The organism is Lactobacillus acidophilus, assembly GCF_034298135.1.
GTDB lineage: Bacteria > Bacillota > Bacilli > Lactobacillales > Lactobacillaceae > Lactobacillus > Lactobacillus acidophilus.
This window is the reverse complement of record NZ_CP139575.1, coordinates 1,384,114-1,441,784: the sequence shown is the minus strand read 5'-3', so window position 1 is coordinate 1,441,784 and position 57,671 is coordinate 1,384,114. Positions and strand designations below refer to the sequence as shown.

The window sequence follows — 57,671 nt, the reverse complement described above, 5'->3', positions numbered from 1 at the left end:
TTAAAGGTATTATGAATTTTACCCCAATTAGATTATCTGCGCCTGCCGATGTACGTGTACAAAACGTGGACTTAGCAACTGAATTACAAACATTGATTTATTTCTTGGATAGTGAAAAAGAAAATTAAGTAAAACAAAAGTCCCATACTTCACAACTAGAAGTATGGGACCTTTTTTATGCAGTTGTTTCACGTTTAATTAATTTAACTGGTAAAACATAGTTTTTGCTTTCAAATTTTTGCTTGGGATTTGTAATTCTTTTTAATAATAAATCTACTAATAAGGTAGCAATATCATCAATTGGTTGAGCAATCGTTGATAGTTCTGAATGATAAGTTTGAACTAATTGTGTACCATCAAAACCGATTACTTTTAATTCTTGTGGAACTTTAATCCCTAATTTTTGGGCTTCTTGTAAAACCAAAATAGCTGTTAAATCATCTGTACATACTACACCATCAGGTTTGTCATCAACTAACATGTTATGGATTTGCATGTTTTTTATATTAGAAGAATCAGAGAAAGCAACAGAACGAATATGCGGTGTGAAATCGTATTTTTTTGTCTCATCAAGATAAGCTTCTAACCGTTCATCAGTAGGGTTGCCTTTTCTTTGGTTATTACCCAAAAAGTAAATATGCTTACATCCTGTTTGAATTAACTCATGTGTAGCCATCTTAATTCCTTGATAATTATCACAACTTACGATAGGGACGTTGTCAGATAATTTTCGATCAAAAGAAACAATTGGCAAGCCTAATTGTTTGTATTCTTCAATCCCTAAATTATGGGCACCAGCAATAATTCCATCTACCTGATTAGCTTGTAGCATCCGTAAATATTCACGTTCTTTTTGTCGATCACGGCCTGCGTTACAAAGGATCACTTTATAATTTTGCTTAAATAAAGCAGATTCAATTTCTTGAACTAATTCTGCAAAAAATGGGTTAGTAATTTCTGGAAAAATCAATCCAACTAGTTTTAATTTCTTCCCCTGTAAGGAGCGGGCAAGAGAGTTAGGTTGATAATTTAACTTTTGCATTGCTGCAAAAACTTTATCCTTTGTTTTTTGACTTAAATAGCCATGATTATTGATTACTCTTGAAACTGTTGTGACAGAACAACCAGCTTCTCGGGCAACGTCGCTTAATTTAGCGGGCATCTATATCACCTTAATATTAAAGAATTGTTTTCATATTCCAAAGTTTACCGTTAAAGTTAATCTTTTTATCAAATGCAATCTTAGAATGTGCTTGATCAGCGAAATAACGACCAGTTAATACATTTTCACCGTCATTAACAAAAATTTCAATTAATGAATGATCAATATAAATATTTAATTTTACATCGCTATCAGGTTGAAGTGGGGCAGTTCTATTTTCACCATAATCTACTGCTACTTTTTGACCAGCAATAGAACGATCTAAAATTAATTGTCCGTTTTTAGTATCAAAGCTGATCTTTAATCCACTACTTAAATCGTCATTTGCAGCTAGATAGAGATTTCCTTTTTGGCCAGCTTTAATTGTAAGCTCTAATTCATATTGTTGACCAGCATTTTCAGAAACAACTTGATCAGCTACATCTTTTTCATTTTTATGAAGACTAGCCATCGACTTAACTGGTTTTTGAATTAATTGACCATTTTTGATAGTAAGTTCTTTAACTTGACTTAAGCAATTTGCCCAATTTTCATCATCAGTTGGATAAGTTATATCAGGTAAACCTACCCAGCTGATTTCATATGCTTTTCCATCAAGTGCATTAAATGCTTGAGTAGCATATACATCGAAACCTTTATCCAAATTTTGTAGTGGACCTGGATTAATTAATTTATGGTTTTCAAAATCGATTCCATCAGCAATGACATACATATTTGGATAGATATCATCATAATCAGCTACTTTTTTATCTAATCCTTGAGGACAGAAAATCAACACCACATGACCATCTACTTCAACAAGATTAGGGCATTCGATCATATAACCCATGTCTTGATCCGTAAAATCTAGATAGCCTAATTCTTCCCAATTCTTTAAATCTTTTGATTTCCATACATCAATGTGACCATGTTTTTCGGCGTTATCTTGTGCACCTAAAATTGCATAGTAAGTGTCGTTTTTCTTTAAAATTTGTGGATCACGGAAATGTTCGGTGATGTGGTCAGGATTCTTAAAGAGGATAGTTTTATCAGAAACTTTGCCATTTTTATCCATCCAAGCACCAATTTGGTAAGGAGTACGAATCCAGTTTTCATCACGGTGGTTACCCGTGTACATTAAGAATAATTTGCCATCGATTTCACGGGCTGAGCCAGAGTAGGCACCGTGTGAATCAGCCATTGTATCTGGCTCAATAGCTAAACCTAAATTTTCCCAATGGACTAAATCTTTTGACTTGAAGTGAACCCAAGATTTTAGTCCGTGAACTGCACCAAATGGGTATGATTGATAAAACAGATGGTAAGCACCATTAAAATATGAAAAACCATTTGGATCATTGATTAATCCAGAAATTGGATGTAAATGATAGTGCATTTGGTAAGGGGAGTTTGCTGCTTGTGCTTGCAAATGAAGTAATGTGTCAGCATCCCATTTACTATAAGGTAAATAACGTTTTTCTCTTGTCCATTCCATAATAAAAAAGCCTCCATGTAAGCGTTATCTTTAATATTAATTCTAGTAGATTATGAAAAATGTGTCAAACGTTTATCATATTATATTTGACTACCCTTGCCTTATTGGACCATAAGAAAAGTATTAATAAAAAATAAATTCAAAAAAATGTGTCAAACGATTGACATATTTTTTGAATACGTTATCATAAATAGTGAATTGAGAATAAAAGCGTTTACATAGGAGGAAACAAATATGGACCACAAGAAAGTGGCTGAACGAGTAATTAAAGATGTGGGTCGTGACAATATTATTGCCGGTGCTCACTGTGCTACTCGTTTGCGTTTAGTATTGAAAGATGATTCCAAGGTTGACCAAAAGGCTCTGGATAATGATCCAGATGTTAAAGGTACTTTTAAAACTAATGGTCAATATCAAGTGATTATTGGACCAGGAGATGTTAATGACGTTTATGACGAATTCATTAAGATCACTGGATTAAAGGAATTATCAACTGATGACTTGAAGAAGGTAGCAGCTGAAGGCCAAAAGAAGAATCCTATCATGGACTTCATTAAACTTTTGTCTGACATCTTCGTTCCAATTATTCCAGCTTTAGTTGCTGGTGGTTTGTTAATGGCATTGAACAATTTCTTAACTTCACCTGGACTTTTCGGTCCGAAGTCAGTTGTTCAAATGGCTCCTAACGTTGCCGGAATATCAAGTATGATTCAGGTAATGTCGGCTGCTCCATTTATCTTTATGCCAATCCTTGTAGGTATGTCAGCGGCAAAAAGATTCGGCGCTAATCAATTCCTGGGTGCTACAATTGGTATGATTATGACCACCCCAGGACTTGGTGGTGCAACTAAATTCTGGGATATCTTTGGCTTACATGTCGCACAAACTAATTATCAATATCAAGTTATTCCAGTTTTAGTAGCTGTATGGGTATTGTCAATTTTTGAAAAATACTTCCATAAGCATTTACCATCTGCAGTTGACTTTACCTTTACACCACTTCTTTCAATTATGATTACTGGTTTCTTAACTTTCACTATTATTGGACCAGTATTTAAGGGTGTATCTGACGCAATTACTAATGCTATCGTATGGCTTTACGATACTACTGGTGCCTTTGGTATGGGTGTCTTTGGTCTTAGTTATTCAGCTATTGTTACTACTGGTCTTCACCAAAGTTTCCCAGCTGTTGAAACTCAACTTTTGGCAGCCTTTGCTAAGAATCCAGCAAGTTCTGGTGACTTTATCTTTGTTACTGCATGTATGGCTAATGTAGCTCAAGGTGCTGCAACTTTCGCAGTCTACTTCTTAACTAAGAACAAGAAGATGAAAGGCTTGGCAAGTTCCTCAGGTGTTTCAGCCCTTCTTGGTATTACTGAACCAGCATTATTCGGTGTTAACTTAAAATACAAATTCCCATTCTTCTGTGCTTTGATTGGTTCAGGTGTTGCAGCTGCTTTTGCAGGGTTGATGCACGTAACTGCTGCCGCACTTGGTTCAGCTGGTTTCCTTGGTTTTCTTTCAATTTATCCAAGAACTATTCCAATGTGGGTTGTTTCTGTAGCAATTAGTTTTGCAGTTTCATTCATTCTCACTTATGTTTATGGTAAGAGCCACTTGAAGGAAGAAGTCGCTGAACAAGATGTTCCAGTAAATGATGCAACTGACTACGCTGAAGAAACTCAAAAAGCTGAAAAGATTGGTAAAGAACAATTAGCATTAAAGGATGAAATTATTTACTCCCCAGTTGACGGTACTCCAGAAAGCTTAACTAAAGTTAATGATCAAGTATTCTCAGCTAAGTTAATGGGTGACGGTGCCGCAGTTATTCCAAGTGACGGCACTATCTATGCTCCAGTAACTGGTACTGTAACAATTGCTTATGAAACTAAGCATGCTTATGGTATTAAATCAGATGATGGTGCTGAAGTATTAATTCACATTGGTCTTGATACCGTAAACCTTAAGGGTGAACACTTTGAAAGCTTTGTAAAACAAGGTCAACGTGTTGAAAAAGGCGACAAGCTTGGCAGCGTTGATTTAGATGCTGTTAAGAAGGCAGGTTATGACACTACTGTCATGGTTGTTATTACTAACACTGCCAACTATGCAAATGTTCAACGCATTACTGATGCAGGTGACAAGCACGGTGATAAGCTGATTGCTGTTACTGCTCACGAATAATTGTTAACGCTCCTCTATGAATCAAAATTAAAACAATTATTAATTATGAAGAAAATCGCTCAAGAAACAATCTTGAGCGATTTTTCATGTTATGCTACAAAAAAGAAGGTGGATAATCATGAATGTAAAAAGAAATCGAACTTGGTTATTGTTCATTGCTTGCATCATTTTGAGCATAGCTTTTATCTTTTTTAGTGGAGTGAAAAATGTTACTAAAAGTTATGGCATAGCTTTGCTCATCTTTTCAATTTTGCCCATTATTCCGGCAATTCTATTAACGGCCAAAATAAAACTGCCACGCATTTTTACTAGTGGTTTAACTTTTATTTTCTATTTGCTTTGGATGGTTTCGCTATGCCTTAACTACTACCTACAAAGTTGGGCAGGAATTATCTTCATAATTATTTTAGTCATCTTTTTCATGCTTTTGGGGATGCTTGTTGCCTTGATTAGAACTTTGCGCAGTCGGAAAAATAGCAAATATTACTTTACCGATGAAGAAGCAAATAAAACATATGAATATACCAGATTTGGTAAGGCTTATAAAAAGCAATTATCTTATACCTTGGTCGAAGGACTATGGGATGCATTATGTTCTTCAATTTTTGATTGTTTTTAAAAAATGACCGCTTACTTCAATTTTGTGACCACTTAGTTGAATTAGCTAGTTTTTCTTAATAAAACGCGTTGTAATAAAACTATAGAAATGAAGGGGATGAAAAAATTGAAGGTCAAATTAGAAATTGATCCTGACAACCAAGAATCAGAAGTAATCATCAAAGCTAATAAAATTACTCCAGAAATTGAGCGGATTTATCGCAAGCTGCAAGATGAGTCGTCTCAGCCTGATCAGATTACTGGAGTAAAGGATGATAAAGCCTACTATCTTGATCTAAATCAAATTCTATTCTTTGAAACTGCCGATAAGCAAGTAATGGCTCATACTTTAAATTACAGTTATGCTGTGAAATATAAGTTGTATGAATTAGAAAACTTGCTTGGTGGCCAATTCATGCGTGTATCTAAATCTACGATTCTTAACTTGGATCAGATCTATGCTTTGACTAAATCGATTTCTAATTGCCAGATTCAATTTCATCACTCTTATAAAACTGTTTATGTATCTAGACGCTATTATCGTGAATTGAAAGATAAATTAAATGAAAGAAGGGCTTACTAATGAAAGCTAAATGGAGTCGAATTTTCTGGGGTGTTGGTTTAATTGCAGCCGCTGTATTTTTAGTAATCGATCAATTGCATTTATTACCATTTACAATGGGATTTTGGTCAATATTTTGGACGGTAGTTTTTGCAGCTAGTTTAATTACTTCAATAATAAATAAAAATTTATATGGTTCTATTTTTTCAATTGCATTTTTATTAATTATTTATGCTAAGCCGCTTCATATTGCAGCACTTGCTCCGTGGACTATTTTGCTTGTCGCATTTCTAATTTCTGCTGGAATTGGTTTGATTTTTAGAAAAAGTTTCAAGCCGACAGTGATCATTAATGGTAAGAAAGTAGATGCCAATTGGTCGGATTTAAAAAATAAGAATTTTAAAGCAGACGATGTAATTACGGATAGTAGCTTTGGTGTGGATAGTGATAATGTGGTGATTAGTGGAAAAATGACAGAAGCTGCTCGCTATATTCATTCTCAGAACCTAAAGACGGTTACTATTGATGCATCAATGGGGGATGTTAGTGTTTATTTAGATGATGCTAAAGCTGCAGGGAATGAAGTAATTATGAACATTAATACTTCTATGTGTGATGTTAATATTTATATTCCTAGCGACTGGCAAGTAGAAAATAATATGCAAAATAACTTTAGCGATGTTGATATTGATTATGAAAAAAGTACTGGTACCAGGTTGATTTTACAAGGTAAAAATACTATGGGAGATCTAAATATTCAACATGTTAAAACTGAATAAAAACACAATTAGCACTTTTTTATAAAGAGTGCTAATTTTTTCTTGCTTTTTTTTAGTAAACGGGTTATTATCATATTTGTAAGTTAGCACTTAACTAAAAGGAGTGCTAACAATCAAAAATGATTATAAATAATAATGAAGAAAATAAATTATAAGGGGGACTAAACGTGTTACAACCAATTGGTGATCGCGTGATCGTTAAAGTTAAAGAAGAAGAAGAAAAGACTGTTGGCGGTATTGTTTTAGCATCAAATGCTAAGCAAAAGCCAACTGAAGGTGAAGTTGTAGCTGTTGGTGAAGGTGCATACACTTCAAATGGTGACAAACTTCCAATGGTCGTTAAGAAGGGCGACGTTGTTCTTTACGATAAGTACTCAGGCACTAATGTTGAATACGAAGGTGAAAAGTACTTAGTCCTTCATGAAAAAGACATTTTAGCAATTGAAAAGTAATTAAAAGGAGCAGTTTGAGAATATGGCAAAAGATATTAAATTCGCAGAAAACGCAAGACGTTCTCTTTTAAAGGGTGTTGACAAGTTAGCTGATACCGTTAAGACTACTATTGGTCCTAAGGGTAGAAACGTTGTTTTGGAACAAAGTTACGGCAACCCAGACATTACTAATGATGGTGTTACTATTGCTAAGTCAATTGAATTAAAAGACCATTACGAAAACATGGGTGCTAAGCTTGTTGCTGAAGCTGCACAAAAGACTAACGACATTGCCGGTGACGGTACTACTACTGCAACTGTTTTGACTCAAGCAATTGCTCGTGAAGGTATGAAGAACGTTACTGCTGGTGCTAACCCTGTAGGCATTCGTCGCGGTATTGAAAAGGCAACTAAGGCTGCTGTTGATGAATTACACAAGATTAGCCACAAGGTTGAATCAAAGGAACAAATTGCTAACGTAGCTGCTGTTTCTTCAGCATCTAAAGAAGTTGGTGAATTGATCGCTGACGCTATGGAAAAGGTTGGTCACGATGGTGTTATTACTATCGAAGATTCACGTGGTATCAATACTGAACTTTCAGTAGTTGAAGGTATGCAATTCGATCGTGGTTACTTGTCACAATACATGGTAACTGACAACGACAAGATGGAAGCAGACCTTGATAACCCATACATCTTGATTACTGACAAGAAGATTTCAAATATTCAAGACATCTTGCCACTTCTTCAAGAAATCGTTCAACAAGGTAAGTCATTATTGATCATTGCTGACGATGTTACTGGTGAAGCTCTTCCAACTCTTGTTTTGAACAAGATTCGTGGTACTTTCAACGTTGTAGCTGTTAAGGCACCTGGTTTTGGTGACCGTCGTAAAGCTCAACTTGAAGACATTGCAGCCCTTACTGGTGGTACAGTAATTACCGATGACTTAGGCTTTGAATTAAAGGACACTAAGATTGATCAATTAGGTCAAGCACGTCGTGTAACTGTAACTAAGGACTCAACTACTATTGTTGACGGTGCTGGTTCAAAGGACGCTATTAAGGAACGCGAAGATTCAATTAGAAAACAAATTGAAGAATCAACTTCAGACTTCGACAAGAAGAAGTTACAAGAACGTCTTGCAAAACTTACTGGTGGTGTGGCTGTTATCCACGTAGGTGCTGCTACTGAAACTGAACTTAAGGAACGTCGTTACAGAATCGAAGATGCTTTGAACTCAACTCGTGCCGCTGTTGATGAAGGCTACGTTGCCGGTGGTGGTACTGCATTAGTTGATGTTGAAAAGGCAATTAAGGACCTTAAGGGTGAAACATCAGATGAACAAACTGGTATCAACATTGTTTTAAGAGCATTATCAGCACCTGTACGTCAAATTGCTGAAAACGCTGGTAAAGACGGTGCAGTTGTATTGAACAAGCTTGAAAGCCAAGAAAACGAAATTGGTTACAATGCTGCAACTGATAAGTGGGAAAACATGGTTGAAGCTGGTATCATCGACCCAACTAAGGTAACTCGTACTGCTTTGCAAAATGCTGCTTCAATTGCTGCTCTTCTTCTTACAACTGAAGCTGTTGTTGCAGATATTCCTGAAGATAAGCCAGAAGCTCCTCAAGCAGGTGCAGCTGGTGCTCCAGGTATGGGTATGTAAGTTAACGAAAATAATTTATAAAATAAACCAATGTATCAATGCGATACATTGGTTTATTTTTGTTATTTGGCTATTTGGCTTATAATAATTTGCAGAAATTAAAGCTTTTAAGAAAGAGGAATACATTTGGCAAAATCAAGTACCACTCCAATGATGGAGCAATATTATGAAATTAAAAAGCAATATCCTGATGCCTTTCTTTTTTATCGGGTAGGGGACTTTTATGAACTTTTTGAAGAAGATGCTGTCAAAGGTGCCCAAATTCTTGAATTAACCTTAACTCATCGCTCGAATAAAACTAAGAATCCAATTCCAATGGCTGGTGTACCACATATGGCTGTAGATACTTATGTAAATACTTTAGTCGAAAAAAGGGTATAAAGTTGCACTTTGTGAACAACTTGAAGACCCTAAAAAAGCTAAAGGTATGGTCAAAAGGGGAATCATTCAATTAGTAACACCAGGTACCATGATGAGTGAGGGCCCTAATGATGCAAAAGATTCAAATTATTTAACGTCAGTGGTAACCACTGAAAAGGGGTTTGGCGTAGCATATAGTGATTTATCAACAGGGGAAGTATATGCTACTCATTTGAAGAGTTTTGAAGCAGTTTCAAATGAACTTTTGTCTTTAAGAACAAGAGAAGTTGTCTACAATGGTCCATTGACTGAACAAAACAAGGAATTTATGCATAAGGCAAACATTACTGTTTCAAGTCCTACTCCAATTGAAGGAGAACATGCTGAAATTTCTTATGTTGGGCAGAATTTAACTAATTCTGCAGAAAAAAAGGCTACAGAACAATTAGTAGGTTATCTTTTATCAACCCAAAAGCGTAGTTTAGCTCACTTACAAGTTGCTAAAAGTTATGAAGTAAATCAGTATTTGCAAATGTCACATACTGTACAAAATAACTTGGAACTTGTTGCTTCTGCTAAGACTGGTAAAAAGATGGGCTCTCTTTTCTGGGTGCTTGATAAAACCCATACTGCCATGGGTGGACGTCTTTTGAAACAATGGCTTGCTCGCCCCCTTTTAAATGTTGATGAAATTAATCACCGTGAAGAAATGGTACAGGCACTATTTGATGGCTATTTTACTCGTGAAAATGCAATCGATGCTTTAAAGGGTGTATATGATCTTGAAAGATTAACTGGACGAATTGCTTTTGGTAATGTAAATGCTCGTGAATTATTACAGTTATCAAGATCATTAGAAGCAGTACCAACTATTTTAGATGCGCTAGATCAATCAGACAGTGATGTATTAAAAGAATTTGCCCAAAAAATTGATCCATTAAAAGGCGTAGCTGAATTAATTACTACAACTATAGTTAAAGATCCCCCACTTTTGACTACAGAAGGTGGATTAATTCGTGAAGGTGTGGACAAACAATTAGACCGCTATCGGGATGCAATGAATAACGGTAAAAAATGGTTGGCACAAATGGAAGCAGATGAACGTCAAAAAACCGGAATTGAAAACTTAAAAGTAGGCTACAATAAGGTTTTTGGTTATTATATTCAAGTTTCTAATGGTAATAAAAATAAGGTGCCACTTGATCGTTACACTCGAAAACAAACTTTAACTAATGCAGAGCGTTACATTACTCCTGAGTTAAAAGAACACGAAAATTTAATTCTAGAAGCACAGACTCGTTCAACAGATCTTGAATATGATTTGTTTGTTAGATTGCGTGAAGAAGTTAAGAAGTATATTCCAGCTTTACAAAAATTGGGCAGTCAGTTAGCGGCTTTGGATGTGTTCTGTGGCTTTGCAAGTGTGGCTGAACAAAATAATTATTGTCGACCAAGTTTTCATACTGACAATCAAGATATTGATGTTGTAAATGGTCGTCATCCGGTAGTGGAAAAAGTTATGACAGCAGGTTCATACATTCCTAATAGTGTAGAGATGGATTCATCTACTAACATTTATTTAATTACAGGGCCAAATATGTCTGGTAAAAGTACTTACATGCGTCAAATGGCATTAATTGCAATAATGGCCCAGGTTGGTTCTTTTGTTCCAGCTGATAGCGCGGATTTACCAATTTTTGATCAAATATTTACGCGAATTGGTGCAGCTGATGATTTAATCTCTGGTCAAAGTACGTTTATGGTAGAAATGAGTGAAGCAAATGATGCTTTACAATATGCTACAAAGCGTAGTTTGGTTTTGTTTGATGAAATTGGACGAGGAACAGCTACTTATGATGGTATGGCTTTAGCTGGAGCAATTGTTAAATATTTACATGATAAAGTTGGCGCTAAAGCATTCTTTGCAACGCACTATCATGAATTAACTGATCTTGATGAAACACTTGATCATTTAAAGAATATTCACGTTGGGGCAACTGAAGAAAACGGAAAGTTAATTTTCTTACATAAGATTTTACCTGGACCCGCCGATCAAAGTTATGGTATCCATGTTGCTCAGCTGGCTGGACTGCCAAAAAGTGTTTTACGTGAAGCAACTAAATTGCTAAAGCGTTTAGAAGCACAAGGTAGTGAAATTGCTCCAGCAAGTCAACAACTTGATTTGTTTGCGCAACCTGAAGTTAATGACAGTGAAGAAGTTCAAGCTGAACAAGCAGTAATTACTGATACTGAACAAAATATTTTAGATGATATTTCTAACTTGTACTTAGCGGATAAAACTCCACTTCAAATTATGCAATTAGTTGCAGATTGGCAAAAAGACTTAAAGGATGATAAGTAATTATGCCTAAAATTCATGAATTATCTGAGACATTAACAAATCAAATTGCTGCTGGTGAAGTTATTGAACGACCTGCTAGTGTAGTAAAAGAGCTTGTTGAAAATTCACTTGATGCGGGTGCAACTAGAATTAGGGTAGATTTTGTTGATGCTGGTTTAAAACAAATTGTGGTTCAAGATAATGGAACGGGAATTGCGCGAGATCAAGTAGATCTTGCGTTTACTCGTCATGCAACAAGTAAGATCAGCAATGAGCATGATTTATTTAAAGTAGCAACTTTAGGTTTCAGAGGTGAAGCTCTGGCATCAATTTCTGCGGTAAGTCATGTAGAAATTTTAACTGCAACTAAAGGAGCTATTGGTGTTAAAGCAACTTTTAGTGGTGGCAATAAAAAAGGGCAAGAAGATGCTGCAGCACGAGAAGGTACACAAATAACTGTACGTGATTTATTTTTCAATACACCAGCTCGTTTAAAATATTTACGTAGTCCACGTACTGAAATTATGAAAATTGTGGATATTATTAATCGTTTGGCACTTGGATATCCTAGTGTTTCGTTTACTTTATCCAATACGGGGAAGGTATTATTAAGAACTCCAGGTAATGGCAATTTAAAGCAAACGGTAGCTAATGTTTATGGTCGTCATATCGCTGAAAAAATGGAAGAATTTGAGGCAAAAGACAACGATTTTAAGATTTCTGGTTTAATGTCTAAGCCGGAATTAACACGTTCTACCCGTAACTTTGTTTCCATCTTATTGAATGGGCGATATATTAGAAACTTTCAATTAAATACTGCAATTATGGATGGCTATGGTGCAAAGCTAGCTGCTCGTCATTATCCAATTATAGTTTTAGCAATTCAAGTTGATCCACTATTAGTCGATGTTAACGTTCATCCAACTAAACAAGAAGTACGTTTATCTAAAGAAAAAGAATTAAGTCGATTAATTACTAGCACAATTAGTAATGTTTTTATAAAAAAGACAGAACAAACAAGTGCTTTTGCTAATTTAGAAAATAAGCGTGAAACTTTAGTCGATCAGTTGCAATTTAATTTAAACCAAAATGTTGTAAATACGGCACGTAAAAAGACACCAGAAATTCATGAAAATAATGAAAAGCCAGAATTTCTTGCTAAACCGAAAAAGCCCGAAGAAGAAAAAACAGATTACGTTGATTTAAATATTCCGCGTGAAGATGATAAATATATTATTACTAAAACGTGGGATAAAAATGTGCTTTTGCAGCAAGATTTGCGACCTTTTAGCAATACTTTGTGTGATTCAGAAGTTATTTCAAGTGGGGATGAAACTTTAGCAAACAATTTGCCCCAATTAAGTTATATTGGTCAAATAGATACTTATATAATTGCTGAAAATAATAGTGATCTCTTTTTAATTGATCAGGTGGCTGCAAGGAGAAGATTACAATTTGAAAAAATATATGAAATGCTGCTTTCTAAAAAGATTGTGCAGCAAGGCTTGTTAACGCCGATCGTTTTAGAATTTGGTAATTTGGATTTTATTCAGATCAAAGATAAGATTGATCAAATTAAACAAATTGGAATATATCTAGAAGACTTTGGTCAAAATAGTTTTATTGTTCGCTCATATCCAACATGGATTCATAATGATGTGGAAGAAACGATTCGCCAAATTTTGGATGGATATTTGAATTTAGATAAGGGAAAATCCGAAAACTTATTTAAACGAGTAGCGGCAATGCAAGCTAAACGAGATATTAGTGGAAAAATTAATTTAGCAGCTGCAGAAGCTAGTCAGATTCTTATTGATTTGCGTAAAACAGAAGATCCTTATCATGATGCAGATGGACGGTTAGTTTTGGTTAGAATGAGTGAAAATGAACTCAAGAAAATGTTTAAGAGGGATAAATAATGTACGAATACTTTGAAGGCATAATTTCTGAAGTTACGCCAAGCTATGTTGTAGTAGACGTTAATGGAATTGGGTACAAGGTTTTTAGTCCAACACCTTTTGCTTATAAACAAGGACAAAAAGCCAAGGTATATATCGAACAAATTGTTCGTGATACTGGCATTACTTTATATGGATTTCAAGATCAAGATGATAAAGGATTATTTCTTAAATTGCTTAGTGTAAGTGGGATCGGTCCTAAGAGTGCAATGGCAATTATGGCTGCTGAAGATAGTAATTCACTTGCTGAAGCTATTGAACAAGGTGAAGTTAAATATTTAACACGTTTTCCTGGTGTGGGTAAAAAGACCGCTTCACAAATTGTTTTGGATTTAAAAGGTAAGCTAGGAGATTATGTGGCTCGCCTTGATAAGCCGGAAAACGGAGAGGAAATTTCTCCTGCTTTAAATGATGCATTATTGGCTTTAATTGCCTTGGGCTATACTCAAAAAGAAGTAGATCGTATTACACCAAAGCTTGTAGAAATTGAGGCAGATACTGCAGATCAATATATTAAAAAAGGCTTAGCGTTACTGCTTAAGAAGTAGAACTTGGTATAATGGTAATATTATTTAGTGAGGAAGTGAAGCTGGTGGCAGAAAACGATGATGCAGTAACTTCAGGTCACGTTGAAAATCCTGAAGAAGAACAAATGGAATTATCTTTGAGACCGCAAACTTTAGATCAATACTTAGGTCAAAAAAGAGTAAAAAAGGAAATGTCCATTTATATTAAAGCAGCTAGACAGCGTGATGAAGCATTAGATCATGTGCTGCTTTATGGACCGCCAGGTTTAGGAAAGACTACATTAGCTTTTGTAATTGCTAATGAATTAGGTGTTCATTTAAAGAGTACAAGTGGTCCAGCGATTGAAAAAGCTGGGGACTTAGTGGCCTTATTATCTGATCTTGATCCAGGGGATGTACTTTTTATTGATGAAATTCACCGCTTGGCTAAACCTGTTGAAGAAGTGCTTTATTCTGCAATGGAAGACTATTACATTGATATTGTAATTGGTGAAGGCCAAACCACACACGCTGTGCATGTTCCGCTACCACCATTTACTTTAATTGGTGCTACAACCTTAGCAGGGCAGTTATCAGCACCTTTACGTGATCGTTTTGGCATTGTGGAACATATGCAATACTACACTGTTGATGAGTTGGAAAAGATTGTACAACGTTCAAGCGATGTTTTTCATACATCTATTGCGCCGGAAGCAGCACATGAATTGGCACGGCGTTCACGTGGTACACCACGTGTAGCTAATCGACTTTTAAAGCGTGTGCGCGATTTTGCGGAGGTAAAAGGTGAAAAGACTATTTCACTTGCTACAACAAGCGATGCATTAAAACAACTGCAAGTTGACAGCGAAGGACTCGATCAAACTGATCGTAAATTGCTTAGAACAATGATTGAAGGCTATAATGGTGGCCCTGTTGGAATAAGAACTTTAGCAGCTAATATTGGTGAAGATATGGAAACAATTGAATCGCTATACGAACCATATTTACTACAAAATGGTTTTATTTTACTTACGCCACGAGGACGAATGGTTACGGATAAAGCATATTTACAATTAGGTTTACCAATTCCTAATGATAATTAATGTTGTTTTCTGTATAATATTTTAATGATATATATTGATTTAATATGAGGTGGAAAATTTGAATACTTTATTTTTAGCAAATGCTAACAATGGTGCTGCTGGTAACAACTGGATGATGATTATTTTATTCATTATTTTGATTGGTTTTACATACTTTGGTATGATTCGTCCACAAAAAAAGCAGCAACAACAAAGACTACAAATGATGGACAAGTTGAAGAAGGGCGACGAAGTTGTTTTAGTAGATGGTTTGCATGCAAAGATTGATAAGATCAACAGTGATAAGACTGTAGTTGTTGATGCAGATGGTATTTACCTAACTTTTGAAAGAATGGCTATCCGTCGTGTAATTCCTGCTACTACTGTTCCTGCACCAGAAACTACTGAAAAGACTGATGAAAAGGCAACAGAAACAAGCGATACTGCTTCAGCTGATGATACTAAAAAAGAAGACAAGTAATTAAAAATGATAAGCGTCAAATTTGACGCTTTTTGTTTTTCTTAAAAAAAGCTTGTTGTAAAATAGACATAGTCAAGAATATCAGTTTGAAGAAGAGGTCTCTTTTATGAAAAATATTCCTGTTGTAATGATTATTTTTGGTGGTAGTGGCGATTTAGCCCACCGTAAGCTTTACCCGGCTTTGTTTAATTTATATGAGCAAGGATTAATTCATGATAATTTTGCTGTAATTGGCACAGCACGTCGGCCATGGTCACATGAATATTTGCGTGAACAAGTTAGTGATGCAATTCATGAAACTCATGATCAAGTTGATGAAAATGATGTAAAGCGATTTGCTAGTCATTTTTACTATCAATCACATGATGTTACGAATGTTGAGCACTATGAAACTTTAAAAAAATTGGCACAAGAATTAGATGATCGTTATAGTGCACAAGGCAATAGATTATTCTACATGGCAATGGCTCCAAGATTCTTTGGCACAATTGCTACTCATATCAACGATCAAAGTTTAACTGGTAGTGGTTTTAATCGAATTGTCGTTGAAAAGCCATTTGGTCATGATTTAGCTTCAGCTGAAGAATTAAATAAAGAAATTACCGCTTCATTTAATGAAGATGATATTTTTAGAATTGATCATTACTTAGGTAAGGAAATGATTCAAAATATCATGCCAATGCGGTTTACTAATCCACTTATTAAGAATATTTGGACAAGTGAAAATGTTAAGAATATCCAAGTTACGCTTGCTGAACGCTTAGGTGTTGAAGCGCGTGGTGGCTACTATGATACTTCTGGTGCACTTCGCGATATGGTGCAAAATCATATTTTCCAAATTATTACTTTACTTGCAATGCCAGAGCCTAAAGATTTGTCTTCATCAAGTATTCACAAGGCTAAACAAGATTTGCTTGAAAGTATGATTATTCCAACTCCAGAAGAAGTTGAAAAAGACTTTGTTCGCGGCCAATATTTAGGAAGCGACAATACTTTTGCATATAAGAAAGAACCAAATGTAGATCCTGAATCGACTACTGAAACATTCGTGGCCGGAAAGGTTAAATTTAAAAAAGGTCCTGTAGCGGATGTGCCAATTTACTTCAGAACTGGTAAGGAATTTAAAGAAAAGAAGAATCGAATTGATATTGTGTTAAAACATATGAATAATCCATATGGTCAAGCACATTCTAATAACATTACTATTGAAATTGATCCGGTAAGTAAAATTTACATTACTATCAATGGAAAGAAAATTGATACTTCTGGAATTCGTCGTGAGAACTTAACTTATGAATTTTCTAAAGAAGAAATGGCTAAAGTTCCAGATGGTTATGAACGTTTATTGCACGACGTATTTGTTGATGATTCAACTAACTTTACTCATTGGAGCGAATTAAAACGCTATTGGGAATTTATTGATACTGTTGAAGATGCATGGCAAAAAGAAAATGAAAAAGGCAATCCAAAGATTAGTCAATACTTGCCATACAGAATGGGACCCAAAGAAGCTAGTGACATTTTTGAATCTCCAACTGAACATTGGATTTATGAATAACGAAAATTTATTGCCGCAAAATGACATCCATCGCCGGATAATTCATCTGGACATGGATGCTTTTTACGCTTCGGTAGAAATAAATCGACATCCGGAATATAAAGATAAAGCGTTAGTTGTAGGACAAGATCCAAGAGACAATAACGGGCATGGTGTTGTTGCAACATGTAATTATGTTGCTCGCAAATATGGCGTTCATTCGGCTATGGCAAGTATTCAAGCCTTACGATTAGTACCAAAAGATAAGATAGTATTTGTACCACCTGATTTTGAAACATATCGTAGTGTTTCTGCACAAATTCATTCTTTTATGCATGAAATCACTGATCAGGTAGAGTCGATAGCTCTAGATGAGGCTTATCTTGATGTAACTAAGAATAAAATTGGAGAATATTCAGCCGTACAGATAGCATTAAATTTACAAAAACGAATTCGAGCGGAACTGAATTTAAATTCTTCTTTTGGCGTTTCTTATAATAAATTTTTAGCTAAAATGGGTTCAGAGTACGCTAAGCCATTTGGTAGGGTAGTAATTTTGCCGGATGAAGCCAAAAGATTTTTGGGAATGCAAAGAATTGAAAAATTCCCAGGTATTGGTCCAAAAACGCAGGAAGAATTACATAGTATGAATGTGCATACTGGAGCAGATCTGCAAAAGATTGATCCATGGATTTTACTTAAAAAATTTAAAAAGATGGGCTATATTTTAGCTCAGCATGCTCATGGGATTGATTTAAGACCGATTGTGGCAGATTCAGAAATAAATCGCAAATCTATCGGTATAGAACGGACATATGAACCAGCTATTTATAGTCGAGATGAAGCTTTAACCAAGATGCGTCGTTATTGTAAGCATTTAGAAGGGGAACTTAAAAAGCGTGATTTTAGAGCAAATGTAGTTGTACTGAAATTGCGGGATAATAATTTTAATACGATTACTAAACGTAAAAAGTTACCTAGTTCTTCAGATAGTTATTTAGAGTTTTATGATATAGTTCAGGGACTTTTTGATAGTACTAGTGGCTTTTTAGAAGAAGGTATTCGCCTTTTAGGCGTAACCGTTACAGATTTTAAAAAAGAAAATTATCAATCAATTAATTTGTTCGATTTTTAAACAATATTATTTTTTCTGTTAAACTAGATACAGATAATTTTTAGAAGATGAGGAAGAATACAATGAGTAGTTTTGACGATATTTATGAAAAAATCTTACAATACCCTACAATTATTTTGCACCGCCACACTAGTCCAGACCCAGATGCAATTGGCTCACAAGCTGGTCTTGCACGTGCTTTGATGGAAAAATTCCCAGAAAAGCGTGTTTTATGTGCTGGTGAAAACGATGAAGGTGATTTAGCTTGGATTAATCACATGGACCAAGTTAAAGCAACTGATTATGAAGGAGCTTTGGTAATCACCACTGATACTGCAAATACTCCTAGAATTTCTAATAAGCTTTATGAAAAAGGTGATTTCTTGATTAAGATTGATCACCACCCAGATGTTGATCCATACGCAGATATGAGTTACGTTGACCCTGATGCTCCTGCAGCATGTCAAATTATTGTTGACTTCTTAAATGCAGAAGGTATTAAGATCACTAAGGAAGTTGCTTACCCACTTTACGCGGGACTTGTTGGGGATACTGGTCGTTTCATGTATCCTGAAACTTCAGAACATACCTTTAAGGTAGCTGCACAACTTGCTTCAACCGGTATTAACATTACTGAAATTGCTAGAAATATTGCAGATGTAACTTTTAATGAAGCTAAGCTTCAAGCTTTAGCAATGGATAAGATGGAAATCGATCCAGTTGGTGCAGCATATACTATCATCATGCAAGATGACTTGAAGAAATTAGGTTTGACTGATGATCAAGCAAATGTAGCTGTGTCAACCCCAGGACGTATTAAAGATGTTTTGGCTTGGAACGTTTTTGTTGAAAAGTCAGATGGAACATTCCGTGTCCACTATCGTTCAAAGGGTCCAGTTATTAATGAACTTGCTGCTAAACATGATGGTGGTGGTCACGCATTAGCTAGTGGTGCTAATGCTAAGGATATTGATGAAGTAAAACAAGTTTTTGCTGAAGTCGTTGAAGTAACTAAGAAATATAAGCAAAATCATGAATAATATTTTCGAAGACTCAAGAATTAATCCTGCTTTGCAAGAAGGATTGAAAAAGATTAATTTTGTTAAGCCTACGAAAGTGCAAGAAAAAGTTATTCCAGCAATGTTGTCTGACTTAAGTGTTGTAGTACAAGCTGCTACTGGATCAGGAAAGACACATGCATATTTAGTGCCAATTTTTAATGAAATTGATGAAGCTGCACATTATGTCCAAGCAATTGTTACTTTACCAAGTAGAGAACTTGCAGATCAGCTTTATCAAGTAGCACGTAAATTAAGAGATGCTGCTGGTATGCATTTTTCAATTGCACATTTAGCAGGTGGTACTGATAGAGAACGTCAACTAGAAAAGTATCAAAATAATACTCCACAATTGGTAATTGCTACGCCAGGTCGTCTTTTAGACTTTGTTCAAAAGAAGGTTTTTGCTGTTGATCAAGTAAAGACTTTTGTTATTGATGAAGCTGATATGACACTTGATATGGGCTTTTTGTCGGATATTGATCAAGTAGCTTCAAAGATGCCTAAAGATGTTCAAATAGCTGCTTTTTCAGCAACTATTCCAGTTAAGTTATCTAACTTTTTACGTAAGTACATGGCTCATCCTGATCAAATTGTGATTGACAATCCAAGTATAATTGCGCCAACAATTAAGAATGACCTAATTGACATTGGCTCTAAGGACCGTAAGAATGTTTTGTATAAAGTGTTAACTATGGGACAACCATACTTAGCTTTAGTTTTTGCTAATACTAAACAAAAGGTTGATGAATTAACTAAATTTTTACAAGATCAAGGATTAAAAGTAGCTAAGATTCACGGTGGGGTAACTGAAAGAGAACGAAAGCGAACTCTTCGTCAAGTTGAACAAGGACAATATCAATATGTTGTAGCAAGTGATTTAGCGGCTCGTGGACTTGATATTGACGGTGTAAGTTTGGTCGTTAACTATGAAATTCCACGTGATATTGAATTTGTTATTCACCGTATAGGGAGAACTGGCCGAAATGGTTTATCTGGTCATGCTGTTACTTTAATTCGCGAAGAAGAAATGAATCGTATTGAAGATCTTGAAAAGATGGGTGTTCATTTTGACTTTGTTGAAATTAAAAATGGTGAACTAGTACCACGTAAGCACTACCGTAGTCGTGAGAATCGTCAAGGAAAGAATCGTAAGCTTGATACTAAGTTAGTTGGTTATGTTAAAAAAGAAAAAAGAAAGCGTAAACCTGGCTACAAGAAGAAAATTAAGCGAGCAATTCAAGAAGATAATCGTCAAAAGCGTAAGCTCGAACAACGTCACGAAATTAGAAAAGCTAAGCGATTAAGAAAAAAACGCCGTGAGCAAGGACGTTGACAGACGACAATTTTGTAGTACAATTATTTTCAGCTTAAGATATGTTTTTTGATTTATTATTTCAAAGAGAGAGCCGAAGGATGAGAAGGCTTAATAATGGTCAAAGAATGCTCCTTTAAGTTTAATAATTAAGAATATTAAGAGGTAACAAACACTGTTGCAATCAAGGTGGTACCGCGCGCGGAGCGTCCTTGAAAAATGCAATGGTGTTTTTTATTTATTTTTAGGGAGATTAGTTAGTATGAAGAAACTAAATAGTTCAGAGTTTCGTCAAATGTTCTTAGACTTCTTTAAAGAACACGGCCACATGATTATGCCTAGTGCATCACTTATTCCACAAGATGACCCCACTCTTCTTTGGATTAACTCAGGTGTAGCTACTATGAAGAAATATTTCGATGGTTCAGTTGTGCCAAAGAACCGTAGAATTACTTCTTCACAAAAATCAATTAGAACTAACGATATTGAAAATGTTGGTAAAACCGCACGTCACCAAACTTTCTTTGAAATGCTTGGTAACTTCTCAGTGGGTGACTACTTTAGAGACGAAGCTATTCCTTGGGCTTGGGAATTTTTAACTAGTCCTAAGTGGCTTGGTTTACCAAAGGAAAAGTTATACTGTACTGTTTATCCAAAAGATGAAGACTCATTTAACGTTTGGGTAAAGGCAGGTATGCCAGCAGATCATATTGTTAAATTAGAAGATAACTTCTGGGATATTGGTGAAGGCCCATGTGGTCCTGATACTGAAATCTTCTATGATCGTGGTCAAGAAAATAATGATGTAGCTGAAGATGATCCAGAAAACTTCCCTGGTGGTGAAAATGCTCGTTACCTTGAAATTTGGAACATCGTATTTTCACAATACAATCACTTGCCAAATGGTAAGTACGTTGATCAACCACATAAGAACATCGATACTGGTATGGGGCTTGAACGTGTTCTTTCAATTTTACAAGATGCACCAACTAACTTTGAAACTGATTTATTCTTGCCAATTATTCATGCAACTGAAGAAATGACTGATGGCAAAAAGTATGGGGAAAATGATGAAGATACTACAGCATTCAAGATTATTGCTGACCACGTTCGTGCAGTAAGTTTTGCTATTGCCGATGGTGCTCTTCCTTCAAATTCAGGTCGCGGCTACGTTTTACGTCGTTTAATTCGTCGTGCTGATTTAAACGGTCAACGTTTGGGTATTAAGGGAGCTTTTCTTTACAAGCTTGTTCCAGTTGTTGGTAAAATTATGGAAAGTCACTACCCAGAAATTATGGATCAACGTGGCTTTATCGAAAATGTAATTCAAAATGAAGAAGAAAGATTCCAATCAACTCTTGATACTGGTTTAACTTTACTTGATGATTTGATCGAAAAAGCTAAGAACTCTGATGATAAGACTATCTCAGGTAAAGATGCATTTAAGATGTTTGATACTTACGGCTTCCCATATGAATTAACTTTTGAATCAGCACAAGATGCTGGACTTAAAGTTGATAAGAAGGGGTTCGATGCTGAAATGCAAGCTCAAAAAGATCGTGCCCGTAAAGCTCGTGGTGATCTTCAATCAATGGGTCGTCAAGACGTAACTTTGATGAATATTAAAGATAAGTCAGAATTTGAATATGGTGTTTATGAAGAACCACATGCTAAGTTAATTGACATTGTCGTAGATGATAAATTGGTTGACAAAGCTAATGGTGAACACGCAACTTTAGTCTTCGATAAGACACCATTCTACGCAGAACGAGGTGGACAAGTAGCTGATCATGGTGGTATTTACAATCAAGATGGTGAATTAGTAGCTAAGGTTACTGATGTTCAACATGCTCCAAATGATCAAAACTTACACTTCGTTGACCTTATTTTGCCAATGGAAAAGGGTCAAGAATATGTGTTAAAGATTGATAAGGAACGTCGTGAAGGTCTTCGTCACTCTCACTCAGCAACTCACTTATTGCATGCTGCACTTCGTCAAGTATTAGGTGAACATACCCATCAAGCTGGTTCATTGGTAGATCCTGATTACTTGAGATTTGACTTTACAGCAATGGAACCAATGACTCCACGTGAACTTAAATCAGTCGAAGAATTAGTAAACCAAAAGATTTGGGATGCAATTCAAGTTAAGACTACTATCACTACACCTGAAGAAGGTGAAAAGATGGGTGCCTTAGCATTATTTGATGGTAAATACGGTGATAAAGTTCGTGTTGTTCAAATGAGCGACTTCTCATCAGAATTCTGTGGTGGTACTCACGTTGATAACACTGATCAAATTGGTATCTTCAAGATTACTTCAGAATCAGCTGTTGGTGCTGGTATGCGTAGAATTGAAGCTGTAACTTCAAAGAAGGCATATGAATACTTAGCAAATCGTTCAAGTTTACTTGATGATATTCAAGAAGTTGTTAAGGCAACTAAGCCAGAGAATATCGTTGATAAGATCGATTCAATTGAAAATGAACTTCGTGATAGTCAAAAGCAAGTTGAAGCATTAACTAAGAAGATTAACCAAGCTAAGGCTGGTGAAATTTTTGATAATGTAAAACAAGCTGGTGATTTGACTGTTATTGCAGCTATTGCAGATGTTAATGGTATGAATGACTTGCGTGAACTTGCTGATAATTGGAAGAGCGGTAACAAGTCAGATGTATTAGTATTGGCTGCTGAAAATGATGGTAAAGCTAATATGATTATTAGTTTGGATCAAAGGGCATTAGATAAAGGGCTTAAAGCAGGCGATTTAATTAAAAAGGCTGCTCCACTCTTTGGTGGTGGCGGTGGTGGTCGTCCTAACATGGCCCAAGCTGGTGGTAAGAAACCAGAAGGTTTAAATGATGCTATTAAAGCTGTAATTGACGAAATTTCTAATAACTAAGAATTTATTAATTGTGTTTAGTCTTTTTTTCAAGTAAAATTGTTGACAGGAGGAATAAATATGAGTTCGCTAGATAAGACTATGCATTTTGACTTTAACCAAAACAAAGGAAAAAATGTTTATGACACTCTGCAAGATGTTTACAATGCGCTTGAAGAAAAGGGCTATAATCCTATCAACCAGATTGTAGGTTACTTACTTTCTGGCGATCCTGCTTATATTCCACGGCACAATGATGCTCGTAATTTAATTCTTAAGCATGAACGTGATGAGATTATTGAAGAACTTGTTAAGAGTTATCTTGGTAAGAATAAATAATGCGATTGTTGGGACTAGATGTAGGCTCTAAAACTGTTGGAGTAGCAATTAGTGATGAACTGGGGATTACTGCTCAAAAATTAGAGACTATTCAGATTGATGAAACCAAATATAATTTTGGTATGCGTCCATTAAAGAAGCTTGTTAGACAATATGATGTCGACGGTTTTGTTTTAGGATTACCTAAAAATATGGATGGGACTTCTGGTAATTCGGTTGCTCGAAGCAAGGCATATGGTAAGAGACTTGAGGAGAAGTTCAATTTACCTGTGTATTATTCAGATGAAAGATTAACAACAATTGAATCACGACGAGTACTTATAGAAGATGCTGGTATGCATGACCGTAAGAAACGTAAACAAGTGATTGATCAGATGGCAGCAGTGCTCATCTTGCAAAATTATTTGGATTTACACCGAAAGGATTAAAATGGCAGCACAAGTTAATGGTGACGATAACGATCGTCAAATTACTTTGATCGATGATCAAGGTAATGAAGAATTGTATGAAGTATTATTTACTTTTCATTCAGATGACTATGACAAGTCATATGTGCTTCTTTATCCAGCCGCTGTTGGCGATGATGAGGATATTGAAGTACAAGCTTTTAGTTACGATGCAGATGATACAGGTGATGTAACAAGTAGTGACTTACATGAAATTGAATCTGATGATGAGTGGAATATGGTACAAGGAGTTTTAAATACTTTCTTGGACGATGACCGCTTAAGTGGTAAATAAAAAAAGGACTGGCTGTGGCTAGTCCTTTTTGTTAGTTTTAGAAAATTAATAAGAAGCTATGAATAATAAAATTTTAAAAATTCTAGAATTTGGTGAAATTACTGATCGCTTAGGGGCGTTGGCAATTACAAGTCCAGCTAAAGAAAGGGCGGAAAAGTTGTTGCCAAGTAGTGATTTTGACCAAGTACAAAATGATATAAAGCAAACTTTAGCGTTAACTAATTTGCTTAGGATTAAAGGACAATTACCTTTAACTAATTTTAAGGATGTTAGACCAAGTACTAAGCGCTTGGGTGTTAAGGCAAACCTAAATGCTCAAGAATTAGGAAATTTACTCTTAGTTTTAAGTTTGGCTCAAGAAATTAATGAGTTTTTGGAAGACGTAGACGAAAAAGTAGATTTAACAATTATCGATCCTATTTTGGATCAACTAGATGTACCAGATTTACTTTTTAGGGAATTAAAGAAATCAATAGATTATGATGGAGAAGTTTTAGATACAGCATCAAGCGAATTGGCACGGCTACGTCACGATATTGCAAGTAACGAAGAAGACATTAAGAATCGAATGACTACTTATACTAAAGGCAATAGCAGTAAGTATTTATCTGAACAAATTGTAACTATTCGTGATGATCGTTACGTTATTCCTGTAAAGCAAGAATACAGAGCAAAATTCGGTGGTGTTGTTCATGATCAAAGTGCTAGTGGTCAAACCTTATTTGTAGAACCTGAAGCAGTTTTAAACTTGAATAATCGTCAACAAAATTTAATTGCAAAAGAAAAGCAAGAAATCCGCAATATTTTAAAGCATTTATCTAATATTGCACGAGAAGATATTGATAGTCTGAATAATATTGCTTCTGCTTTAACTAGCTTGGACTTTTTGCAAGCAAAGGCAAAATTAGCTAAGGAAATGAAGGCTAGTGAACCTAAATTAACTAAAGATCATTCATTAAATTTACGTAATGCTCGTCATCCATTAATTAATCCTGAAAAAGTTGTTCCTAACAATATTCGCTTAGGTGGCGATTTTGATACGATGCTGATTACTGGTCCTAATACCGGTGGTAAGACTATCACTTTAAAGACTGCAGGTTTGCTTCAATTAATGGCACAATCTGGGTTGTTTATCCCGGCTGAAGAAGATAGTCAAGTTGGCGTATTTGAACAAATTTATGCTGATATTGGTGATGAACAATCGATTGAGCAATCACTTAGTACATTTTCATCTCATATGAATGACATTATTGCAATTATGAAAAATGTAAATAGTGAGACTTTGGTATTAATCGATGAAATCGGAGCTGGTACGGATCCTGAAGAAGGTGCTAGTTTAGCCATCAGTATTCTGGACTTCTTACGTAAAAAAGATGCTAAGATTATGGTTACGACTCACTATCCTGAATTGAAGTTGTATGGTTATAACAGACCGCGTACTACAAATGCTTCAATGGAATTTGATTTGAAGACGTTGTCGCCAACTTATCGTCTCCAAATTGGTATTCCAGGTCATAGTAACGCTTTTGCGATTGCACGTAGATTAGGGATGCGCGAAGATGTAGTAAAAAATGCCCAAGAATTAATGTCAGATGAAGATTCCGATATTAACAAGATGATTGCTAAATTAAATGCTCAAACTAAGGCTGCAACAACTGCCCGTAATCGTTTAGAGACTAGTCTTGATCGTAGTCAAAAGTTAGAGCAAAAATTACAGCAGGCACTTGATTGGTATAATCAAAGAGTACAAAAGCAACTTGACTTTGCCCAAGAACGTGCCAATGAAATTATTGCTAAACGTCGTAAAAAGGCAGATAAGATTATTGAGCAGCTTGAACAACAGAAGAATGTTGGAATTAAAGAAAATAAGATTATTGAAGCTAAAGGTGAGTTGAATAGTTTAGAACGTCAAGCTAATAATTTGGCTCATAATAAGGTCTTACAGCGTGAAAAACGTCGCCATCATGTAAGTATAGGTGACAGAGTAAAAGTCTTGTCATATGGACAAACAGGGACGATTACTAAGCAGCTATCCGAACATGAATATGAAGTTCAGATGGGTATCATTAAAGTCAAGGTTAGTGATCGTGACGTTGAAAGAATTGATAATAGTCAATCAACAGCTAAACCTAAGCGTCTTGTTCGTGCAACTAGTGCAGTTAGAAGAAGCAATGCTCACAGTGAATTAGATTTAAGAGGTCAGCGATATGATGAAGCAATGACTAATTTAGATCGTTATATTGATTCAGTATTGCTCGCAGGACTCGATACTGTAACAATAATTCACGGTATCGGTACTGGTGCAATACGTAAAGGGGTATGGCAATATTTGCGTAGTAGCAATCATGTTAAAAACTTTAATTATGCACCAGCAAATGAAGGTGGTAATGGTGCAACAATTGTTCAGTTAAAATAGCAATTTACTTGCAAAAAGTAAGTTGATGGACTTATAATGGTGATAACATGAATGAAAGTTTTTATGAGGTGAAAAATATGGTTGAAGCAATTAATGACCAAAATTTTGAAGAAGAAACTAATAGTGGCGTAGCCTTAATTGATTTTTGGGCAACTTGGTGTGGTCCATGTAAGATGCAATCACCAGTAATTGAACAATTAGCTGAAGAACGTCAAGATGTAAAATTTTACAAGATGGATGTAGATCAAAATCAAGATACTGCTAAGAATTTAGGAATTATGGCTATCCCAACTTTGATTATCAAAAAAGACGGTAACATTGTTGATCGTATTACTGGTTACACTCCAAAGGAAAAATTAAACCAAATTTTAGATCAATATGCTAACTAATTGAGAAAAATAAAAAGCTTGAGACAAAAGTGTCTCAAGCTTTTTATTTTGTTTCTTTTTCTTTAAGTAAATCACGGATTTCTTTTAAGTAATCTGTTTCAGTAGGTGTGTCAGGCTTTTCTTCCTCTTCTTTTTTGGTAATTTTATTAACAGTTTTAACAATTAAAAAGACTACGAAAGAAATAATTAAGAAATTAATTACGGAATTTATAAAACTACCGTATTTAAATGTGGCGTCTCCCACCTTAAAAACAAGATTAGATAAGTCAATTTTACCTACAAAGATGCCGATTAAAGGATTGATCAAATTTTTAACAAGTGATTGAACAATTGCAGTAAAGGCAGCTCCGATGATAACACCAACAGCTAAATCAATTACGTTTCCGCGGGCAATGAATTGTTTAAATTCTTTAAGCATTTTATTCTACTCCTATACCTAAATCCCAAATAATATTTTAGTTACTTAAAAGTATATAGGGGTATTAATTTATAGTCTATAAATTAGCTTATTTTTTATTAAAAATTAATTAAACTTAGCAGTGATTTGGACTTTCTTTTCTTTCTTTAAAATATTAATTTCACTTTCGGTAACTCGCTCAGTTTCTTTTTGTACAGCCTCTGCAATCATACCACTTTCAAGTGAAAATTCTTTACTATCACTATTTAAACGATCTTCTACCGTTTGACCACTTAATTCAAAAGTAATTGAAGAACGTCTCTCTTTTACTTTTTCTAATTTGCCAAATTCAGCCATTGCAAAAAAGTCTGATAAATCTTCAAAATTGGCTAGATCATAATGTCGTGCGATTCTCTTGCCTGCCCAATAAAGAATTGGCGCATTGTCATCGCCCAAAATTGTTGGTAAAAGAAAATCACGGTATAGTTGATTAATAAAATATACGTGTTCGTTAGCGTGTTCTGTATTTTCTGTCATAAACTTGTTCATCCCTTTTATTCTTTTTTATTTTACCGTAAACTAGTAGGAGTAGAAAATAATTTTTTTCTTAATAAGAGGTTTTTATTATGGATAATCGTCCAATTGGACTACTGGATTCAGGGTTTGGTGGCCTGTCAGTTGCAAAAAAGGTAATTGAAAAATTACCTAATGAATCCACCATTTTTATAGGTGATAATGCTCACATCCCTTATGGCGATAGAACTCGAGAAGATATTATTAATTTAACACGCAGATCAGTTAAGTTTTTACTTGAAAAAAACGTGAAATTAATTGTTATTGCCTGTAATACAGCAACTGCTGTAGCAATGCCTACGATGCAAAAAGAAGTTGAACAACAGATTATTGGGGTTATTCAATCAGGTGCACTTGCCGCAGCTAGAACTACAAAAAATAAAAATGTAGCAGTTGTGGCAACTAATGTGACTGTTGCTTCTCATGCATATCAAAAAGAAATTAAATTCCGTGATCCTGAAATTAAGGTAACAGAATTAGCTGCTCCTAAATTGGCCCCGTTAGTAGAAGCGCAAAAAGATTATGCTACTAATTTAAAAGTGGTAAAAGAAAGCTTAGCTCCTTTAATGGGAAAAGAGTTTGATACGTTGGTTTTGGGTTGCACACATTATCCATTGATTCAAAAAGAATTTGAGGAAGCAATTAATAATAAAGAAGTAACTATCTTGGATCCTGCTGATCAAGTTGCTCAATATACTTTTAATGTGATGCGTCGTGACGGACTATTTAGTGATAGTGAAAAAGCAGTCCATGAATATTACACAACCGGTAATTCAGAAACGTTTGATAAATTAGCTCGTACATTTATGGACGATGATACTTTGACGTCTAAGCATGTAGATACGGAGAATTATTAATGAGCCAAAAAATTTTATTTGCTACTGGCAATAAGGGCAAAGCTAGAGAACTAAAGGAAGCCTTTAAGACAGCTGGTGTTGATGTAGAAATAATCACCAATAGTGATCTGGATAATCCACCACATCCAATTGAAAGTGGAAGGACTTTTGAAGCGAATGCCAAAATTAAAGCTCATGAATTGGCAGATTATAGTAAACTCCCTACAATTGCTGATGATTCTGGATTAATGGTTGATGCTTTGAATGGTGAACCAGGTGTAAGAAGTGCCCGCTATGCAGGAGAAGCTCATAATGATGCTAAAAATAATGCAAAATTGCTAGCAAATTTAGGTGGGATACCTGATGAAAAAAGAACTGCTAAGTTTTGGACAACTATTGTAGTATCAATGCCGGGAGAATTTGAAAAAGATTTAGTTGTCTCAGGTACTTGTTCTGGTCGTATTTTAGCAGCACCTAGAGGCGACGATGGTTTTGGCTATGATCCATTATTCTTTGTGCCCAAAAAGGATAAGACCTTTGCTCAAATGACTACTGATGAAAAAAATGAAATTTCGCACCGTGGTAATGTTGTAAGAGAATTACTTAAAGTATTGCCAGCCTGGCTTGAACAATTTGAATAAAGTAAAAAGAAGTTAGTATTTCTCACTAACTTCTTTTTATTTCGTCTTAGTAATTGTAGTAATTTGACTAGGTATATCGGCAAATTCGATATCATTTTCTCGCAATATTTCAATATATTTAGTTAAATATAAATTCTTAACAGCGCTACTTTTACCTGGTTTAACTTGAAAATGGACACAGTAGGTGAATTTTTGACCTGTTTGTCCCGTAATGCCTACGATACTTGGACCTTGAATGATCGTTTTTTTCTCAGGATGAATAGTTTGATTACATTTTTTGATAAGAGTTTCGACTTTATTAATGTCATTTTTAGTACTAAGGTCTAAATTAATATCTAGTCCCACACCACCATGGGCTAGGTTTTGTACAATAGTAATATTTCGATTAGGGATGTAGATAATTGAGCCATCGGAACCTTTTAATCTAGTAGTTCTGAGTCCTAATTGAACTACAGTGCCTACGCTTGTACCAATTTGTACTAAATCACCAACGTCAAATTGATCTTCGCTTAAAATAAAGAAACCGTTAACTAGGTCACTTACGAAACCTTGTGCTCCCATTCCTAAAGCAAGTGAAAAAATACCGGCACTAGCAAGAAGCGTACCAACGGGAACTCCTAATATTGATAATATTCCAAATAAATAGAAGAAAATTAAAGTATATTGAAAAATACTATTAATTAATGCAGCGATGGTTTTTGAACGTTTATTTTTTAATGTATTATGTTTAGCTAAATAATTATTAATTATTTTATGGCCAAAGTGTGATAAAAGATAAAAAATAAGGGTAGTAATTGCTAATTGCCAAATTATTGATAATAGGTTTTGGCTAATTTTATTCCAATCAATTTCGATTTTTTGAATGTGTAGTTGTGAAGGGATCTTCATATTATGTCCTTTCTATAAAAATGTGTTTTAATAAGAATAACAATATATGGATTGAGAATAAAGTATATTCATGCTAGACTTTCTTTAGATGATATGGAGGTAATATATGACGATTTCTTACGGTGCTTTGGCTGGCTTAATTGCCGCAATTGCATTTTTGATTTTAGTATTATTCACGATCCCAATGCTTTTACGGACCGCAAAGGTATTAAAGCAAACTAGTGTGGCTATTCAAACGACTAATGAATCATTAAAAATGATAACTGAAGACATGAATGGATTAACACGACAAACAAATGATTTATTAGATAAAACAAATGACCTTATGACTGATGTTAATGGTAAAATGAAGACGTTAGATCCAGTGGTTAAAGCTGCTGCAGATTTAGGTGAAAGTGTTTCAGAATTGAACGATTCATCTAAAAAAATCGCTAAACGTTTTAGTAGCAATCGTCTCAGCCATGCGGGTCTTGTTTCTTCAATAGCTGCGACAGTTTTTGCAAGACGCAGACGTCGTAGAGGTGAAAATTAAAAAAGGAGGATTTCACTATGAAAAAATTGACAAGTTTCTTATTGGGTGCTGTAGCTGGATGCGCAGCTGGTTTTCTTGCAGGTTCATTGCTTGTTAGTGACGAGCAAGTTGACGATGTAAAGAATAAGATTAAAGATAACGATAAGCTTCAAGATTTAAAGAAGAAATACGATAATGGTACAGAAATTGTTAAGAATCAATTGGCATCATTCCCTAAGAATGTAGAAGATGATTCAGAATTAAAGGATTTCGATGATATCGTAATTGATGATTCAAACAAAGATGATGTTGCAGAAGGTAACAATGCTGAAGAATCAGTAGATGATTTAAATAATGCAGAAAAAGATGATACTCATTCGTCATCAGCTGTAACTCCACAAGATTAATTGAATCAATAAAAATGACCGACGTATGTCGGTCTTTTTTATTATGCGATGATTAATCTTTAAGTGGTAAGATTTTAAGTTCTTTGTCGGTGTGAGTAAATGGTTTGAAGCCATCTTTAGTTACAACCCCACAATCTTCAATTCGCACTCCCGCAAAGCCGGGGATGTAAATTCCTGGTTCGATGGAGAAGCACATACCTTCTTGAATTACTAAATCATTACCTTGAACAATTGATGGAAATTCGTGAACATTTTTACCGATACCGTGACCTAAACGGTGAATGAAGTATTCGCCATAACCGGCTTTAGTAATAATATCACGAGCAACACTGTCAAGTTCTTCGGCAGTAATGCCAGGTTTTGCTGCTTCAATAGCTGCTTGCTGAGCTTCTCTATCAACTTCGTAAATTTCACGTTGTTTGTCGCTAGGTGTGCCATAAGCTACAGTTCTACTTGCATCTGATGCGTAACCATCATGCATAGTACCTAAATCGAATAATACTAATTCATTGGGTTGAATTTTATTCATAGTTGGTCCCAAGTGTGGGTTAGCAGCATTTTTACCAGCTTGAACAATAGTTTCAAAACTCTCGTGCATTACGCCTTTTTGAATCTTTAATTGATAATCTATTTGTCCAGCGATACTTCTTTCAGTTACGCCAGTTCTGATTGCATCAAAACCGATTTGAAAGGCAAAGTCAGCTTCTGCTCCAGCACCTTGTAATTTCTTAATTTCTTCGGGTGTCTTGAAAAGACGAAGTCTTTCAATAAAAGGTGAAACATCGTTGGTTAAACTGGCATTAGGAAATTCGCCACGTAAAAGTTGATAATGACTTACAGATAAATCATCTTTCTCAATTGCCCAGTTATGAATATCGCTGGTTCTCTTTCTGATGTTATCTGCGATTATTTGCCAAGGGTCTTCTGAGTCGAGATACCCAACAACGTCACCATTCCATTCTGAAGCTTTAGCTTCTTCTACATTTAAAGCAGGGCAGAAGATAAAAGGTTCTGCATCTTTAAACGCAATTAAAGCAAAAATTCTTTCATGTGGTTCCATTGAATATCCAGTAAAGTATGAAATTGTAATTGGATTGGAGATATATGCAATATCATTATTGGAATCTTGCAACCACTGTTGTAGTTTATCTAAGTTCATGTTCGGTCCTCATTTCTTTAAAGTTATTGTCAGTATATCATGTTTTTTTATGAAAAAATGAAAGAAAAGCTGTAAACGTTTGCAATTAATGAGACTTAATGATAAATTAAAGTGAAGGATTTTTTGGAAGGACTGAGATAAGAGATGCATAAGCAAGAAGTTACGATCTATGATGTAGCTCGAGAAGCAAAGGTTTCAATGGCAACCGTTTCTCGTGTCGTTAATGGAAATAATAATGTTAGAAAAGAAACACGTGATCGTGTTTTAGAAGTTATTAAGAGATTACACTATCAACCAAATGCGGTAGCACAAGGTTTGGCTTCTAAACGTACAACTACTGTTGGTTTGATTGTCCCAGATTTAACTAATTTATATTTTGCGGAATTATCTAAAGGAATTGATGATATTGCACTTTTATACAAGTACAACATCATTATTACAAGTATTGAAAATCGCTTGATGAAAGAAGATCAAGTTATTCAGAGTTTGCTTAACAAGCAGGTTGATGGCGTAATTTATATGTCAAACCGTTTGCCAGATAAAGCAGCAGAAGCATTCAATCGAACAGATACTCCAGTTGTTTTAGCTGGTACCAAAGACAATCGTGAAGAATTTGCTTCTGTTACAATTGATTACAAAAAAGCAGATACAGAAGCTTTGAATTTGATGATGCATGATGGCAAGAAGAATTTAGCAATTGTTGTTGGAGATGAAGACGCAGTTGTTAACGGTGAAAATAGAATTCCTGCTTATCAAGAATTTATTAAAGAAAATAATTTAGGTGAGCCACATATTTATACAGGAATAAGAGATTATTCAGATGGTTATAATTTATACCCACAACTTGTTAAAGATGGAATTGATGGTGTAATTGTTACTCGCGACATTTCATCCGTTGGTATTATGAATTCCGCAATGGATGCTGGTAAGAAGATTCCAGAAGATTTGGAAATCGTGACTGCTAGTGCAACTCAGCTTGCTTCAGTTGTTCGTCCAGCTTTAACTACAATTAAGCAACCACTATATGATATGGGAGCTGTTGCAATGAGAATGTTGACTAAGCTGATGAACAATGAAGAAGTTGATGAAACTCACATTGAATTGCCATATGAATTAGTCAAAAAGCAAAGTACTGCAAATAGATAATAAAAATGATCAGTCTAATTAGGCTGATCATTTTTTAGTATAAAATTTTATTAGTAGCTTTTTGCCTTTGCCAATAACTTGATGAGGTAACTAATTCATTAGGATTATATGGTAGTAAGGCTAAATTAGTATATTGGCTAACTCGTGGCAACAAATCGTAGTCCTTAAAATCATTTTTGTTAAAGAAACCATAAAATAAGATGTCTTTAGCTTTGACCCAACCAAGTTTTGTATAAATCCACATATTTTTAGGACTTCCATTGAAATTTTGAATTTTAAATATTTTTTCTGGTAAGTATTTTGGAGTTTTCGCTTGGTTATCAGGTAATTTATAAATACGTACTTTGGTATTAGGTTTGGCCAAAATTTTTTTATTTTGATAAGGTGCAATATCTTTTGCCCGCAGATCAAGGTTAACGAATTGAGCAGAGATAAAAGTCTTTTCAGCGATTTGATAAAAGAGCTGATCATCAATTCGTACGCCGTACATTATATTTAATTTCTGTCCAGGATAAACATACTTTTTTTCTTTAATGCGAATGTATGGGTTCATCATCGTAGCAGTTTTAGTTTTACCAAAATAAATTCCAGTTTGAGTAATTGAATATTTTTTGGTACCACTTTTAGCTAATTTATATTTAAAACCTGTAGCTGGAAAATTAGTAACTACTCCATCTACATTTCGATTGATTAACCAGTGCCAAAGAGCAGGTGATTCATCCATTTCTGCCCAAACATATAACTGTTTATTCAATTTATGGAGCCAATGGATTAAGAAGGGATGCTCTTGTACAATGTCTGAAGAAGCATTTACTGCGTTAACCTGTGGTAAAATACTAAAATTAATTCTTTTTAAGCTACCAACGATTAAGATCAAGTAAGCATCGGGCATTAATTTTCTTAGGTGAAATAAGCTGGCTGCAGAAAAAGAATGGATCATAATTCTTTTTTGCATATGATAATCTTTAACTACTTGTGCGATTTTATCTTCAAGTTCATAAGAAGGATTAAGACTGTGGTCAATTTTAGTTTCTAAAACAAATTTAGTATTTGGCTTATTCTGATAATGTTTAAACAATTCGTTAAGTGACATTACATGTTCACCATTATCGTAGCTTAGTTGTTTAAGTGTATCAAAATTATTTTGTGATACAATTGCATGTGTATGCGTAACTCGGTAAAGATCGTCATCATGGGCGATGACTAAGACTCCATCTTTAGAAAGTTGAAGATCGAGTTCAACGTAGTCGGCCCCAGAATTAAAGGCGGAATTATCAGACTGAATAGTTTCTTCAGGATATTTGATAGGATCTCCGCGATGGCCGACGACAGTGAAGCCACTGTTTATAAAAAAGATTAAGCTTAAAAAAGTGATCCAAAAGATTTGGCGTTTAAATTTCATGTGTACACCTCTATCGCATATTTACAATAGCATGGTTACACATTTTTTTCTATTTTATTTATAATAGTATGATTCTGTTATTCCTTAAGGGTGATTTGATGGAACAATTGGATTTAATTGAAGAAATTACAAGAAATGATGGTAGTCGATATTATGAAATTTCTAATATCGATCAAAATGGGATTGCAGAACTTGCTGCAGACCATGGTTACATTAAAAGCGTTAGAATATTGCAGCTAAACATTCCGCGTACTACCGCATTAATTGAATACGAAAAGTATATTAATGCTAATTATGATCTTCAGACATTAACGAATGAAGATGATTGGAAAAAGCCAAATTGGGTAGAATGGGATAAGCCTAAAGGAAAAGTTTTGGATGCATATAATATGGTATTAAAAGCTAATCGGATTGGATAGAAAGCAGCATAAAAAATGGAAACATTGCGAATTTTACATACAAATGATCTTCATTCACATTTTGAACATTTTCCTAAAATTGGACGATATTTAAAAAAGGCCCAAGCCGATAACTCGGTTGATGAAGTTTATACCTTTGATGCAGGTGATTTCATGGATCGCTCACATCCATTAACTGATGCTACCGAAGGGCAAGCAAATATTAAATTGATGAATGGATTTAAGTATACTGCGGTTACGATTGGTAATAACGAAGGTATTTCTAATCCTCATTGGGTACTTGAGCATTTATTTGATCATGCAGATTTTCCAACTGTTTTGGCAAATTTGCGTGAAGAAGATGAATCAATGCCTAATTGGGCAATTGGACATAAAATTTTAACTACAAAAAAGAATACACGAATAGCTTTAATTGGCTTAACCGCTGCCTATCCAATGACTTATGGTCCTAATCATTGGCATGTCAAAATGCTAGGAAGCACAATGGATAAGGAACTGGCTAAGATTAACGGTCAATATGACATGTTGATTTTGATTACACATATTGGACTTAAGATGGATCGCTGGCTTGCTAAAAATTATCCACAAATTGATCTAATTGTTGGTGGTCATAGTCACGATTTGATAGTACAGGGTGAAAAAGTTGATCACACTTGGATCACCCAAACGGGAAAATGGGGAAACTACGTAGGTGATATTCATGTAGAGTTAGAAGATCATCATGTGACTAAAATTGTACCTAATACTGTTGCAACTGCTTCAATGCCAGAAGAGCCGGAAGATGAGTCTGTTATTAAGGGCTATTATGAAAAAGGAAAGCAGCTTTTATCAGAACGTAAAGTAGCAAAACTCCCTGAAAAATTTGCTGATGATAAAATTGCGGCAGTACAAGTATCGCTTGATGCAATTGCGGATTTTGCTAAAACGGATTTAGCTATTTTGAGTTCAGGCTTATTTTTAACACCATTTAAAAGTGGTATTTTGACACAATTTGATTTGCAAAATGCATTACCACACCCAATGCATGTGGTTCGTTCAACTCTTAAAGGTAGTGATTTATGGCGTTTAGTAATGGAAATTGAAAAAAATCGCCATTATTTGGATCATTTTCCTTTGCAAGGAATGAGTTTTCGAGGAAAAATCTTTGGGCAAATGTACTATAAGGGAATTAAAGTTGATATGCGTAAAAGAATTGTTTATGTTAATGGTCAAGAAATTAACCCTGATAGTGAATATCGAATTGCCTGTTTGGATCATTATGTTTTAGTACCGTTTTTCCCAACTTTAGCCATTGTTGGTGAAAATGAATTTTTATTCCCACAATTTTTGCGTGAAGTTGTTGGTGATTATTTGGCTAAAAAATATCCTTTACCAGCAAGAAGTGAAATTAATGACTGAAGAAAATAAAAAAGCGGAAGAGCAAGGAAAAGAAAATAAATTTGAAAAAGAACAGCCGTTGCGACATTCGCTAGCTAGTGTTGTTCAAGATGGAAAAAGCTTAAAAATTAACGATCAACTATATAGCGTTATTGTTAATGAACGGAATGCGCTTGATATAGAAACTTTAAAGAAGAAATATGATCCATATCTTGATCAATATGATTACTTGGTTGGAGATGTTTCTAGTGAACATTTGCGCTTAAAAGGCTTTTATAAAGATGCAGCACGTACATCTATTGATAAAAAAGAATTGGCAATTGTAGATTACATAACGGAGTATTGCAATCCGGGTAGTCCATATTTTGTTTTAGAATTGACTAATCCAGTTCATCATTATCAGCATCAAAAGCAACAAAAAATACGTGAACATCATGAATATTCTAAAAATGATCGTTTTCATTCACGTAAGCGTAAGAAGTCGCGTCGTCAAGATAACAATCCATTTAAAAAACGTCGTGTTCATCAAACACGTTTTAAGAAGAAACAATCGATTGCAGTTAAAAAGAAGTTGGACGGCATCATTCTTTTATTATTAAGAAAAAGAGAAAGGGAAAATAGTGAAGGATTACCGCTTATTTTTAATTGACTTGGATGGAACAGTATATCGGGGGAAAAATACTGTTGAATCAGGAGTAAGATTTGTTCATCGTTTGATCGAACAAAAAAGAGATTATCTATTTTTAACTAATAATACTACTAGAACTCCCCAAATGATTGTAGATAAGTTAAAGGGGCACGGTATAGATACTGATATAAAGCATGTTTATACTCCAAGCATGGCAACCGCTAGCTATATTTTGAATCAAAATAAAAACTGCCAAACCAAAATTGGCCTATATATTATTGGGCAAATTGGTTTATGGAGTGAACTTTTGAAGCATCCGGAATTCGAGTTAAATGAAGAAAATCCTGACTATGTTATTGTGGGGATGGATACGGATCTCACATATCACAAGGTCCGTGTAGCTTCGCGTGCAATTAGACGTGGTGCCACTTTTATTGGAACAAATGCGGATATGAATTTGCCAGCCGAAGATGAATTAATTCCAGGTAATGGCTCTCAGTGTGCATTTGTTGCAGCAGCAAGTGGTGTAGAGCCTTTGTATATTGGAAAGCCAGAGTCGATTATTGTTAATATGGCGCTTGAGAAGATGGGATATTCTAAAAGGGATGCGCTTATTGTAGGTGATAATTATGATACAGATATTAAAGCTGGCTTTAATAGTGATGTAGATCAATTGCTTACTTTGACTGGAATTACTCAAAAAGAAGATCTTCAGAATAAACGTCAACCTACTGTTTTAGTTAATAGTTTGGATGAATTTGAATTATGATTAGCAAAGATAATGTTTTTTCGATCATTTATCATTTCTTTTTTGCACTTTCAAGTAGTGTAGTCGGTGCAATTTTAGCAAGTTGGCCACTTCTTTTTATATTTATGGTTGTACAAAAGACTTATGAGACCGTTCATATGTCTTTATTTAAGGTTATGCACAATTATAATCAGCTAATGGTATATTTGGTCTGGCCTTTAAAAAATAAGCTTAAAATGGATAATTTTCCCACTTCGCCTAATGCTGCCGAACATTTTGCAGACTGTAAAAATTTGTTTATTTTAACAATTTTGGTTTTCATTATTTGTTTACTGTTACATTTCATTTTTAAAAAGCAAAATAAAAAAGCACTGCTCAATTTGGATAAATCAGCGGCACTTATTTTATTGCTATTACCAATTATTATTTTTCCATTTGCTATTACCAATTTTGATAGTTTTTTTGTAATTTTTCACCACGTTTTATTTAATAATAATGATTGGCTATTTGATCCAAATACAGATCCAATTATTAATGTCTTAACAGAAGGCTTTTTTGCCTCTTGTTTTGCAGTAGCCGGAATTATTTATGAATTATATTTTGCAGAAAAATTATTGAGAAAATAAAAAGAGTTCCTAATGGAACTCTTTTTTTAGTGATAATTTCTTCTTCAATGCTACGATTGCAATTGGAACGACTGAAACTAAGATAATTGCTATTACTATCATTGAGAAGTGATCTTTGACAAATGGAATATTACCAAAGAAAAAGCCGATGATTGTAAATAAACCAGTCCAAAGCAAACCACCTAAAACATTATAGGTGATAAATTTTCCATAGTGCATTTTGCTTCCGCCAGATACAAATGGAACAAAAGTACGAATAAATGGAATGAATCTACCAATAACGATTGTAATTGGACCATGGCGCTCGAAAAATTTCTCAGCTGCTAACCGATTATTTTTATTGATTAACTTGTTAAACCAATTGTGTTTCTCTCCGGCTCGGGCAGACCAGGCACCAATTTCATAGTTAACAGTATCTCCGACTATTGCTGCGATTGCTACTACAAAATAAATAAACCAAATATTTAAACCATATCTAGAGTTGGCGGCCATAGCGCTTGCTGCGAAGATAAGAGAATCTCCGGGCAAAAATGGAAAAACTACCAATCCAGTTTCAATAAAAATGATAGCGAAAAGAATTAAATAAGACCATCCGCCAAATTGATTAACGATCGTAACTAAGTGATCATCAATGTGTAAAATAAAATCAATTAAAGCCATAATATTCTCCTAAATGCTAGTTGAATGGATTGTTAAGCTTTTTTCTGGGAAAAGATTGCGCATGATAGATGTAATTGCAATTTGGGCCTCACCAAATCCTAAAGCTATCAAGGGAACACGTCCGGGATAAGTAACTACGTCTCCAGCAGCATAAATCCCATCGATATTTGTCTTCATAGTTGGATCTACGGGAATATTTGATTGCTCTAAATTGATACCCCATTTTTTAGCAAATCTATTATTTGCTCTAAAACCATAAGCTACAACAATTTGATCTAATTGTACGTTTCTTAATTGCTCAACACCCATTTTTTTAAGACTAATGTCTAATTGATTATTGATCAATTCAATTTTTTTAGGAAGATACGGTGTTAGAATTTCAACGTTTTTTAAAGATTTTAATTTTTTTACGTTTGATTCAAGACCGCGAAATTGGTCTCTACGGTGAATAAGTTTAACATTCGCATATTTTGCTACTTCAAGAGCTAAATCTAGTGCTGAATCGCCGCCACCGAAAACACCAATAGTTTGATTTTTAAATTGACTAGGATCTTTAACAAAATAATGAATTTTTTCTTTTATTTCATCGCTGATTTTTAGAGGTAATTCCTTAGGCTTAAAAGCACCGGCACCTGTTGCAATGATAATGCTGCGTGCATAAATTATATTATCAATGATAAATCCATCGCTTTGTTTAGTTACATCTACAACTTTATGATTGGTAATAATTTCAGTTTCATTTTTGATATCGTGTTTTAGCTTTTGAATTAAATCTGTTCCACTAATTGAATTATATGCAGGAATATCGTTAATTTGCTTAAAAGGATATAGCATCTGTGGCTGTCCACCGACTTCAGATAATGAATCAAAAACTATAGTATTTAACCCATGCAAATGAGCAAAGTGGGCTGCAAATAATCCAATAGGTCCCCCACCAATAATAGCCAGATCAATTTTTTTAATTTTAAAAACCCCCTATAAATGTTGATGTATCAACTTTAACACGAATCAATACAATAATCATTTTAAATTTATGCTTGTCTAGTAGCCATAAATAGGGTATATTATTGAAGTCGCGTTTTTACGTGATGTATGCTTAAAAATTAATTGAAAAAATACTTGCAATTGAGATTTAAGTATTATATATTAATAAAGTCGCTTCGAGAGAAGAGACGAAGACAGCAGAATAAAAAGCCAAGCAAAGAAAAAATAAAAAAAGTACTTGCAAAGCGAAAGAAAAGCTGGTAACATATTTAAATGTCGTCAAGCGAAAGCGAAAGCGACAAAAAACAAATTCGAAAAAGTTCTTGACAAGAGCTTGAGGGTTTGATAAAATATAAAAGCTGTCTGGTTTAACCGGACAGAGGTAGTACTTTGAAAACTGAACAAAGTTTCGCTAAAAGTGTGCGGGTGTAAAAACCCAAACAAGAAGCGAAGTCAATTCGCAAGCAATAAATTTGAGACAAAGATCTTAAATAATCGAATGAGCAATCATTCAAACTTTTTAAAAACGAGAGTTTGATCCTGGCTCAGGACGAACGCTGGCGGCGTGCCTAATACATGCAAGTCGAGCGAGCTGAACCAACAGATTCACTTCGGTGATGACGTTGGGAACGCGAGCGGCGGATGGGTGAGTAACACGTGGGGAACCTGCCCCATAGTCTGGGATACCACTTGGAAACAGGTGCTAATACCGGATAAGAAAGCAGATCGCATGATCAGCTTATAAAAGGCGGCGTAAGCTGTCGCTATGGGATGGCCCCGCGGTGCATTAGCTAGTTGGTAGGGTAACGGCCTACCAAGGCAATGATGCATAGCCGAGTTGAGAGACTGATCGGCCACATTGGGACTGAGACACGGCCCAAACTCCTACGGGAGGCAGCAGTAGGGAATCTTCCACAATGGACGAAAGTCTGATGGAGCAACGCCGCGTGAGTGAAGAAGGTTTTCGGATCGTAAAGCTCTGTTGTTGGTGAAGAAGGATAGAGGTAGTAACTGGCCTTTATTTGACGGTAATCAACCAGAAAGTCACGGCTAACTACGTGCCAGCAGCCGCGGTAATACGTAGGTGGCAAGCGTTGTCCGGATTTATTGGGCGTAAAGCGAGCGCAGGCGGAAGAATAAGTCTGATGTGAAAGCCCTCGGCTTAACCGAGGAACTGCATCGGAAACTGTTTTTCTTGAGTGCAGAAGAGGAGAGTGGAACTCCATGTGTAGCGGTGGAATGCGTAGATATATGGAAGAACACCAGTGGCGAAGGCGGCTCTCTGGTCTGCAACTGACGCTGAGGCTCGAAAGCATGGGTAGCGAACAGGATTAGATACCCTGGTAGTCCATGCCGTAAACGATGAGTGCTAAGTGTTGGGAGGTTTCCGCCTCTCAGTGCTGCAGCTAACGCATTAAGCACTCCGCCTGGGGAGTACGACCGCAAGGTTGAAACTCAAAGGAATTGACGGGGGCCCGCACAAGCGGTGGAGCATGTGGTTTAATTCGAAGCAACGCGAAGAACCTTACCAGGTCTTGACATCTAGTGCAATCCGTAGAGATACGGAGTTCCCTTCGGGGACACTAAGACAGGTGGTGCATGGCTGTCGTCAGCTCGTGTCGTGAGATGTTGGGTTAAGTCCCGCAACGAGCGCAACCCTTGTCATTAGTTGCCAGCATTAAGTTGGGCACTCTAATGAGACTGCCGGTGACAAACCGGAGGAAGGTGGGGATGACGTCAAGTCATCATGCCCCTTATGACCTGGGCTACACACGTGCTACAATGGACAGTACAACGAGGAGCAAGCCTGCGAAGGCAAGCGAATCTCTTAAAGCTGTTCTCAGTTCGGACTGCAGTCTGCAACTCGACTGCACGAAGCTGGAATCGCTAGTAATCGCGGATCAGCACGCCGCGGTGAATACGTTCCCGGGCCTTGTACACACCGCCCGTCACACCATGGGAGTCTGCAATGCCCAAAGCCGGTGGCCTAACCTTCGGGAAGGAGCCGTCTAAGGCAGGGCAGATGACTGGGGTGAAGTCGTAACAAGGTAGCCGTAGGAGAACCTGCGGCTGGATCACCTCCTTTCTAAGGAAGCGAAGGATATGGAGAGTAGAAATACTAAGAGAAGTATCCAGAGCAAGCGGAAGCACACTAAGAAACTTTGTTTAGTTTTGAGGGTAGTACCTCAGCGATTTGGAATACCAAGCGTTAGTCGGGCCTATAGCTCAGCTGGTTTAGAGCGCACGCCTGATAAGCGTGAGGTCGATGGTTCAAGTCCATTTAGGCCCATTGACATAACGAATAAAAAGAGTTAAAGTTATGTCTGGCTTAAAAAAGAATAACTTGGGGGCTTAGCTCAGTTGGGAGAGCACCTGCTTTGCACGCAGGAGGTCATCGGTTCGAACCCGTTAGCCTCCATTGATTCCGAAAGGAATCAGGAGTTAGTACATTGAAAACTGAATATAATCCAAGCAAAAAACCGAGACAATCAAAGAGAACAGATTGTAGAGCGACCGAGAAGAGAATTCTTGGGTAAGGTCAAGTAGAAAAGGGCGCACGGTGAATGCCTAGGCACTAACAGCCGATGAAGGACGTGACGAACTACGAAAAGCTTCGGGGAGCGGTAAGTACGCAGTGATCCGGAGATGTCCGAATGGGGGAACCCAATGCAGCGATGCATTATTGGTTGATGAATAGATAGTCAATCAAAGGAAGACGCAGTGAACTGAAACATCTAAGTAGCTGCAGGAAGAGAAAGAAAAATCGATTTCCTTAGTAGCGGCGAGCGAAGAGGAAAGAGCCCAAACCAAGTGATTTATCATTTGGGGTTGTAGGACTGCAAAGTGGTAGCGTAAGCGATAGTTGAATTATCTGGGAAGGTAAGCCAGAGAGGGTGAGAGCCCCGTAAGCGAAATTGCGAGCGCGCCTAGCAGAATCCTGAGTAGGCCGGGACACGAGGAATCCCGGTTGAAGCCGCGAGGACCATCTCGCAAGGCTAAATACTAGTTAGTGACCGATAGTGAACCAGTACCGTGAGGGAAAGGTGAAAAGAACCCCGGAAGGGGAGTGAAAGAGAACCTGAAACCGTGTGTCTACAAGTAGTCAAAGCACATTAAAGTGCGATGGCGTGCCTTTTGTAGAATGAACCGGCGAGTTACGTTATCTAGCGAGGTTAAGTCAGAAAAGACGGAGCCGGAGCGAAAGCGAGTCTGAATAGGGCGAAGAGTTAGGTGACGTAGACCCGAAACCAAGTGACCTACCCATGGCCAGGCTGAAGGTGTGGTAAAACGCACTGGAGGGCCGAACCCACGTAAGTTAAAAATTGCGGGGATGAGCTGTGGGTAGCGGTGAAATTCCAAACGAACTTGGAGATAGCTGGTTCTCTCCGAAATAGCTTTAGGGCTAGCCTCGTGGAGAGGATAATGGAGGTAGAGCTCTGTTTGGACTAGGGGCCCGTCAGGGGTTACTGAATCCAGATAAACTGCGAATTCCATATATCCATACACGGGAGTCAGACTGCGAGTGATAAGATCCGTAGTCGAAAGGGAAACAGCCCAGATCACCAGTTAAGGTCCCCAAATCTATGCTAAGTGGAAAAGGATGTGGAGTTGCGTAGACAACTAGGACGTTGGCTCAGAAGCAGCCATCATTCAAAGAGTGCGTAATAGCTCACTAGTCGAGTGGCGCTGCGCCGAAAATTTACCGGGGCTAAGCATAGTACCGAAACTGTGGATGCATCGAAAGATGCGTGGTAGGAGAGCGTTCTAAGTGCGGCGAAGGTTAACCGAGAGGATAATTGGAGCGCTTAGAAGTGAGAATGCCGGTATGAGTAGCGAAAGACAGGTGAGAATCCTGTCCGCCGAAAGACTAAGGTTTCCTGGGGCAGGCTCGTCCGCCCAGGGTAAGTCGGGACCTAAGGCAAGGCCGAGAGGCGTAGTCGATGGATAACAGGTAGAAATTCCTGTACTGTGTTTAATCGTTATGAGCGATGGAGGGACGCAGGAGGTGAAACACGCATCGAGCTGGATCGATGTTCAAGCAACAAGTGCGGTTAAGAGTCAAATGCTTCTAACCAGCAACACGAGTTGTGATGAGTAGCGAAGTAATAGTAGCGAAGGTGATGTAATCACACTGCCAAGAAAAGCTTCTAGCCAGAGAGGACACACCCGTACCGCAAACCGACACAGGTAGTCGAGTGGAGAACACTAAGGTGAGCGAGAGAACTCTCGTTAAGGAACTCGGCAAAATGACCCCGTAACTTCGGAAGAAGGGGTGCTGGCCACGAGAGTGGTTAGCCGCAGTGAATAGGCCCAAACAACTGTTTATCAAAAACACAGGTCTCTGCAAAATCGTAAGATGACGTATAGAGGCTGACACCTGCCCGGTGCTGGAAGGTTAAGAGGAGAGCTTAGCGAAAGCGAAGGTTCGAATTGAAGCCCCAGTAAACGGCGGCCGTAACTATAACGGTCCTAAGGTAGCGAAATTCCTTGTCGGGTAAGTTCCGACCTGCACGAAAGGTGTAATGATTTGGGCACTGTCTCAACGAGAGACTCGGTGAAATTATAATACCCGTGAAGATGCGGGTTACCCGCGACAGGACGGAAAGACCCCATGGAGCTTCACTGTAGCTTGATATTGAGTATCTTTTAAACATGTACAGGATAGGTAGGAGCCAAGGAAGGCAGGACGCTAGTTTTGCTGGAGGCAATGTTGGGATACTACCCTTGTTTGAAGGATGCTCTAACCTCGACCTGTAAGCCAGGTCAGGGACAGTGTCAGGTGGGCAGTTTGACTGGGGCGGTCGCCTCCTAAAGTGTAACGGAGGCGCTCAAAGGTTCCCTCAGAATGGTTGGAAATCATTCGCAGAGTGTAAAGGTATAAGGGAGCTTGACTGCGAGAGAAACAGCTCGAGCAGGGACGAAAGTCGGACTTAGTGATCTGGTGGTACCGTATGGAAGGGCCATCACTCAACGGATAAAAGCTACCCTGGGGATAACAGGCTTATCTCCCCCAAGAGTTCACATCGACGGGGAGGTTTGGCACCTCGATGTCGGCTCGTCGCATCCTGGGGCTGAAGTCGGTCCCAAGGGTTGGGCTGTTCGCCCATTAAAGCGGCACGCGAGCTGGGTTCAGAACGTCGTGAGACAGTTCGGTCCCTATCCGTCGTGGGCGTAGGAAATTTGAGAGGAGCTGTCCTTAGTACGAGAGGACCGGGATGGACGCACCGCTGGTGTACCAGTTGTTCCGCCAGGAGCATCGCTGGGTAGCTATGTGCGGAAGGGATAAGCGCTGAAAGCATCTAAGTGCGAAGCCCCCCCTCAAGATGAGATTTCCTTTGCAATAGCAGTAAGACACCTCAAAGACGATGAGGTAGATAGGCTGGGAGTGGAAGTTCTGTGAAGAATGGAGCGGACCAGTACTAATCAGTCGAGGACTTGACCAAAAGCGAAGCAAACTGTAAGGTTTTTTGCGAGAGATTATGTTTAGTTTTGAGCGTAGTAGCTCAAAAGAGTACGGTGGCGAAAGCAAGAAGGATACACCTGTTCCCATGCCGAACACAGAAGTTAAGCTTCTTAACGCCGAAAGTAGTTGGTGGGCAACTGCCTGCGAGGATAGGAAGCTGCCGTGCTCATGGAGGATTAGCTCAGCTGGGAGAGCATCTGCCTTACAAGCAGGAGGTCACAGGTTCGAGCCCTGTATCCTCCATCGAGTCGTTAGCTCAGTTGGTAGAGCAACGGACTTTTAATCCGTGGGTCGAGGGTTCAAGTCCCTCACGGCTCATGACCCTAATTTGCGGGTGTGGCGGAATTGGCAGACGCGCTAGATTTAGGTTCTAGTGTTTTCGGACGTGTGGGTTCAAGTCCCACCACCCGTATTGCCAACCACATGTTGACATATTGCCGATTTAGCTCAGTTGGTAGAGCATCTGTCTTGTAAACAGGGGGTCGTACGTTCAAGTCGTATAATCGGCATTTATATTTTGCGGAAGTAGTTCAGTGGTAGAACATCACCTTGCCATGGTGGGGGGTCGCGGGTTCGAATCCCGTCTTCCGCTTTCATCAAACACGCCGGAGTGGCGGAATTGGTAGACGCACGGGACTTAAAATCCCGCGGTTGGTTTCAACCGTATCGGTTCGACTCCGATCCCCGGCATTGATGATGCGCCCTTAGCGCAACTGGATAGAGTGTCTGACTACGAATCAGAAGGTTGAAGGTTCAAATCCTTCAGGGCGCATATAACGGGAAATGGCTCAGTTTGGTAGAGCACCTGGTTTGGGACCAGGGGGTCGCAGGTTCGAATCCTGTTTTCCCGATTGTAATCTAGTGGTGATTGGTTACATTTTGGCGGTGTAGCTCAGCTGGCTAGAGCGTCCGGTTCATACCCGGGAGGTCGAGGGTTCGATCCCCCCCGCCGCTATATTGTAAGCTTGGACCTTTAGCTCAGTTGGTTAGAGCAGACGGCTCATAACCGTCTTGTCGTAGGTTCGAGTCCTACAAGGTCCATTAATTATAATAATATCGCGGGATGGAGCAGTCTGGTAGCTCGTCGGGCTCATAACCCGAAGGTCGTTGGTTCAAATCCAGCTCCCGCAATTTGGTCCATTGGAGCAGTGGTTTATCTCGCCTCCCTGTCACGGAGGAGATCGTGGGTTCAAATCCCACATGGACCGTAAGATGGCTCGGTAGCTCAGTTGGTAGAGCAAAGGATTGAAGCTCCTTGTGTCGGCGGTTCGATTCCGTCCCGCGCCATTCATTTTTTATATTAGGTGCGGGTATAGTTTAGTGGTAAAACGAAAGCCTTCCAAGCTTTAGTCGCGAGTCCGATTCTCGTTACCCGCTTATATGGGCCTATAGCTCAGCTGGTTTAGAGCGCACGCCTGATAAGCGTGAGGTCGATGGTTCAAGTCCATTTAGGCCCATTGGAGACTTACTCAAGTGGCTGAAGAGGCGCCCCTGCTAAGGGTGTAGATCGGGTTATTCCGGTGCGAGGGTTCGAATCTCTCAGTCTCCGTAGTATATATAAAGCTCGTTTATCGAGCTTTTTTGTTTTTTTAAATTAAGTATATATAAAGATCTAACTTAGACATATAACTAGGTTAGATCTTTTTTGTATAATTTAGGATTTTGGTTGTTAATAGATTAGTTAGTGTAAAATAAAACTAAAAATATTGAGGAGAAAAAATGGTAAAGAGAATTATTAAGGTTGCGGCAGTAGCTATCATAGATCAGGATAAAAATAAGGTTTTAGCTGGAAAACGTGATAGTGATCGTTTGGTAGGAGGAATGTGGGAATTTCCTGGTGGGAAAATAGAAAACGGGGAAACACCACAAGAAGCAGCTAAACGTGAGCTTGAAGAAGAGTTTCATGATGAAGTTCAGATCGGACCACAATTAGGAAAAACTGTAAGTTACGAATATGACTTTGGAATAGTTGAGTTGACGGTTTTCTTTGCCCAAATGTTAACTCATAATTTTGATCTTGTTGCTCATAGTAAAGTTGAATGGTTAGCAGCTGATGATGTTAAAAGTTTAAATTGGGCACCAGCTGATGAACCATTAGTTGAGGACTTAGCTAAAACAAACTTTAAGGACATAAAATTTTAATGAATTTAGAAAAAGAATTAACTACAACAGTTTTAAATAACTATATTGATAAGGATCGATTTTTAAGTACTGGCAATTTATCCGCTCGGCTTATTCTTAATCATAATCAAAACGATAACGTTTATCGAGTTTTAAAAATGGAATTAGCCACCTGTAAATCATTTACATTTGCGGTAGCATTTATTACACAACGAGGTTTTACTTCATTTTTAACAATTTTGTCAGACTTAGCCAAGCGAGGAATTCATGGTCGTGTTTTAACTTCAACATATCTTTATTTTAATGAGCCAGAAGCTTTTAGAAGTTTGCTGAAGGTTCCTAATATTGAAACTAGAATTTTTAACGAAAGAGATCTAGAAACTGATAAAGAATTACCATTTCATGCTAAGGGATATTTGTTTGAACATGAAGGATATCGCACAGCAATCATTGGAAGTTCTAATTTAACTTCCGGTGCATTAATTAGCAACTATGAGTGGAATTTAAATGTTAATTCCTCAGATAATGCAGAAATCACTGAACAAATTAATTGGCAAATTGAGGATGAATGGCGTAAAGCTACTCCTCTAACGGAAAAGTGGCTTACGTGGTACCAATATCAGTTTGAACGAAATAAGCCAGTAGACCCTCAGATAGCAGAGAATAAATCAAAATTAAAAGTACAACCAAACAAAATGCAAAAAGAAGCGTTAGGTGAGATTCAAAGTCTTAGACAAAACGGAAAAAATAAAGCATTGATTATTTCGGCGACTGGTACTGGAAAGACGTATCTTGGTGCTTTTGATGTTCAGAAATTTAAGCCCAAAAGATTTTTATATGTAGTTCATCGTGAGCAAATTTTACAAAAATCTAGAAATAGTTTTTATGATGTTATTGGTGGTGCCTACTCTGATTATGGCATATACAGTGGAAATCATCGAGAAGGCTTAAAGTCTAAATATATTTTTGCAACGGTCCAGACTTTAGCCAAAGATGAAAATTTAAAAAAATTTGCGAGAGATGCTTTTGATTATATTTTATTTGATGAGGCACATCATTTAGGATCAGTACAGGAGTTAAAAATTTTTAACTATTTTCAACCTCAATTTTGTTTAGGTATGACTGCTACACCAGAAAGAACAGATGATTTTAATATTTATAAACTTTTTGATTACAATATTGCCTATGAAATACGATTGCAGAATGCTTTAGATCAAGATATGCTTTGTCCGTTTCACTATTATGGTGTTGAAGATTATATTTACCAGGATGAATTAATTAATGGTGCAACTAGCTTAAAGCGTTTGGTAAGTGATGAACGAGTAAATTATATTTTACAACAAACGGATTATTATGGTTATTCTGGTCGAACTTTACATGGGTTAATTTTTTGTAGTCGTAAAAAAGAAGCTGAAATTTTAGCAGAAAAACTAACAGAAAAAGGTTGTCCAGCGCTTGCAATATCAGGAACAGACTCAATTGGTGAACGAGAAAAAGCAGTTAAAAAACTAGAAAAAGGAAAGGTTAAATATATTGTTACTGTCGATGTATTCAATGAAGGTGTAGATATTCCATGTATTAATCAGATTGTTTTGTTAAGAAATACCCAATCAAGTATTGTTTTTGTTCAGCAATTAGGACGTGGACTTAGAAAATACAAGGGGAAAGATTATCTGACTGTAATAGATTTTGTAGGTAATTATGATAACAATTATCTAATTCCTGTTGCTTTAACAGGGGATAAATCACATAATCGTGATCAAGTTCGTGATAAGTTAGATCTTGAACCAATTTATGGTGTATCTTTAATTAATTTTACCAATGTAGCTAAGAGTCAAATTTATAAGTCAATTAATCATTCTAATCTCACATTAAAGCGTAAGCTGCGTGAAGAATACATAAATGAAAAAAGAAAAATTGGTAGAGTGCCACTAATGTATGATTTGCAAAATGAATCCATTGATTGTGAAGTTATTGCCGAAAAATATAAGAATTATAGTCATTTTTTGCAAGAAATGGGAGAGACAGAGTATCAAGTATCTAATTTTCAAAATAAGATATTAGAATTCTTAACTGTTGTTTTAGCAAATGGTAAGCGAAAGCATGAACTTTTACTGTTGGATATGCTTTTAGAGCAAAATAAAGTTAAGGAATACGAATATTTAGCTATTTTAAAAGAAAATCACTGTTTGATTTCCAATAATATTCTTAAATCAGTGGATGAAATATTATCGTTATCATTTTTCATTAGAAAATCTTTGCCCAATAAAGTGACTTATGGCGGTGAAAGTATTGTTGAGCACAAAAATAAAAAATATTTTTTAAACGAAAAGGTAAGAAAAGAACTAAGAGATAAGAATTTTTATACGCTTTTTAGGGATGCAATTAAAACTGGTTTACTTCGTTCTAAAAAGTATGATTCTGATAAGATTTTTACTATCAATGAAAGATATACTCGAATGGATGCGAATCGTTTACTAAATTGGGATAAAATTGTTCCGGGTCAAAATATTGGTGGCTATAAGTTTGACTATGATAAGAAAAATTGTGCGATTTTCATTACTTATAACAAAAAGAATGATGCACTGGCATATCAAGATCGATTTATAAATTAGTCAATTATTAATATGTATTCAAAATATCCACGAAAATTAAATAGTAAAGAAATCCAGAGTTTCAAGGATGATAAGATAGCTTTTCATCTGTTTGTGAAAAAATCAGATGATGATGGTAAAAGTTTTATCTATTTAGGGACTTGTCAACCACAGAAAGAGTCATTTAGACAAAAAGAAATGAAAAAAATTGATAAAAACAATAATTCTAAATTAGTTCCGGTTGTTTCTATAAACTTGAAATTAGAGAAGTCAGTTGATATTAATACATATTATATGCTGACAAAGATGAAGTATTAGAAAATATAATGTCTCTATGTACAACGCATTTTCATGTTATTACGAAAAAAATAAAAAAAGTACTTGCATTTTATTAGATTATCCAGTATTATTAAATACGTTGTGATTGAGATGTCACCTGAATAATTAAGTTTTAAAAAGTTAAAAAAAGTTCTTGACTTTTAAAACTGATTTAGTTATTATAATTAGGTGCTCTTAATTAAGAGACATGACCCGTTGGTCAAGTGGTTAAGACACGGCCCTTTCACGGCCGTAACATGGGTTCAAATCCCGTACGGGTCATTTGCCAATAATTGAATTTTTTTGGTATTAAGCAATGGAGGATTACCCAAGTGGCTTAAGGGGACGGTTTTGAAAACCGTTAGGCGGTTATGCCGCGCGTGGGTTCAAATCCCACATCCTCCTTAATAATATCGCGGGATGGAGCAGTCTGGTAGCTCGTCGGGCTCATAACCCGAAGGTCGTTGGTTCAAATCCAGCTCCCGCAATTTGGTCCATTGGAGCAGTGGTTTATCTCGCCTCCCTGTCACGGAGGAGATCGTGGGTTCAAATCCCACATGGACCGTAAGATGGCTCGGTAGCTCAGTTGGTAGAGCAAAGGATTGAAGCTCCTTGTGTCGGCGGTTCGATTCCGTCCCGCGCCATCAAGCTGGAGGAGTAGCGAAGTGGCTAAACGCGGCGGTCTGTAAAACCGCTCTCTCTGAGTTCGGCGGTTCGAATCCACCCTCCTCCATAATAGGGATATCGTATAAAGGTAGTACATCGGTCTCCAAAACCGCTAGTGTGGGTTCAATTCCTACTATCCCTGTTACCTTGAATGGCGGAATTGGTGAAGGGGTTAACACACCGGTTTGTGGATCCGGCATACATGGGTTCGAATCCCATATTCCGCCCTAGTATTGGGATATAGCCAAGTGGTAAGGCATTAGACTTTGACTCTAACATGCGCTGGTTCGAATCCAGCTATCCCAATTCTAAATAATTTGATAACATATGGCGGTGTAGCCAAGTGGTAAGGCAGAGGTCTGCAAAACCTTAATCGTCGGTTCGAATCCGACCTCCGCCTTATCAACAAGAATGTTGATCATACAATTTAATATTATGGCGGTGTGGCGGAATTGGCAGACGCGTCAGACTCAAAATCTGGTGTCCATTTTGGACGTATCGGTTCGACCCCGATCACCGCTATTTTTTATAAAGCGATCCAAGTTGTGGATCGCTTTTTTTGTATCTTTATTAATATTCGTATTATAAATTGCACATAATTTAAGTAATCTTTATAATGCTACATATGGAGGTATTTAAATGAATATTGGTCTTTATACCGATACATATTTTCCCCAAATAAGTGGCGTAGCTACTTCTATTAGGACGCTAAAAGATGCGCTTGAAAGACAGGGGCATAATGTATTTATTTTTACAACTACAGATCCAAATGTAGAAAAGGGCACTGTTGAGCCAAATGTTTTTCGTTTTAGCAGTATACCTTTTGTTTCATTCACAGATCGTAGAATTGCATTTAGAGGCTTATTTGAAGCAACTAAGGTAGCTAAGGAAGTAAATTTGGATATTGTACATACACAAACTGAATTTGCTTTAGGTACAATTGGCAAATATGTAGCCCACCAATTAGATATTCCTGCAATTCATACTTATCACACAATGTATGAAGATTATTTGCATTATATTTTAAATGGTCACTTATTGCGACCATATCATGTTAAACAATTCGTAAAAAGCTATTTAAAAAATATGGATGGCTGTATTGCCCCAAGTGGACGTGTAGAAGATTTGTTAAAGCGATATGGCGTGCAAATTCCAATTAGGGTAATTCCTACTGGAGTAGATTTGCAGGGAATGAATGGCGATGCTGAACGTGATGTACGTCAGGAATTAGGAATCGACAAAGATGCTCCTGTAATTTTAACTTTAAGTAGAATTGCAGCAGAAAAGAAAATAAATCATATTCTTAATGTGATGCCAGCAATTGTAGAAGAATTTCCAAATATTAAATTTGTAATTGCCGGTGATGGACCTGATGTTAAAGTGCTGAAAGAACAAGTTGAACGTTTAACTTTAGAAGATTATGTTTTATTTGTCGGTAACGTTGATCATGGAGATGTAGGCAATTATTATCGAATGGCCGATCTTTTTGTTTCTGCCAGTGACACTGAAACCCAAGGTCTTACTTATATAGAAGCTTTGGCTGCAGGTACACCATGTGTAGTTTACGACACTGATTACACTGAAAATATTTTTGATAATGATGTCTTTGGACGTACTTTTGTTACACAGAAGGAAATGTTGCAAGAAATTATTGAATTATTGAAAAAAGGACACAATAGAATTCCACAAGATCTTTTACAAAATAAATTGCAGAAGATTTCATCGGAGCAATTTGCTACAAATGTCCATGATTTTTATAAATACGCGATTGATCATTATCAACCTAAACATGAAGAAATATAATTTAGAGGATATAAATGATTAGAATTAATATGTTCTCACAAGCTGATTCAGTTAAAGGTCAAGGAGTGGGCTCAGCCTACAATGAATTGATCAAATTATTGAGAACCCGCTTAGTAGATGAGTTTTATGTAACAATTAATAGATATGGTAATAGTGATTTAACGCACTATCATACAATTAATCCAACTTATTTCGTAAATAGTTTTTCACCTGCTCGTGGAAGAAAAATAGGATATGTTCACTTTTTGCCTGATACATTAGATGGATCGCTTAAGTTGCCGGGAATAGCTAAAAATGTGGTTTATGATTACGTGATTGATTTTTATAAGCGAATGGATCAAATCGTAGTTGTAAATCCAATTTTTATTGATAAATTGGTTGATTATGGCATTGAACGCGATAGGGTTAAATACATTCCTAATTTTGTTTCTAAAGAAGAATTTTATGAAGAATCATTGGCAAGTAAGAATGCCTTTCGACATGAATTAAAGATTCCACTTGATAAGTTTGTTGTTTTTGGTGATGGACAAGTTCAAGAACGTAAAGGAATTGATGATTTTGTAAAAATGGCTAAAGCTAATCCAGATGTTCAGTTTATTTGGGCTGGTGGATTTTCGTTTGGCAAAATTACAGATGGATATAATCACTATAAAGAAATGGTGGATAATCCACCTGAAAATTTGATTTTTACAGGAATCGTAGATCGTACAAAATTAGTTAAGTATTTGAATATTGCTGATTTATTTGTTTTACCATCATACGATGAACTATTCCCAATGTCTGTTCTTGAAGCGTTTAGTTGTGGGACACCAGTGCTTTTGCGCGATCTTGACTTATATAAGGCAATTATTGATGGCTATTATATGAGTGGAAAAGACTTTAGTGAAATGAATCAAATTTTGCAAAACGTAATTAAAAATCCACAATTATTGAAAAAATATAGTGATTTATCGTTGAAGGCCAGCCAAGAATATTCAGAAGAACGATTAGCTAAAATTTGGAATGAATTTTATCATGAGCAATATAAATTGGGCAAAGAACTAGGACAAATTCATTAATGAATAAAAAACATATGTGGGGCATCTTGGTTGTTTTGGCAATCAGTGTCTTTGTACTTTATACAGATCTAAAGTCTACACCATTATCTGACATTTTGAAGGCTGCTCATGGCTTGAATGTTGGAGCATTGATAATGGTGTTTTGCTTAATGCTTTTGTCTTATGTATGCGAAGCAGGAATTCTTGCCGTTTTAGCACATCGAAAATCAGAGCCTAAGCGATCGGCATGGTCTTTTTTACGTATCCCTATTATTCAAGCACTATTTAATGCGATAACTCCTATGTCTACAGGAGGACAGCCTTCGCAACTTGCAGCTATGATTCAAATGGGAATGGAAGGTGGTCGATCGACTTCTATTTTGTTAATGAAATTTATTATTTATCAAATAGTTGTTTTATTTGCCTATGTATTTACCATTTTATTTGGTTTCCATATGGTAATGACCAAGTTTGCAGGTCTCGCTATTTTTATTGCAATTGGCTTTTTAATCCATGTCAGTTCAATTATCTTTTTGTTGGCAATTATGTTTGCCTATCGCTTTACTAAAAGAACTACTAATTGGATTATGGATTTATTGGCTAAATTTATGAAAAAAGAACGCGTTGAAAAATGGCGTACGGCAACTTTAGAAAAAATAGATACATTTTATGCTGAAAGCCAAAAGTTAAAAAAAGAGAAGAAGAAGTTAATTATGGCTTCGATTTTAACGATTCTACAATTACTCTTTTTCTACTCAATTCCATTTATGATTTTGTCAGCTCTTAATGTTCCATGTTCATGGCTTAGTGTTACGCAGATGAATATTATGATTATTATGTTTATGGCAATTATTCCAATTCCAGGCGCATCCGGTGGAGCAGAATATAGTTTTCAGACGTTATTTTCAACATTTATTTCTACGCATGGTGCCTTAATTTTGGCAATGTTTATCTGGCGTTTTTCAACTTATTTCTTTGGAATGATCTTAGGAATATTTGGTTGGATTTTTAAGCCTAAAAAGATAAAAAGCTCAGAAAGTAATTAATTTTTATTAAAGTAAATGTGTCTTACTCAATTCCGTAGTAAGATTAATTACCGTAACGAGAGGAGAGAGCGATGGAACGTACCAAATCTTTTTTTAAATGGTTGACGCAAACTAAGCTGGGATTTTTTACAATAGTTTTAGTATTGTTTTGGCTAAAAACATATTATATTTATTTAACTAAGTTCAACTTGGGTGCAGTTGGTCCTATGCAGCAATTTTTGCTTTTAATTAACCCTATTCCATCAGGGATGCTGCTACTAGGTATTGGCCTATTTTTTAAGGGACGAAAATCTTATTGGATTATTCTGATAATCGATTTTTTATTAACGCTGTGGCTTTTTTCTAATATTTTATATTATCGAGAATTTTCTAATTTCTTGTCTTTTTCAATTATTAAGACATCAGGATCGACATCCGATAATCTGGGAAAAAGTATTGCAGGAATAACTTTAGCAAGTGATTTTTTAGCATTTTTGGATATTGCAGTTATTATTGCGTTATTAGCTACTAAAGTTATTAAAATGGATGTGCGTCCATTAAAGTTAAAAGTGAGTCTTTTAATTGAATTTTTGGCACTTAGTTTAATGGGACTTAATTTATTGATGGCCCAAAAAGATAGATCAGGTCTTTTAACTAGAACCTTTGATAATAACTATATTGTTAAATATCTAGGAATTAATGAATACGCTATTTATGATGGATATAAAACAGCCCAAACAAGCGCCCAAATGGCTAAGGCAAACGTATCTGATTTAAAATCTGTACGTAATTATTTAAATGCAAACAAGGTAAAACCTAATCCAGAATATACGGGTGTAGCAAAAGGAAAAAACGTTTTAGTTATTCACCTTGAAAGTTTTCAACAATTTTTAATTGGCTATAAATGGAAGGGTAAAGAAGTAACACCTAATTTAAATAAAATATATCATCAAAAAGATACGATTAGCTTTGATAATTTCTTTAACCAGGTAGGACAAGGTAAAACTTCAGATGCTGAAATGATGTTAGAAAATTCATTATATGGTTTGCAGTCTGGGTCAGCTATGTCTACTTATGGCACGTCAAATACGTTTGAAAGTGCACCAGCGATTTTGCACCAACAAGCAGGTTATACTACTGCAGTAATGCATGGTGGTGCAGGATCGTTCTGGAATAGAAATAATGCATATAAATCATTTGGTTATCAATATTTTATGCCATTATCATTTTATGAAAATAAACCCAGCTATTATATTGGATATGGTTTAAAAGATAAGATTTTCTTTGATCAATCAATTAAATATATTGAACGTTTACCACAGCCATTTTATTTAAAGATGATCACAGTAACTAATCATTATCCATACGATATTGACAAGAAGAATCAATCCATTGCTAAGACTAATACTGGGGATGAAACTGTTGATGGTTACGTTCAAACAGCGCATTATCTTGATCAAGCAATTGGAGAACTAATGAGCTGGATGAAGAAGACTGGACTAGATAAAAAGACATTGATTGTCTTTTATGGCGATCACTATGGTATTTCTGGAAATCACCATAAAGCTAGTGCACAACTTCTTAAGAAAAAATCATTTAATGATTTTGATAATTTGCAGTTTCAAAGAGTGCCTTTAATGTTTCATATGAAAGGATTAAAGGGTGGAATAAATCATACTTATGGTGGTGAAATTGATGTTTTACCAACTTTGTTAAATTTACTCGGTATTAAAGATAGCGATACTATTCAATTTGGCTACGATTTACTTAGCAAAAACGCACCCCAAATTGTAGCCCAAAGAAATGGAGACTTTATTACACCAGAATATTCAAAAGTTGGTAGCGATTATTATTACACTAAG

General features: G+C 36.3%; 44 protein-coding genes, 29 tRNA genes, 3 rRNA genes and 3 pseudogenes (2 of these 79 only partly in view). 70 read left to right on the top strand and 9 right to left on the bottom strand.

Going from position 1 to position 57,671, the window contains the following annotated elements:
- Positions 1 to 128, top strand: the final stretch of a protein-coding gene (locus SO785_RS06790) for a redox-sensing transcriptional repressor Rex (RefSeq protein WP_003549143.1). It extends 508 nt beyond the left edge of the window; the window shows 128 of its 636 coding nt (coding positions 509-636); its start codon lies beyond the left edge, outside the window; the stop codon is at positions 126 to 128.
- Between the two features lie 47 nt (positions 129 to 175).
- Here the strand turns inward: SO785_RS06790 and SO785_RS06785 are convergent, their stop codons facing one another.
- Entirely contained in the window at positions 176 to 1,162 is a 987-nt protein-coding gene (locus tag SO785_RS06785) for a LacI family DNA-binding transcriptional regulator (protein ID WP_003549144.1), read from the bottom strand.
- 16 nt (positions 1,163 to 1,178) lie between these two features.
- The gene (locus SO785_RS06780; protein WP_003549147.1) at positions 1,179 to 2,636 is read right to left on the bottom strand and encodes a sucrose-6-phosphate hydrolase; all 1,458 of its coding nucleotides are present in this window, start codon (positions 2,634 to 2,636) and stop codon (positions 1,179 to 1,181) included.
- Between the two features lie 234 nt (positions 2,637 to 2,870).
- On the opposite strand from SO785_RS06780, the gene SO785_RS06775 reads away from it, so the two are divergent.
- The 21 genes and pseudogenes from SO785_RS06775 to trxA all read left to right on the top strand — a co-directional run bounded on the left by SO785_RS06775 (position 2,871) and on the right by trxA (position 27,379).
- Positions 2,871 to 4,820 (top strand): sucrose-specific PTS transporter subunit IIBC, encoded by a 1,950-nt coding sequence (locus SO785_RS06775; protein WP_011254141.1) that lies wholly within the window; start codon positions 2,871 to 2,873, stop codon positions 4,818 to 4,820.
- A 118-nt stretch (positions 4,821 to 4,938) separates the two neighbouring features.
- Positions 4,939 to 5,439: a hypothetical protein gene (locus SO785_RS06770; protein ID WP_015613302.1), complete on the top strand. Its 501-nt coding sequence runs from the start codon at positions 4,939 to 4,941 to the stop codon at positions 5,437 to 5,439.
- A 105-nt stretch (positions 5,440 to 5,544) separates the two neighbouring features.
- Positions 5,545 to 6,000 carry a LytTR family DNA-binding domain-containing protein gene (locus tag SO785_RS06765; RefSeq protein WP_021721270.1) on the top strand — a complete coding sequence of 152 codons (456 nt, stop codon included), beginning with the start codon at positions 5,545 to 5,547 and terminating at the stop codon, positions 5,998 to 6,000.
- Positions 6,000 to 6,758: a LiaF transmembrane domain-containing protein gene (locus tag SO785_RS06760; RefSeq protein ID WP_003549154.1), complete on the top strand. Its 759-nt coding sequence runs from the start codon at positions 6,000 to 6,002 to the stop codon at positions 6,756 to 6,758. Before SO785_RS06765 ends, SO785_RS06760 begins: the two co-directional genes overlap by 1 nt.
- Positions 6,759 to 6,925: 167 nt before the next feature.
- The gene (gene groES, locus SO785_RS06755; RefSeq protein ID WP_003549156.1) at positions 6,926 to 7,210 is read left to right on the top strand and encodes a co-chaperone GroES; all 285 of its coding nucleotides are present in this window, start codon (positions 6,926 to 6,928) and stop codon (positions 7,208 to 7,210) included.
- Between the two features lie 22 nt (positions 7,211 to 7,232).
- Positions 7,233 to 8,861: a chaperonin GroEL gene (gene groL, locus SO785_RS06750; RefSeq protein WP_003549158.1), complete on the top strand. Its 1,629-nt coding sequence runs from the start codon at positions 7,233 to 7,235 to the stop codon at positions 8,859 to 8,861.
- Between the two features lie 150 nt (positions 8,862 to 9,011).
- A pseudogene (gene mutS, locus SO785_RS06745) lies at positions 9,012 to 11,583 on the top strand (DNA mismatch repair protein MutS).
- A gap of 2 nt (positions 11,584 to 11,585) precedes the next feature.
- A complete protein-coding gene (gene mutL / locus SO785_RS06740) occupies positions 11,586 to 13,481 on the top strand; it encodes a DNA mismatch repair endonuclease MutL (protein ID WP_003549162.1) in 1,896 nt (631 codons plus the stop codon).
- Complete coding sequence (gene ruvA / locus SO785_RS06735) at positions 13,481 to 14,068, top strand: Holliday junction branch migration protein RuvA (RefSeq protein ID WP_003549165.1); 588 nt, start codon at positions 13,481 to 13,483, stop codon at positions 14,066 to 14,068. Before mutL ends, ruvA begins: the two co-directional genes overlap by 1 nt.
- Before the next feature lie 11 nt (positions 14,069 to 14,079).
- Positions 14,080 to 15,129, top strand: a complete 1,050-nt coding sequence (ruvB, locus tag SO785_RS06730) for a Holliday junction branch migration DNA helicase RuvB (RefSeq protein ID WP_003549167.1) — start codon at positions 14,080 to 14,082, stop codon at positions 15,127 to 15,129.
- Between the two features lie 58 nt (positions 15,130 to 15,187).
- Positions 15,188 to 15,589: a preprotein translocase subunit YajC gene (gene yajC, locus SO785_RS06725; protein ID WP_015613305.1), complete on the top strand. Its 402-nt coding sequence runs from the start codon at positions 15,188 to 15,190 to the stop codon at positions 15,587 to 15,589.
- Between the two features lie 106 nt (positions 15,590 to 15,695).
- Complete coding sequence (gene zwf / locus SO785_RS06720; protein WP_003549170.1) at positions 15,696 to 17,147, top strand: glucose-6-phosphate dehydrogenase; 1,452 nt, start codon at positions 15,696 to 15,698, stop codon at positions 17,145 to 17,147.
- Entirely contained in the window at positions 17,140 to 18,261 is a 1,122-nt protein-coding gene (gene dinB, locus SO785_RS06715; RefSeq protein ID WP_003549172.1) for a DNA polymerase IV, read from the top strand. Before zwf ends, dinB begins: the two co-directional genes overlap by 8 nt.
- A 62-nt stretch (positions 18,262 to 18,323) precedes the next feature.
- Complete coding sequence (locus SO785_RS06710) at positions 18,324 to 19,280, top strand: DHH family phosphoesterase (protein ID WP_011254146.1); 957 nt, start codon at positions 18,324 to 18,326, stop codon at positions 19,278 to 19,280.
- Positions 19,273 to 20,634, top strand: coding sequence for a DEAD/DEAH box helicase (locus SO785_RS06705; RefSeq protein WP_003549176.1), 1,362 nt, complete (start codon positions 19,273 to 19,275; stop codon positions 20,632 to 20,634). The genes SO785_RS06710 and SO785_RS06705 overlap by 8 nt, the downstream gene beginning before the upstream one ends.
- 241 nt (positions 20,635 to 20,875) lie before the next feature.
- Complete coding sequence (gene alaS / locus SO785_RS06700; protein ID WP_003549179.1) at positions 20,876 to 23,515, top strand: alanine--tRNA ligase; 2,640 nt, start codon at positions 20,876 to 20,878, stop codon at positions 23,513 to 23,515.
- A gap of 60 nt (positions 23,516 to 23,575) precedes the next feature.
- Positions 23,576 to 23,833: an IreB family regulatory phosphoprotein gene (locus SO785_RS06695; protein WP_003549189.1), complete on the top strand. Its 258-nt coding sequence runs from the start codon at positions 23,576 to 23,578 to the stop codon at positions 23,831 to 23,833.
- Positions 23,833 to 24,261: a Holliday junction resolvase RuvX gene (gene ruvX / locus SO785_RS06690; protein WP_003549192.1), complete on the top strand. Its 429-nt coding sequence runs from the start codon at positions 23,833 to 23,835 to the stop codon at positions 24,259 to 24,261. Before SO785_RS06695 ends, ruvX begins: the two co-directional genes overlap by 1 nt.
- A gap of 1 nt (position 24,262) precedes the next feature.
- Positions 24,263 to 24,574 (top strand): DUF1292 domain-containing protein, encoded by a 312-nt coding sequence (locus SO785_RS06685; protein ID WP_003549194.1) that lies wholly within the window; start codon positions 24,263 to 24,265, stop codon positions 24,572 to 24,574.
- A 58-nt stretch (positions 24,575 to 24,632) separates the two neighbouring features.
- Positions 24,633 to 26,990 (top strand): endonuclease MutS2, encoded by a 2,358-nt coding sequence (locus tag SO785_RS06680; protein WP_003549197.1) that lies wholly within the window; start codon positions 24,633 to 24,635, stop codon positions 26,988 to 26,990.
- 77 nt (positions 26,991 to 27,067) lie between these two features.
- Positions 27,068 to 27,379, top strand: coding sequence for a thioredoxin (gene trxA, locus SO785_RS06675; protein ID WP_011254147.1), 312 nt, complete (start codon positions 27,068 to 27,070; stop codon positions 27,377 to 27,379).
- A gap of 43 nt (positions 27,380 to 27,422) precedes the next feature.
- Here trxA and mscL read toward each other — a convergent pair whose 3' ends face one another.
- Together mscL and SO785_RS06665 are read right to left on the bottom strand one after the other, a co-directional pair.
- A complete protein-coding gene (gene mscL, locus SO785_RS06670) occupies positions 27,423 to 27,797 on the bottom strand; it encodes a large-conductance mechanosensitive channel protein MscL (protein WP_021874029.1) in 375 nt (124 codons plus the stop codon).
- Between the two features lie 105 nt (positions 27,798 to 27,902).
- Positions 27,903 to 28,325, bottom strand: a complete 423-nt coding sequence (locus tag SO785_RS06665) for a YslB family protein (protein ID WP_003549202.1) — start codon at positions 28,323 to 28,325, stop codon at positions 27,903 to 27,905.
- A gap of 77 nt (positions 28,326 to 28,402) precedes the next feature.
- Here SO785_RS06665 and murI point away from each other — a divergent pair, with 77 nt between their 5' ends.
- Both murI and SO785_RS06655 read left to right on the top strand, forming a co-directional pair.
- On the top strand, positions 28,403 to 29,206 hold the full coding sequence (murI, locus tag SO785_RS06660; RefSeq protein ID WP_003549203.1) for a glutamate racemase: 804 nt from the start codon (positions 28,403 to 28,405) through the stop codon (positions 29,204 to 29,206).
- Positions 29,206 to 29,826, top strand: coding sequence for an XTP/dITP diphosphatase (locus SO785_RS06655; RefSeq protein WP_003549206.1), 621 nt, complete (start codon positions 29,206 to 29,208; stop codon positions 29,824 to 29,826). The genes murI and SO785_RS06655 overlap by 1 nt, the downstream gene beginning before the upstream one ends.
- Before the next feature lie 36 nt (positions 29,827 to 29,862).
- On the opposite strand, the gene SO785_RS06650 is transcribed toward SO785_RS06655, so the two are convergent.
- Entirely contained in the window at positions 29,863 to 30,714 is an 852-nt protein-coding gene (locus SO785_RS06650) for a mechanosensitive ion channel family protein (RefSeq protein WP_021721271.1), read from the bottom strand.
- A gap of 106 nt (positions 30,715 to 30,820) precedes the next feature.
- On the opposite strand from SO785_RS06650, the gene SO785_RS06645 reads away from it, so the two are divergent.
- Both SO785_RS06645 and SO785_RS06640 read left to right on the top strand, forming a co-directional pair.
- Positions 30,821 to 31,246 carry a DUF948 domain-containing protein gene (locus SO785_RS06645; protein WP_003549209.1) on the top strand — a complete coding sequence of 142 codons (426 nt, stop codon included), beginning with the start codon at positions 30,821 to 30,823 and terminating at the stop codon, positions 31,244 to 31,246.
- A gap of 17 nt (positions 31,247 to 31,263) precedes the next feature.
- A complete protein-coding gene (locus SO785_RS06640) occupies positions 31,264 to 31,632 on the top strand; it encodes a hypothetical protein (RefSeq protein ID WP_003549212.1) in 369 nt (122 codons plus the stop codon).
- A gap of 52 nt (positions 31,633 to 31,684) precedes the next feature.
- Here the strand turns inward: SO785_RS06640 and SO785_RS06635 are convergent, their stop codons facing one another.
- A complete protein-coding gene (locus SO785_RS06635) occupies positions 31,685 to 32,791 on the bottom strand; it encodes an aminopeptidase P family protein (protein ID WP_003549213.1) in 1,107 nt (368 codons plus the stop codon).
- Between the two features lie 144 nt (positions 32,792 to 32,935).
- Here SO785_RS06635 and SO785_RS06630 point away from each other — a divergent pair, with 144 nt between their 5' ends.
- The gene (locus tag SO785_RS06630; protein ID WP_003549214.1) at positions 32,936 to 33,937 is read left to right on the top strand and encodes a substrate-binding domain-containing protein; all 1,002 of its coding nucleotides are present in this window, start codon (positions 32,936 to 32,938) and stop codon (positions 33,935 to 33,937) included.
- 34 nt (positions 33,938 to 33,971) lie between these two features.
- Here the strand turns inward: SO785_RS06630 and SO785_RS06625 are convergent, their stop codons facing one another.
- On the bottom strand, positions 33,972 to 35,339 hold the full coding sequence (locus SO785_RS06625; protein ID WP_003549215.1) for a glycerophosphodiester phosphodiesterase: 1,368 nt from the start codon (positions 35,337 to 35,339) through the stop codon (positions 33,972 to 33,974).
- 98 nt (positions 35,340 to 35,437) lie between these two features.
- Between SO785_RS06625 and SO785_RS06620 the strand changes: the two genes are divergently transcribed.
- From SO785_RS06620 to SO785_RS06600, 5 genes and pseudogenes are all read left to right on the top strand, one after another.
- Entirely contained in the window at positions 35,438 to 35,758 is a 321-nt protein-coding gene (locus tag SO785_RS06620) for a hypothetical protein (RefSeq protein ID WP_015613308.1), read from the top strand.
- Between the two features lie 15 nt (positions 35,759 to 35,773).
- Positions 35,774 to 37,156, top strand: a complete 1,383-nt coding sequence (locus SO785_RS06615) for a bifunctional metallophosphatase/5'-nucleotidase (RefSeq protein WP_011254152.1) — start codon at positions 35,774 to 35,776, stop codon at positions 37,154 to 37,156.
- Positions 37,149 to 37,756, top strand: a pseudogene (locus tag SO785_RS06610) (YutD family protein). Before SO785_RS06615 ends, SO785_RS06610 begins: the two are co-directional and overlap by 8 nt.
- Positions 37,756 to 38,532, top strand: a complete 777-nt coding sequence (locus SO785_RS06605) for a TIGR01457 family HAD-type hydrolase (protein WP_003549224.1) — start codon at positions 37,756 to 37,758, stop codon at positions 38,530 to 38,532. The pseudogene SO785_RS06610 and the gene SO785_RS06605 overlap by 1 nt, the downstream one beginning before the upstream one ends.
- Positions 38,529 to 39,137 carry a TIGR01906 family membrane protein gene (locus tag SO785_RS06600; protein ID WP_011254154.1) on the top strand — a complete coding sequence of 203 codons (609 nt, stop codon included), beginning with the start codon at positions 38,529 to 38,531 and terminating at the stop codon, positions 39,135 to 39,137. The genes SO785_RS06605 and SO785_RS06600 overlap by 4 nt, the downstream gene beginning before the upstream one ends.
- Positions 39,138 to 39,146: 9 nt before the next feature.
- Here the strand turns inward: SO785_RS06600 and SO785_RS06595 are convergent, their stop codons facing one another.
- Complete coding sequence (locus SO785_RS06595) at positions 39,147 to 39,797, bottom strand: VTT domain-containing protein (RefSeq protein ID WP_003549229.1); 651 nt, start codon at positions 39,795 to 39,797, stop codon at positions 39,147 to 39,149.
- Positions 39,798 to 39,806: 9 nt separating this feature from the next.
- The gene (locus SO785_RS06590; RefSeq protein WP_003549230.1) at positions 39,807 to 40,691 is read right to left on the bottom strand and encodes an NAD(P)/FAD-dependent oxidoreductase; all 885 of its coding nucleotides are present in this window, start codon (positions 40,689 to 40,691) and stop codon (positions 39,807 to 39,809) included.
- Between the two features lie 612 nt (positions 40,692 to 41,303).
- On the opposite strand from SO785_RS06590, the gene SO785_RS06585 reads away from it, so the two are divergent.
- The 38 genes and pseudogenes from SO785_RS06585 to SO785_RS06400 form a co-directional block, all read left to right on the top strand.
- Positions 41,304 to 42,867 (top strand): 16S ribosomal RNA (locus SO785_RS06585).
- Between the two features lie 129 nt (positions 42,868 to 42,996).
- Positions 42,997 to 43,071: transfer RNA gene (locus SO785_RS06580), tRNA-Ile, on the top strand.
- A gap of 56 nt (positions 43,072 to 43,127) precedes the next feature.
- A tRNA-Ala gene (locus SO785_RS06575) sits at positions 43,128 to 43,200 on the top strand.
- Between the two features lie 118 nt (positions 43,201 to 43,318).
- A 23S ribosomal RNA gene (locus tag SO785_RS06570) occupies positions 43,319 to 46,225 on the top strand.
- 69 nt (positions 46,226 to 46,294) lie between these two features.
- Positions 46,295 to 46,411, top strand: a 5S ribosomal RNA gene (rrf, locus tag SO785_RS06565).
- Together the 16S, 23S and 5S rRNA genes with 18 tRNA genes alongside form the textbook arrangement of a ribosomal RNA operon.
- Before the next feature lie 4 nt (positions 46,412 to 46,415).
- A tRNA-Val gene (locus tag SO785_RS06560) sits at positions 46,416 to 46,488 on the top strand.
- A 2-nt stretch (positions 46,489 to 46,490) separates the two neighbouring features.
- Positions 46,491 to 46,563, top strand: a tRNA-Lys gene (locus SO785_RS06555).
- A gap of 12 nt (positions 46,564 to 46,575) precedes the next feature.
- A tRNA-Leu gene (locus SO785_RS06550) sits at positions 46,576 to 46,657 on the top strand.
- Positions 46,658 to 46,681: 24 nt separating this feature from the next.
- Positions 46,682 to 46,754: transfer RNA gene (locus SO785_RS06545), tRNA-Thr, on the top strand.
- Positions 46,755 to 46,764: 10 nt separating this feature from the next.
- Positions 46,765 to 46,837 (top strand) — tRNA-Gly (locus SO785_RS06540).
- A 12-nt stretch (positions 46,838 to 46,849) separates the two neighbouring features.
- Positions 46,850 to 46,935, top strand: a tRNA-Leu gene (locus SO785_RS06535).
- A gap of 8 nt (positions 46,936 to 46,943) precedes the next feature.
- Positions 46,944 to 47,017, top strand: a tRNA-Arg gene (locus SO785_RS06530).
- A 5-nt stretch (positions 47,018 to 47,022) separates the two neighbouring features.
- Positions 47,023 to 47,096, top strand: a tRNA-Pro gene (locus SO785_RS06525).
- Positions 47,097 to 47,126: 30 nt separating this feature from the next.
- Positions 47,127 to 47,200, top strand: a tRNA-Met gene (locus SO785_RS06520).
- A gap of 12 nt (positions 47,201 to 47,212) precedes the next feature.
- A tRNA-Ile gene (locus SO785_RS06515) sits at positions 47,213 to 47,286 on the top strand.
- 16 nt (positions 47,287 to 47,302) lie between these two features.
- Positions 47,303 to 47,376 (top strand) — tRNA-Met (locus SO785_RS06510).
- A 3-nt stretch (positions 47,377 to 47,379) separates the two neighbouring features.
- Positions 47,380 to 47,453, top strand: a tRNA-Asp gene (locus SO785_RS06505).
- 6 nt (positions 47,454 to 47,459) lie between these two features.
- Positions 47,460 to 47,532, top strand: a tRNA-Phe gene (locus SO785_RS06500).
- Positions 47,533 to 47,551: 19 nt separating this feature from the next.
- Positions 47,552 to 47,622, top strand: a tRNA-Gly gene (locus SO785_RS06495).
- 5 nt (positions 47,623 to 47,627) lie between these two features.
- Positions 47,628 to 47,702 (top strand) — tRNA-Ile (locus SO785_RS06490).
- A 2-nt stretch (positions 47,703 to 47,704) separates the two neighbouring features.
- A tRNA-Ser gene (locus SO785_RS06485) sits at positions 47,705 to 47,794 on the top strand.
- Between the two features lie 170 nt (positions 47,795 to 47,964).
- Positions 47,965 to 48,387: a (deoxy)nucleoside triphosphate pyrophosphohydrolase gene (locus SO785_RS06480; RefSeq protein WP_003550121.1), complete on the top strand. Its 423-nt coding sequence runs from the start codon at positions 47,965 to 47,967 to the stop codon at positions 48,385 to 48,387.
- Positions 48,387 to 51,278: pseudogene (locus SO785_RS06475) on the top strand (DEAD/DEAH box helicase). The gene SO785_RS06480 and the pseudogene SO785_RS06475 overlap by 1 nt, the downstream one beginning before the upstream one ends.
- Positions 51,279 to 51,488: 210 nt before the next feature.
- Positions 51,489 to 51,560: transfer RNA gene (locus SO785_RS06470), tRNA-Glu, on the top strand.
- 36 nt (positions 51,561 to 51,596) lie between these two features.
- Positions 51,597 to 51,683, top strand: a tRNA-Ser gene (locus SO785_RS06465).
- A gap of 9 nt (positions 51,684 to 51,692) precedes the next feature.
- Positions 51,693 to 51,766: transfer RNA gene (locus tag SO785_RS06460), tRNA-Met, on the top strand.
- Between the two features lie 3 nt (positions 51,767 to 51,769).
- Positions 51,770 to 51,843: transfer RNA gene (locus SO785_RS06455), tRNA-Asp, on the top strand.
- Positions 51,844 to 51,849: 6 nt separating this feature from the next.
- Positions 51,850 to 51,922, top strand: a tRNA-Phe gene (locus tag SO785_RS06450).
- 7 nt (positions 51,923 to 51,929) lie between these two features.
- A tRNA-Tyr gene (locus tag SO785_RS06445) sits at positions 51,930 to 52,011 on the top strand.
- A 4-nt stretch (positions 52,012 to 52,015) separates the two neighbouring features.
- Positions 52,016 to 52,086: transfer RNA gene (locus SO785_RS06440), tRNA-Trp, on the top strand.
- 12 nt (positions 52,087 to 52,098) lie between these two features.
- Positions 52,099 to 52,171: transfer RNA gene (locus SO785_RS06435), tRNA-His, on the top strand.
- Positions 52,172 to 52,178: 7 nt separating this feature from the next.
- Positions 52,179 to 52,250, top strand: a tRNA-Gln gene (locus SO785_RS06430).
- A 23-nt stretch (positions 52,251 to 52,273) separates the two neighbouring features.
- Positions 52,274 to 52,344, top strand: a tRNA-Cys gene (locus SO785_RS06425).
- A gap of 37 nt (positions 52,345 to 52,381) precedes the next feature.
- A tRNA-Leu gene (locus tag SO785_RS06420) sits at positions 52,382 to 52,466 on the top strand.
- A 117-nt stretch (positions 52,467 to 52,583) separates the two neighbouring features.
- Entirely contained in the window at positions 52,584 to 53,747 is a 1,164-nt protein-coding gene (locus tag SO785_RS06415; protein WP_003550126.1) for a glycosyltransferase family 4 protein, read from the top strand.
- A gap of 14 nt (positions 53,748 to 53,761) precedes the next feature.
- Complete coding sequence (locus SO785_RS06410) at positions 53,762 to 54,805, top strand: glycosyltransferase family 4 protein (RefSeq protein WP_003550128.1); 1,044 nt, start codon at positions 53,762 to 53,764, stop codon at positions 54,803 to 54,805.
- A complete protein-coding gene (locus tag SO785_RS06405) occupies positions 54,805 to 55,830 on the top strand; it encodes a lysylphosphatidylglycerol synthase transmembrane domain-containing protein (protein ID WP_003550130.1) in 1,026 nt (341 codons plus the stop codon). Before SO785_RS06410 ends, SO785_RS06405 begins: the two co-directional genes overlap by 1 nt.
- A 71-nt stretch (positions 55,831 to 55,901) precedes the next feature.
- Positions 55,902 to 57,671, top strand: the 5' portion of a protein-coding gene (locus SO785_RS06400) for an LTA synthase family protein (protein WP_011254156.1). It continues 291 nt past the right edge of the window; 1,770 of the gene's 2,061 nt are visible here — the first part of the coding sequence; its start codon is at positions 55,902 to 55,904; its stop codon lies off the right edge, out of view.

Bases quoted from the DNA above. Each gene is read 5' to 3' on its own strand.
- SO785_RS06615 (WP_011254152.1), top strand. From the start codon at position 35,774: ATGGAAACATTGCGAATTTTACATACAAATGATCTTCATTCACATTTT.
- mutL (WP_003549162.1), top strand. From the start codon at position 11,586: ATGCCTAAAATTCATGAATTATCTGAGACATTAACAAATCAAATTGCT.
- SO785_RS06640 (WP_003549212.1), top strand. From the start codon at position 31,264: ATGAAAAAATTGACAAGTTTCTTATTGGGTGCTGTAGCTGGATGCGCA.
- murI (WP_003549203.1), top strand. From the start codon at position 28,403: ATGGATAATCGTCCAATTGGACTACTGGATTCAGGGTTTGGTGGCCTG.
- SO785_RS06630 (WP_003549214.1), top strand. From the start codon at position 32,936: ATGCATAAGCAAGAAGTTACGATCTATGATGTAGCTCGAGAAGCAAAG.
- SO785_RS06600 (WP_011254154.1), top strand. From the start codon at position 38,529: ATGATTAGCAAAGATAATGTTTTTTCGATCATTTATCATTTCTTTTTT.
- SO785_RS06775 (WP_011254141.1), top strand. From the start codon at position 2,871: ATGGACCACAAGAAAGTGGCTGAACGAGTAATTAAAGATGTGGGTCGT.
- SO785_RS06685 (WP_003549194.1), top strand. From the start codon at position 24,263: ATGGCAGCACAAGTTAATGGTGACGATAACGATCGTCAAATTACTTTG.
- SO785_RS06415 (WP_003550126.1), top strand. From the start codon at position 52,584: ATGAATATTGGTCTTTATACCGATACATATTTTCCCCAAATAAGTGGC.
- SO785_RS06645 (WP_003549209.1), top strand. From the start codon at position 30,821: ATGACGATTTCTTACGGTGCTTTGGCTGGCTTAATTGCCGCAATTGCA.
- SO785_RS06635 (WP_003549213.1), bottom strand. From the start codon at position 32,791: ATGAACTTAGATAAACTACAACAGTGGTTGCAAGATTCCAATAATGAT.
- SO785_RS06785 (WP_003549144.1), bottom strand. From the start codon at position 1,162: ATGCCCGCTAAATTAAGCGACGTTGCCCGAGAAGCTGGTTGTTCTGTC.
- SO785_RS06780 (WP_003549147.1), bottom strand. From the start codon at position 2,636: ATGGAATGGACAAGAGAAAAACGTTATTTACCTTATAGTAAATGGGAT.
- SO785_RS06410 (WP_003550128.1), top strand. From the start codon at position 53,762: ATGATTAGAATTAATATGTTCTCACAAGCTGATTCAGTTAAAGGTCAA.
- zwf (WP_003549170.1), top strand. From the start codon at position 15,696: ATGAAAAATATTCCTGTTGTAATGATTATTTTTGGTGGTAGTGGCGAT.
- SO785_RS06655 (WP_003549206.1), top strand. From the start codon at position 29,206: ATGAGCCAAAAAATTTTATTTGCTACTGGCAATAAGGGCAAAGCTAGA.
- ruvX (WP_003549192.1), top strand. From the start codon at position 23,833: ATGCGATTGTTGGGACTAGATGTAGGCTCTAAAACTGTTGGAGTAGCA.
- groL (WP_003549158.1), top strand. From the start codon at position 7,233: ATGGCAAAAGATATTAAATTCGCAGAAAACGCAAGACGTTCTCTTTTA.
- dinB (WP_003549172.1), top strand. From the start codon at position 17,140: ATGAATAACGAAAATTTATTGCCGCAAAATGACATCCATCGCCGGATA.
- SO785_RS06710 (WP_011254146.1), top strand. From the start codon at position 18,324: ATGAGTAGTTTTGACGATATTTATGAAAAAATCTTACAATACCCTACA.
- SO785_RS06695 (WP_003549189.1), top strand. From the start codon at position 23,576: ATGAGTTCGCTAGATAAGACTATGCATTTTGACTTTAACCAAAACAAA.
- ruvB (WP_003549167.1), top strand. From the start codon at position 14,080: ATGGTAATATTATTTAGTGAGGAAGTGAAGCTGGTGGCAGAAAACGAT.
- SO785_RS06480 (WP_003550121.1), top strand. From the start codon at position 47,965: ATGGTAAAGAGAATTATTAAGGTTGCGGCAGTAGCTATCATAGATCAG.
- alaS (WP_003549179.1), top strand. From the start codon at position 20,876: ATGAAGAAACTAAATAGTTCAGAGTTTCGTCAAATGTTCTTAGACTTC.
- trxA (WP_011254147.1), top strand. From the start codon at position 27,068: ATGGTTGAAGCAATTAATGACCAAAATTTTGAAGAAGAAACTAATAGT.
- SO785_RS06620 (WP_015613308.1), top strand. From the start codon at position 35,438: ATGGAACAATTGGATTTAATTGAAGAAATTACAAGAAATGATGGTAGT.
- mscL (WP_021874029.1), bottom strand. From the start codon at position 27,797: ATGCTTAAAGAATTTAAACAATTCATTGCCCGCGGAAACGTAATTGAT.
- SO785_RS06770 (WP_015613302.1), top strand. From the start codon at position 4,939: ATGAATGTAAAAAGAAATCGAACTTGGTTATTGTTCATTGCTTGCATC.
- SO785_RS06665 (WP_003549202.1), bottom strand. From the start codon at position 28,325: ATGAACAAGTTTATGACAGAAAATACAGAACACGCTAACGAACACGTA.
- SO785_RS06595 (WP_003549229.1), bottom strand. From the start codon at position 39,797: ATGGCTTTAATTGATTTTATTTTACACATTGATGATCACTTAGTTACG.
- SO785_RS06760 (WP_003549154.1), top strand. From the start codon at position 6,000: ATGAAAGCTAAATGGAGTCGAATTTTCTGGGGTGTTGGTTTAATTGCA.
- SO785_RS06625 (WP_003549215.1), bottom strand. From the start codon at position 35,339: ATGAAATTTAAACGCCAAATCTTTTGGATCACTTTTTTAAGCTTAATC.
- ruvA (WP_003549165.1), top strand. From the start codon at position 13,481: ATGTACGAATACTTTGAAGGCATAATTTCTGAAGTTACGCCAAGCTAT.
- SO785_RS06705 (WP_003549176.1), top strand. From the start codon at position 19,273: ATGAATAATATTTTCGAAGACTCAAGAATTAATCCTGCTTTGCAAGAA.
- SO785_RS06650 (WP_021721271.1), bottom strand. From the start codon at position 30,714: ATGAAGATCCCTTCACAACTACACATTCAAAAAATCGAAATTGATTGG.
- SO785_RS06405 (WP_003550130.1), top strand. From the start codon at position 54,805: ATGAATAAAAAACATATGTGGGGCATCTTGGTTGTTTTGGCAATCAGT.
- SO785_RS06680 (WP_003549197.1), top strand. From the start codon at position 24,633: ATGAATAATAAAATTTTAAAAATTCTAGAATTTGGTGAAATTACTGAT.